Annotated in this window: 57 protein-coding genes and 2 pseudogenes (2 of these 59 cut by a window edge); 12 read left to right on the top strand and 47 right to left on the bottom strand. The window is 30.1% G+C overall.

Annotated features, from left to right (window positions below):
- The 25 genes from dxs to L8W40_RS02495 all read right to left on the bottom strand — a co-directional run.
- Nucleotides 1–1,807: the 5' portion of a 1-deoxy-D-xylulose-5-phosphate synthase gene (dxs, locus tag L8W40_RS02615; RefSeq protein WP_263664593.1), read on the bottom strand. 23 nt of this gene lie to the left of the window's left edge; only the first 1,807 of its 1,830 coding nucleotides appear in the window; its start codon is at nt 1,805–1,807; the stop codon falls past the left edge of the window.
- The gene (gene fliH / locus L8W40_RS02610; RefSeq protein ID WP_263664592.1) at nt 1,804–2,616 is read right to left on the bottom strand and encodes a flagellar assembly protein FliH; all 813 of its coding nucleotides are present in this window, start codon (nt 2,614–2,616) and stop codon (nt 1,804–1,806) included. The genes dxs and fliH overlap by 4 nt, the downstream gene beginning before the upstream one ends.
- A gap of 4 nt (nt 2,617–2,620) precedes the next feature.
- The gene (fliG, locus tag L8W40_RS02605; protein ID WP_039619192.1) at nt 2,621–3,649 is read right to left on the bottom strand and encodes a flagellar motor switch protein FliG; all 1,029 of its coding nucleotides are present in this window, start codon (nt 3,647–3,649) and stop codon (nt 2,621–2,623) included.
- The gene (gene fliF / locus L8W40_RS02600) at nt 3,649–5,334 is read right to left on the bottom strand and encodes a flagellar basal-body MS-ring/collar protein FliF (protein ID WP_263664591.1); all 1,686 of its coding nucleotides are present in this window, start codon (nt 5,332–5,334) and stop codon (nt 3,649–3,651) included. The genes fliG and fliF overlap by 1 nt, the downstream gene beginning before the upstream one ends.
- 14 nt (nt 5,335–5,348) lie before the next feature.
- On the bottom strand, nt 5,349–6,440 hold the full coding sequence (hisC, locus tag L8W40_RS02595; protein ID WP_263664590.1) for a histidinol-phosphate transaminase: 1,092 nt from the start codon (nt 6,438–6,440) through the stop codon (nt 5,349–5,351).
- Nucleotides 6,430–7,503 carry a prephenate dehydratase gene (pheA, locus tag L8W40_RS02590; RefSeq protein ID WP_263659771.1) on the bottom strand — a complete coding sequence of 358 codons (1,074 nt, stop codon included), beginning with the start codon at nt 7,501–7,503 and terminating at the stop codon, nt 6,430–6,432. Before pheA ends, hisC begins: the two co-directional genes overlap by 11 nt.
- Nucleotides 7,500–8,261: an HAD-IIA family hydrolase gene (locus tag L8W40_RS02585; RefSeq protein ID WP_263664589.1), complete on the bottom strand. Its 762-nt coding sequence runs from the start codon at nt 8,259–8,261 to the stop codon at nt 7,500–7,502. The genes pheA and L8W40_RS02585 overlap by 4 nt, the downstream gene beginning before the upstream one ends.
- Before the next feature lies 1 nt (nt 8,262).
- Nucleotides 8,263–9,468, bottom strand: coding sequence for a diaminopimelate decarboxylase (gene lysA / locus L8W40_RS02580; protein WP_263664588.1), 1,206 nt, complete (start codon nt 9,466–9,468; stop codon nt 8,263–8,265).
- 17 nt (nt 9,469–9,485) lie between these two features.
- Nucleotides 9,486–10,547, bottom strand: a complete 1,062-nt coding sequence (locus L8W40_RS02575; RefSeq protein ID WP_263664587.1) for an LptF/LptG family permease — start codon at nt 10,545–10,547, stop codon at nt 9,486–9,488.
- A 3-nt stretch (nt 10,548–10,550) separates the two neighbouring features.
- On the bottom strand, nt 10,551–11,090 hold the full coding sequence (pth, locus tag L8W40_RS02570) for an aminoacyl-tRNA hydrolase (protein ID WP_263664586.1): 540 nt from the start codon (nt 11,088–11,090) through the stop codon (nt 10,551–10,553).
- A 1-nt stretch (nt 11,091) separates the two neighbouring features.
- A complete protein-coding gene (locus L8W40_RS02565) occupies nt 11,092–11,628 on the bottom strand; it encodes a 50S ribosomal protein L25/general stress protein Ctc (RefSeq protein WP_133319540.1) in 537 nt (178 codons plus the stop codon).
- 46 nt (nt 11,629–11,674) lie between these two features.
- The gene (locus L8W40_RS02560; protein WP_263664585.1) at nt 11,675–12,646 is read right to left on the bottom strand and encodes a transaldolase; all 972 of its coding nucleotides are present in this window, start codon (nt 12,644–12,646) and stop codon (nt 11,675–11,677) included.
- Nucleotides 12,643–13,269, bottom strand: a complete 627-nt coding sequence (serB, locus tag L8W40_RS02555; RefSeq protein ID WP_133319538.1) for a phosphoserine phosphatase SerB — start codon at nt 13,267–13,269, stop codon at nt 12,643–12,645. The genes L8W40_RS02560 and serB overlap by 4 nt, the downstream gene beginning before the upstream one ends.
- A complete protein-coding gene (locus tag L8W40_RS02550) occupies nt 13,269–13,787 on the bottom strand; it encodes a chemotaxis protein CheW (protein ID WP_133319537.1) in 519 nt (172 codons plus the stop codon). Before L8W40_RS02550 ends, serB begins: the two co-directional genes overlap by 1 nt.
- Before the next feature lie 4 nt (nt 13,788–13,791).
- Nucleotides 13,792–16,098, bottom strand: coding sequence for a chemotaxis protein CheW (locus L8W40_RS02545; RefSeq protein ID WP_263664584.1), 2,307 nt, complete (start codon nt 16,096–16,098; stop codon nt 13,792–13,794).
- 2 nt (nt 16,099–16,100) lie between these two features.
- Nucleotides 16,101–17,054, bottom strand: a complete 954-nt coding sequence (locus tag L8W40_RS02540; RefSeq protein WP_133319535.1) for a chemotaxis protein — start codon at nt 17,052–17,054, stop codon at nt 16,101–16,103.
- Complete coding sequence (locus L8W40_RS02535) at nt 17,054–17,782, bottom strand: UDP-2,3-diacylglucosamine diphosphatase (RefSeq protein ID WP_412175452.1); 729 nt, start codon at nt 17,780–17,782, stop codon at nt 17,054–17,056. The genes L8W40_RS02540 and L8W40_RS02535 overlap by 1 nt, the downstream gene beginning before the upstream one ends.
- 3 nt (nt 17,783–17,785) lie before the next feature.
- A complete protein-coding gene (gene greA / locus L8W40_RS02530; RefSeq protein ID WP_039619215.1) occupies nt 17,786–18,271 on the bottom strand; it encodes a transcription elongation factor GreA in 486 nt (161 codons plus the stop codon).
- 9 nt (nt 18,272–18,280) lie between these two features.
- Nucleotides 18,281–19,378 carry a lipid-A-disaccharide synthase gene (gene lpxB, locus L8W40_RS02525; RefSeq protein ID WP_263664583.1) on the bottom strand — a complete coding sequence of 366 codons (1,098 nt, stop codon included), beginning with the start codon at nt 19,376–19,378 and terminating at the stop codon, nt 18,281–18,283.
- 149 nt (nt 19,379–19,527) lie between these two features.
- Entirely contained in the window at nt 19,528–20,682 is a 1,155-nt protein-coding gene (locus L8W40_RS02520) for a serine/threonine-protein kinase (RefSeq protein WP_263664582.1), read from the bottom strand.
- A 1-nt stretch (nt 20,683) separates the two neighbouring features.
- The gene (locus L8W40_RS02515) at nt 20,684–22,522 is read right to left on the bottom strand and encodes a site-specific DNA-methyltransferase (protein WP_263664581.1); all 1,839 of its coding nucleotides are present in this window, start codon (nt 22,520–22,522) and stop codon (nt 20,684–20,686) included.
- Entirely contained in the window at nt 22,509–25,358 is a 2,850-nt protein-coding gene (locus L8W40_RS02510; protein ID WP_263664580.1) for a DEAD/DEAH box helicase family protein, read from the bottom strand. Before L8W40_RS02510 ends, L8W40_RS02515 begins: the two co-directional genes overlap by 14 nt.
- A gap of 78 nt (nt 25,359–25,436) precedes the next feature.
- On the bottom strand, nt 25,437–26,009 hold the full coding sequence (locus tag L8W40_RS02505; RefSeq protein ID WP_133319530.1) for a cytolethal distending toxin subunit A: 573 nt from the start codon (nt 26,007–26,009) through the stop codon (nt 25,437–25,439).
- Between the two features lie 9 nt (nt 26,010–26,018).
- Nucleotides 26,019–26,822 (bottom strand): cytolethal distending toxin subunit B family protein, encoded by an 804-nt coding sequence (locus L8W40_RS02500; protein WP_133319572.1) that lies wholly within the window; start codon nt 26,820–26,822, stop codon nt 26,019–26,021.
- A gap of 2 nt (nt 26,823–26,824) precedes the next feature.
- Nucleotides 26,825–27,631, bottom strand: coding sequence for a cytolethal distending toxin subunit A/C (locus tag L8W40_RS02495; RefSeq protein WP_133319529.1), 807 nt, complete (start codon nt 27,629–27,631; stop codon nt 26,825–26,827).
- 156 nt (nt 27,632–27,787) lie between these two features.
- On the opposite strand from L8W40_RS02495, the gene pepT reads away from it, so the two are divergent.
- On the top strand, nt 27,788–29,014 hold the full coding sequence (gene pepT, locus L8W40_RS02490; protein ID WP_133319528.1) for a peptidase T: 1,227 nt from the start codon (nt 27,788–27,790) through the stop codon (nt 29,012–29,014).
- Between the two features lie 24 nt (nt 29,015–29,038).
- On the opposite strand, the gene dcuC is transcribed toward pepT, so the two are convergent.
- Together dcuC and pepE are read right to left on the bottom strand one after the other, a co-directional pair.
- On the bottom strand, nt 29,039–30,331 hold the full coding sequence (dcuC, locus tag L8W40_RS02485; protein WP_263664579.1) for a C4-dicarboxylate transporter DcuC: 1,293 nt from the start codon (nt 30,329–30,331) through the stop codon (nt 29,039–29,041).
- 9 nt (nt 30,332–30,340) lie between these two features.
- Entirely contained in the window at nt 30,341–31,045 is a 705-nt protein-coding gene (gene pepE, locus L8W40_RS02480) for a dipeptidase PepE (RefSeq protein WP_263664578.1), read from the bottom strand.
- 120 nt (nt 31,046–31,165) lie between these two features.
- Between pepE and surE the strand changes: the two genes are divergently transcribed.
- The 5 genes and pseudogenes from surE to L8W40_RS02455 all read left to right on the top strand — a co-directional run bounded on the left by surE (nt 31,166) and on the right by L8W40_RS02455 (nt 34,155).
- The gene (gene surE / locus L8W40_RS02475) at nt 31,166–31,939 is read left to right on the top strand and encodes a 5'/3'-nucleotidase SurE (protein WP_133319525.1); all 774 of its coding nucleotides are present in this window, start codon (nt 31,166–31,168) and stop codon (nt 31,937–31,939) included.
- The gene (locus L8W40_RS02470; protein WP_220566570.1) at nt 31,932–32,585 is read left to right on the top strand and encodes a ThiF family adenylyltransferase; all 654 of its coding nucleotides are present in this window, start codon (nt 31,932–31,934) and stop codon (nt 32,583–32,585) included. Before surE ends, L8W40_RS02470 begins: the two co-directional genes overlap by 8 nt.
- Nucleotides 32,569–33,024, top strand: a complete 456-nt coding sequence (locus tag L8W40_RS02465; RefSeq protein WP_263661491.1) for a GNAT family N-acetyltransferase — start codon at nt 32,569–32,571, stop codon at nt 33,022–33,024. Before L8W40_RS02470 ends, L8W40_RS02465 begins: the two co-directional genes overlap by 17 nt.
- Nucleotides 33,014–33,320, top strand: a pseudogene (locus tag L8W40_RS02460) (hypothetical protein); the annotation flags it as partial. The gene L8W40_RS02465 and the pseudogene L8W40_RS02460, both read left to right, overlap by 11 nt.
- A gap of 13 nt (nt 33,321–33,333) precedes the next feature.
- Nucleotides 33,334–34,155: a CPBP family intramembrane glutamic endopeptidase gene (locus tag L8W40_RS02455; RefSeq protein ID WP_263664577.1), complete on the top strand. Its 822-nt coding sequence runs from the start codon at nt 33,334–33,336 to the stop codon at nt 34,153–34,155.
- Nucleotides 34,156–34,158: 3 nt separating this feature from the next.
- On the opposite strand, the gene bioC is transcribed toward L8W40_RS02455, so the two are convergent.
- Genes bioC through L8W40_RS02435 form a run of 4 tightly spaced genes read right to left on the bottom strand, consistent with a single transcriptional unit; the run spans nt 34,159 to nt 37,101 of the window.
- Nucleotides 34,159–34,857, bottom strand: coding sequence for a malonyl-ACP O-methyltransferase BioC (gene bioC, locus L8W40_RS02450; protein WP_263664576.1), 699 nt, complete (start codon nt 34,855–34,857; stop codon nt 34,159–34,161).
- Entirely contained in the window at nt 34,842–35,468 is a 627-nt protein-coding gene (locus L8W40_RS02445; RefSeq protein WP_263660467.1) for a pimeloyl-ACP methyl esterase BioG family protein, read from the bottom strand. Before L8W40_RS02445 ends, bioC begins: the two co-directional genes overlap by 16 nt.
- A complete protein-coding gene (locus L8W40_RS02440; RefSeq protein WP_263664575.1) occupies nt 35,465–36,589 on the bottom strand; it encodes an aminotransferase class I/II-fold pyridoxal phosphate-dependent enzyme in 1,125 nt (374 codons plus the stop codon). The genes L8W40_RS02445 and L8W40_RS02440 overlap by 4 nt, the downstream gene beginning before the upstream one ends.
- A complete protein-coding gene (locus tag L8W40_RS02435) occupies nt 36,589–37,101 on the bottom strand; it encodes a tetratricopeptide repeat protein (protein ID WP_263664574.1) in 513 nt (170 codons plus the stop codon). Before L8W40_RS02435 ends, L8W40_RS02440 begins: the two co-directional genes overlap by 1 nt.
- Nucleotides 37,102–37,229: 128 nt before the next feature.
- On the opposite strand from L8W40_RS02435, the gene L8W40_RS02430 reads away from it, so the two are divergent.
- Genes L8W40_RS02430 through L8W40_RS02420 form a run of 3 tightly spaced genes read left to right on the top strand, consistent with a single transcriptional unit; the run spans nt 37,230 to nt 40,310 of the window.
- Entirely contained in the window at nt 37,230–38,498 is a 1,269-nt protein-coding gene (locus L8W40_RS02430; protein ID WP_263664573.1) for an adenosylmethionine--8-amino-7-oxononanoate transaminase, read from the top strand.
- A gap of 38 nt (nt 38,499–38,536) precedes the next feature.
- A complete protein-coding gene (locus tag L8W40_RS02425; protein ID WP_263664572.1) occupies nt 38,537–39,151 on the top strand; it encodes a restriction endonuclease in 615 nt (204 codons plus the stop codon).
- Nucleotides 39,138–40,310 (top strand): class I SAM-dependent methyltransferase, encoded by a 1,173-nt coding sequence (locus tag L8W40_RS02420; RefSeq protein WP_263664571.1) that lies wholly within the window; start codon nt 39,138–39,140, stop codon nt 40,308–40,310. The genes L8W40_RS02425 and L8W40_RS02420 overlap by 14 nt, the downstream gene beginning before the upstream one ends.
- Here L8W40_RS02420 and bioD read toward each other — a convergent pair.
- The 5 genes and pseudogenes from bioD to L8W40_RS08105 form a co-directional block, all read right to left on the bottom strand.
- Nucleotides 40,285–40,854, bottom strand: a complete 570-nt coding sequence (gene bioD / locus L8W40_RS02415) for a dethiobiotin synthase (protein WP_263664570.1) — start codon at nt 40,852–40,854, stop codon at nt 40,285–40,287. The two genes, L8W40_RS02420 and bioD, sit on opposite strands and share 26 nt — an antisense overlap.
- A 7-nt stretch (nt 40,855–40,861) precedes the next feature.
- Nucleotides 40,862–41,176, bottom strand: a complete 315-nt coding sequence (locus L8W40_RS02410) for a DMT family transporter (RefSeq protein ID WP_087699706.1) — start codon at nt 41,174–41,176, stop codon at nt 40,862–40,864.
- Nucleotides 41,176–41,523, bottom strand: a complete 348-nt coding sequence (locus L8W40_RS02405) for a DMT family transporter (protein WP_087699708.1) — start codon at nt 41,521–41,523, stop codon at nt 41,176–41,178. The genes L8W40_RS02410 and L8W40_RS02405 overlap by 1 nt, the downstream gene beginning before the upstream one ends.
- Nucleotides 41,524–41,585: 62 nt before the next feature.
- Entirely contained in the window at nt 41,586–42,110 is a 525-nt protein-coding gene (locus tag L8W40_RS08110; protein WP_375154850.1) for a methyl-accepting chemotaxis protein, read from the bottom strand.
- 690 nt (nt 42,111–42,800) lie between these two features.
- Nucleotides 42,801–43,304: pseudogene (locus L8W40_RS08105) on the bottom strand (cache domain-containing protein); the annotation flags it as partial.
- 462 nt (nt 43,305–43,766) lie between these two features.
- Here L8W40_RS08105 and L8W40_RS02390 point away from each other — a divergent pair.
- Nucleotides 43,767–44,801 (top strand): isoaspartyl peptidase/L-asparaginase family protein, encoded by a 1,035-nt coding sequence (locus L8W40_RS02390; RefSeq protein WP_263659513.1) that lies wholly within the window; start codon nt 43,767–43,769, stop codon nt 44,799–44,801.
- On the opposite strand, the gene L8W40_RS02385 is transcribed toward L8W40_RS02390, so the two are convergent.
- The 11 genes from L8W40_RS02385 to L8W40_RS02335 all read right to left on the bottom strand — a co-directional run bounded on the left by L8W40_RS02385 (nt 44,798) and on the right by L8W40_RS02335 (nt 55,665).
- Complete coding sequence (locus tag L8W40_RS02385) at nt 44,798–45,220, bottom strand: Sua5 YciO YrdC YwlC family protein (protein ID WP_133319514.1); 423 nt, start codon at nt 45,218–45,220, stop codon at nt 44,798–44,800. The genes L8W40_RS02390 and L8W40_RS02385 overlap by 4 nt on opposite strands.
- The gene (carB, locus tag L8W40_RS02380) at nt 45,217–48,480 is read right to left on the bottom strand and encodes a carbamoyl-phosphate synthase large subunit (protein WP_263661499.1); all 3,264 of its coding nucleotides are present in this window, start codon (nt 48,478–48,480) and stop codon (nt 45,217–45,219) included. Before carB ends, L8W40_RS02385 begins: the two co-directional genes overlap by 4 nt.
- 97 nt (nt 48,481–48,577) lie before the next feature.
- Nucleotides 48,578–49,549, bottom strand: coding sequence for a catalase (locus tag L8W40_RS02375; protein WP_263664569.1), 972 nt, complete (start codon nt 49,547–49,549; stop codon nt 48,578–48,580).
- A gap of 89 nt (nt 49,550–49,638) precedes the next feature.
- Nucleotides 49,639–50,382, bottom strand: a complete 744-nt coding sequence (gene mreC, locus L8W40_RS02370) for a rod shape-determining protein MreC (RefSeq protein ID WP_133319511.1) — start codon at nt 50,380–50,382, stop codon at nt 49,639–49,641.
- Nucleotides 50,372–51,409 carry a rod shape-determining protein gene (locus L8W40_RS02365; protein ID WP_012662095.1) on the bottom strand — a complete coding sequence of 346 codons (1,038 nt, stop codon included), beginning with the start codon at nt 51,407–51,409 and terminating at the stop codon, nt 50,372–50,374. Before L8W40_RS02365 ends, mreC begins: the two co-directional genes overlap by 11 nt.
- A gap of 2 nt (nt 51,410–51,411) precedes the next feature.
- Complete coding sequence (gene clpX / locus L8W40_RS02360; RefSeq protein ID WP_039619273.1) at nt 51,412–52,641, bottom strand: ATP-dependent Clp protease ATP-binding subunit ClpX; 1,230 nt, start codon at nt 52,639–52,641, stop codon at nt 51,412–51,414.
- Nucleotides 52,634–53,425 carry an acyl-ACP--UDP-N-acetylglucosamine O-acyltransferase gene (gene lpxA, locus L8W40_RS02355; RefSeq protein ID WP_263664602.1) on the bottom strand — a complete coding sequence of 264 codons (792 nt, stop codon included), beginning with the start codon at nt 53,423–53,425 and terminating at the stop codon, nt 52,634–52,636. Before lpxA ends, clpX begins: the two co-directional genes overlap by 8 nt.
- Entirely contained in the window at nt 53,425–53,865 is a 441-nt protein-coding gene (fabZ, locus tag L8W40_RS02350) for a 3-hydroxyacyl-ACP dehydratase FabZ (protein ID WP_039619275.1), read from the bottom strand. The genes lpxA and fabZ overlap by 1 nt, the downstream gene beginning before the upstream one ends.
- A gap of 68 nt (nt 53,866–53,933) precedes the next feature.
- Nucleotides 53,934–55,007: an epoxyqueuosine reductase QueH gene (locus tag L8W40_RS02345; protein ID WP_263664568.1), complete on the bottom strand. Its 1,074-nt coding sequence runs from the start codon at nt 55,005–55,007 to the stop codon at nt 53,934–53,936.
- Nucleotides 55,001–55,462 (bottom strand): thioredoxin-dependent thiol peroxidase, encoded by a 462-nt coding sequence (gene bcp, locus L8W40_RS02340; RefSeq protein ID WP_263659520.1) that lies wholly within the window; start codon nt 55,460–55,462, stop codon nt 55,001–55,003. Before bcp ends, L8W40_RS02345 begins: the two co-directional genes overlap by 7 nt.
- Nucleotides 55,459–55,665 carry a tautomerase family protein gene (locus tag L8W40_RS02335; RefSeq protein WP_133319508.1) on the bottom strand — a complete coding sequence of 69 codons (207 nt, stop codon included), beginning with the start codon at nt 55,663–55,665 and terminating at the stop codon, nt 55,459–55,461. Before L8W40_RS02335 ends, bcp begins: the two co-directional genes overlap by 4 nt.
- A gap of 100 nt (nt 55,666–55,765) precedes the next feature.
- Between L8W40_RS02335 and ilvE the strand changes: the two genes are divergently transcribed.
- Nucleotides 55,766–56,680, top strand: a complete 915-nt coding sequence (gene ilvE, locus L8W40_RS02330) for a branched-chain-amino-acid transaminase (protein WP_263664567.1) — start codon at nt 55,766–55,768, stop codon at nt 56,678–56,680.
- Between the two features lie 12 nt (nt 56,681–56,692).
- On the top strand, nt 56,693–57,671 hold the 5' portion of the coding sequence (locus L8W40_RS02325; protein WP_133319506.1) for a prohibitin family protein. Its footprint extends 92 nt past the window's final position; 979 of the gene's 1,071 nt are visible here — the first part of the coding sequence; the start codon lies at nt 56,693–56,695; the stop codon falls past the right edge of the window.

The following is a 57,671-nucleotide window of genomic DNA, read 5'->3' as shown; positions in this document are numbered from 1 at the left end:
ACAAAGATTCAACATCAATTTCTAGAAATTTTTCTACTTCATTTGTTTTACCATGAGTTATAAATTGATCTTCAAATTCAAAACTTACTAGTTTTATATGATAAAGGTTTTCTTTTTGCAAGAAAGTTGTAATCAAACTTCCCACTCCACCTATCTTAGCACTATCTGAAAAAACAAACCAAGTTTTTGTATCTTTTGCCAATTCTTTTAAAAGCTCTTCATCTAAAGGTTTTGCAAAAATCAAATCTATTAAGCTTGCATAATCTAAACCAAGTTTATCTAAAGCTAGTTTTGCCTTAGCCACACCCTGACCAAAACCTAAAAATACTTTATCGCTTTGCACTTTAGATAAAATTTGAGCTTTTGCAAGTTTTATCTCACATGGATTAAAATTTTCATCTAATAAAAAATTACCTCTAGGATAACGAAAAGCAAAAACACCTTGATGAAAATAAGCATACTCCATAATTCTTTCCATCATAGCCTCATCTCTTGGAGCCGCTAAAGTAATATTTGGTATAGCACTTAAAAAACTAACATCAAAAGCACCTTGATGAGTTTCCCCATCTTCTCCTACTATGCCAGCTCTATCCATAGCAATAACTACATTTAAATTCATAATAGCACAATCATGGATAACTTGATCATAAGCTCTTTGCATGAAAGTGCTATAAATTGCTATAAAAGGCTTAAAACCTTCTTTAGCCATAGCTGCCATAGAAGTAACTGCATGTTGTTCTGCAATTGCTACATCCCAAAAACGCTCAGGATATTTTTCCATTAGCTTATCTATTCCAGTTCCACTTGGCATAGCAGCAGTTACACCTACTATATTTTCATATTTTTGAGCTAAATTTAAAAGTGTATTTGAAAAAATTTCTGTCGCACTTTTTTTGTTCATATTAGCCTTTAAACTCTCTCCGCTACTTCTATCAAAAGCACCTACTCCATGCCATTTAGCATTTTTACCTTCAGCTAATGTATAACCTTTGCCTTTGATAGTTTGCGCATGCACTACACAAGGTTTATTCATAGCTTTAGCTTGATTTAGCGCATTTATAACTTCATTTAAATTATGTCCATCAATAGGCCCTATATATTCAAGTCCTAATTCTTCAAATAAGAGTCCAGGTGTAATAAGTCTTAAACCCTCTTCGAAACGCTTTGCCATATAAGATGCGCCTTGAGGAAAATACTCTAAAAGATTTTCTATGCGTTTTTTAAACTTTTGATAAAACTGCGTTGCCATTGCTTGAGAAAGGTATTTTGAAATAGCTCCAATTGGCCTTGAAATACTCATTTCATTATCATTTAAAATAATCACACAAGGATATTCTCTATCACCAAGCTCGTTTAAAGCTTCATAAGCCATACCTGCACTTAACGCTCCATCACCTATTAATACAACAGGTAAGCGATCTTCTTTTTTTAATCTTATAGCCTTACAAGCTCCAACTGCCAAAGATATAGAAGTGCTTGAATGTCCTGCTACAAAATAATCCCCCTCATCAGGCTTTGTATATCCACTCAAGCCATTAAATTGTCTTAAAGTATGAAAATTATCTATCTTACCACTTAAAAGCTTATGTGGATAAGATTGGTGTGAAACATCAAAAATAAAAGGATCTTTTCGCACATCAAAAACATAATGCATTCCTATACTAAGCTCAACTACACCTAAATTTGAGCTTAAATGTCCACCATTTTTACTCACTGTATCTATGATAACTTCACGCAAATTACTAGCTAAATTTTCCAGTTCTTTAATTTGCATATTTTTAATATTTAAGTTATTTAAATCTATCATTCATTAACCATGTTTTTGATTTTTTGCAAACGATTGTTAAGGTTTGACTCTATATTACCCGCATCACTTAATATTAAAATACTTCCCTTATTAATCGCATCATCAAGACTAAATTTAATATTGCTTTGTTCTTGCAAGTGTGTTTTTACATATTCAAAATCATCAGGACTTAACTTTAATTCTATCTTGGTAGCATTTTTAAGTTCACTCATAAGTTCTTTTGCTAAATTTAATGCTATAAGTGATGAATTTTCTTCGAGCTCTTTTGCAATCACTTCTTTTGCAATAATTACAGCTGTATCGGCTAATTCTTTTTCATTTTTAGATAAAAACTCATTTAAATTTCGCACTGTATTTTCAAGCTTTTCTACGCTTTTTAAGTATTTTTCCTTCAAGGCTTCTAATTCGCTTTCAAAATTCTTTTGTGCTTGTTCATAACCTTCTTTAGTAAATTTTTCCTTTGCATGTTCTAATTCTGTATTTAAACGATTGTTAAATTCAGCCTCTTGGCTTTCTATCTGCATTTGCAACTTAATGATATTTCCTGACATTTCATCAGTTTTTTTAAGTAAATCTTCTACAAAATCAGGTTGAATTTGTGGTTGTGGGGTTTGTGGAGTAGCTTCTATTGTTTGATTTTCTACTGCTTGTTGTGTGTTTTGGACAGGAGAGACTTGATTTATAGTTTGAATTTCTTCTTGTTTTTGTTCTTCACTAGAGGGCATTTCACTCATAACTTTAAAATGATAACCCTCAACTACATGAGCAGAAATATTTTCAGGTGAAATTACATTGGTTAATTTTGCCATAATCTTACTCTATCATCTCATCAGCCTCACCCACTTGGATAAGACCTTGTTCTGCAAGTTTTTGCACCACTTCTACAACTTTTCTTTGTGCTTCTTCTACATCTTTAACACGCACAGCACCCAAAAAGCCCATTTCTTCTACAAAAGCTTCAGCAGCGCGCGTAGACATATTGGACATAAATTTTTGTTTTAAATCCTCGCTTGCACCCTTTAAACCTATCATCAAATCACGCTTGTCAGCAGCTTTTAAAACTTCTCTAATCGCATTAGTACTAAGTTGAGAAATATCATCAAAGGTAAACATTAAATCTTTAATAGTTGTAGCAAGTTTTTCATCACTTTGCTCAATATAAGAAAGTGTTGTTTTAGAGGCTTTTTGACCCAAGCGATTAAGCACTTCAGCAACTGCTCTTGGACCACCCACTTCAACTTTATAAGAAGTAAGACTTTCAAGCTTACTTTCAAGCACAGCAGATACTCTTTTGATAATTGAAGGAGATATATCTCCAAGATTTGCCATTCTTATTACAACTTCAGCTCTTAATTCATCGCTAAAATATTCCAAAGTTTCAGCAGCTTGAGTAGTATCCATATGAGCTAAAATCAAAGCTATAGTTTGCGGGTGTTCTTTAATAATAAAGTCTGCAAGTTGTTGTGGTTTAATTTGTGAAAGATAAGCAAAATTTTGATTATTTTCCATACTTTTGGTAAGTTTTTCCAAAATTTTATTGGCAATTTCAGGACCAAAAGTTCTAAATAAAATTTCTTTTGCATATTCCAAACCACCACTTTTTAAGTATTGATTTGATTGTAATAAAGTATAAAATTCCTCAAGTACAGCAGTAGCAACTGGCTTATCAACATTTTTTGCTAAAGCAATATAGCGAGAAATTTCAGTGATGACATTAATATCCATATGAGAAAATAAAACTGTCGTTACATCTTCTCCAAGTTGGATTAAAAATATAGCAACCTTTTCTGGCATAGAAAGGTCATCATAGACCATTTTTTGTTCTTCGCTAAGCTTTATCATTAGATATCCTTCTCACCAAATTCAGCTTCATTTTCAACAAGTTTTTGCAACAATAATGCCACTTCTTCGCCTTTTTCATTAGCTACTGCTCTTAATTTTTCAAGTAAAACATCATATTGTAATGCATCCTCATCAAAACTATCTCCAAAACCAAGCTGTTCTTCAACTTTTCTACGAGCAGCATTGAATTTTTCAATAGCATCTTCAGCCTCATCAATAATCTGCCCATCCTTACCTTCCATCTCTTCTTCAAGTCTAATATCTGCAAGCATTTTTTGAGAAAATGGCACAATAACTTTTTTGTAAAAGATAAAAAGCAAAATCGCCGCAAATACATACTTAACAGGTGGAATAAAAGGCTCAACAAATCTTGAATAAAAAGTTTGAACCTTATTTTCAACTTTAGCTGTTCTATGAAATTCCAAATTATTTACTTCAACCGCATCACCTCTAGCAAGATTAAATCCTATGGCACCTTTAGTAAGATTTTCAATCGCTTTAATTTCTTTATCACTCAAAGGAATATATTCATTAGTAATATTTCCCTGATCATCAGTAATTACTTTATACTTTCCATCTACCACAACAGCTGCAGAAATTCTTTTAATGGTTGCAAATTGCTTAGTGGTGTTGGTAATTTTTTTAGAAATTTCATTATTAGTTGTAGTTTGATTTTTAGTATAAACCTCGCGCGCACCTTTATCATCCAAACCTTCCACAGGACCGATGTTTGAAACAGCACCTGGTACACCTTGAATTTCTTTATCTTTATAGCCTTCTCTATGCTCTTCCAAGGTTTGCTCACTACGCACAACGGTATTTGGATCATATACTTCACTTTGTGATTCTTCTTTAGAAAAATCATAATCAATACTAACCTTTGCTACTACCCTATCATAGCCACCTGCAAATGGAGCAATAGAAGCAACAATTTTTTGCTCTAATTCATATTCTTGATCTCTTTTATATTTAATTTGAGCAGCAATTAAATCACTTTCAAAAGCACCCTCATCATCTAAAGGAATACCTTTTTGATCCATGATTTTTACATTTTCTGGAGTAAGTTTTGTTACTGAAGAAGCGATTAGGTTTTTAATCCCCATAATTTGCTTTTTGTTAAGCTTTAAACCTTCTTTTATAATCAAAGCTACTGAAGCAGTTGGTGGAACTTGTTGTTGGGTAAAAAGTGTATCTTTAGCAAAAGCAATATGAACCGTAGCACTATGAATAGGCTCTAAACTTTCAATCGTTCTAGCAAGCTCACCTTCTAATGCTCTTTGGTATTTTACCTTTTGCTCAGCTTCTGTGGCTCCAAATTCTTGTTTATCAAAAAGCTCAAAGCCTACTTTATTATCTTTTGGCAATAATCCTGCAGAAGCAATAGCTAAACGCTGTTTATATACTTGTTCATTAGGAACTAAAATCGTTCCTTCATTACGCAAAATATAAGGAACTCCACTTTTTTCAAGTTGAGTTACTATCATCGCCGAATCACTAGTATTAGCATTTTCAAATAATACTGAATATCCAGCTTCGCTAGCTACTGTAGAGCCACTTCTAAAAAGGGTTAAAAATACTAAAAATCCAACTACAACAACAATAGAAGCAGCAATAATAATACGCTGTCTTAAACTTAAATTTTGATAAAGCTGACCTACTTGGTGCAGTATAGTTTTATAATCCATTTATTTCCTACAAACTAAAAATTTTTAGAAAACTCTTCAAAAAACCTTGAATTTTCATACTCTGTACCTATACTTATACGCACAGCATTTAAACCATAACTTTGTAAATTTCTTATTATTATACCGTTTTTAAGCAGTTTTTCAGATAAATCTGTGCTATTTTTTTCATCAAAAAAATAGGTAATAAAATTTGTATAGCTTGGAATGTATCGAATTTTATAATTTTTAGCAAAATCTTCATAAAGTTTCATTTGTGAAAAATTATTTTCTAAGGTTTTTTGCACAAACTCATCATCATCTAATGCAGCAACAGCAGCTTTTAAACTCAAATTAGTCACATTAAAAGGTGCTCGTAATTTATAAAATGCATTGATAATTTCCTTGCAAGCTATACCATAACCCACTCTCATACCGCCCAAACCATAAAGCTTAGAAAAGGTTCCTAGATATACTGCATTTTGAAATTTATGGATTAATTCTTTAGGATTAATATGTTTTTTGCTATCTTTAAATGAAGCAAATTCATTATAAGCTCCATCAATGGCTACCAAACAATCCTCATCAATTTTCTCTAAAAACTCAAAAACCTCACTTGCGTCTAAACACTCGCCCAAAGGATTATTTGGCAAGCATAAAAAGATTACTTTAATTTCATTTTTATGCTTTTGATATAACTCATATAACTCATTTAAATCATGGGTTAAGCTTGGAGTTTTATAAATCTTAACTCCTAGTTGTTTTGCATAAATTTCATACATAGCAAAACTAACCCCGCATTGCAAATAAGCCTTAGAATGATCAAGTTTTGCATGTACTATATATTCTATGATTTGATCACTCCCACTACCTATGATGAGATTTTCTTTTAAAATATCATATTTTTGTGCTAGAGCTTGTTTTAATTCACTCATAGTATCATCAGGATATAAATGAGCTAAATGTGCATTATTTATGATGGCTTCTTTAGCTTTTTTACTTGTGCCATAAGGATTTTCATTACTTGCTAGTTTAATAACTTCTTTTAAACCATATTCTTTAGCAATTAAATCCATATCCTTGCCACTTTCATAAGTTTTAATAGCCTCTAAAAAAGGATTAAATTTCATTGCTTTCTCCTGATAAATATGATCCAAGCCATTTTATATGCTCAGCTTTTTTTAATACTCTTTGGACATTTTCATCATCAATATGTCCTTCAAAATCTATATAAAAACTATGCACAAATTCTCTTGTTTTTATAGGGCGCGATTCAAGTTTTGTTAAATTTATCCCCTCTTTTTTAAACTCATATAACAAATCGCTAAGCCCACCTGGTTTGTGTGCAGCAAGTGCTAAGATAGAAGTTTTACAATGAGGCATTTGAGGTATTTTTATATCACTTAAAATCAAAAACCTAGTGCGATTTGCCAAATTATCCTCAATCGTTTCAAATAATATAGGTACATTATAAAGTTTTGCTGCAATTTTAGAGCAAATCGCAGCTGAAGTAACATCTTGCGAAGCTAAATAAGCCGCATGAGCTGTGGATTTGCTTGCTACAAATTCTACTTCACTTAAATCATGACTTTCTAAAAAATTTCTACATTGATTATAACCTTGTGGATGAGAATATATGCGTTTAATATCTTTTAAATTTTCACTCATACTTACAAAAGAATGATGAATGTCCATATAAATTTCAGCAAAAATCTTTACATCCTCATATTTTCCAAGACAATCAAGCGTCACACCCACTGCACCTGCTGTATTATTTTCTATAGGTACTACTCCATATTTTGCTTCTTTGTGAGCTAATTCTTTAAAAACATCTTCTATATTTGCAAGTGGAGTATAACGACTCATAGCACCGAAACGCGTTCTTGCTACTTGATGCGTATAACTTCCTTCAGGCCCTAAATAAGCTATGCTTTGAGGCATTTCTAAATTTCTTGATACAGCAAAAATTTCTTGATAAATTGCTTCGATTGCATTTTGATCTAATAAACCATGATTATAATTTTTAAGTCTATTTATAATAGCTCTTTCACGCTCAGGTCTATAAATACTCCCACCTAAATTTTGTTTAATAACTCCTATATCTTTAACATGAAGCATTCTTTCATTAAGCAAAGCCAAAATTTTATCATCGATAGTATCGATTTTATTGCGTAATTTTTCTATATCTTTCATTTAAACCTCGATATGTAGTAATCCTTAATACTATCATATACAAAATTAAGTTTAGTTGTATCAAGACCTTGAGTGTTAGAAATTTTACCACTTAAAACTAAGCCTGTTTGCATACCAAGCTCATAAGCACCAAGCAAATCGCCTTTAAAATCATCACTAATAATCAAAATCTTTTTAAAACTCACATTACAATCTTGCTGTTTTAATAATTTTAAAGCACTTTCATAAAAAGCCTTACTAGGTTTTCCTATCACTTTATAATCAAACTCGCATGCATTTTTAAGCATAGACATGATGCTTCCAACGCCTGGATAAAGCCTTGAGTTTTTCTTATAAATACTACCCTCATGCATTGCTATAGCTTGCACGCCATCTTTAATATACTCTATCATATTAGCAAAATCTTGAAATTTAAAATTATCATAACTTGCTAGCAAAAATGCTTTTGGATTTTTATAATCAAGCTCATAACCTAACTCTTGAAGTGAATCTAAAAATTCTTTTGCCCCAAAAGCTGCTATTTTACAAGGTTTTAAATAATCTTTTAAAACACAAAAAGGATCAATATAAACCTTTTCATTAATTTCAAAACCCAAATTTTGCAAATAATTTAAAAAATCTAATCTTTTGGTGTTATTAGTAATAATCACATAAGGAATTTTTTCTTTATTTAAAGATTTAATGAGTTCTAAAGCACCATTTATAGGACTTTTATCATGATCTGAAATCAAAGTTCCTTGCACATCTAAAAACAACATTTTAATCCTTTAAAAAATCAAGCTCTAAAGCAATTTGATCCTCATAACTTTCTCTTTTTCTAATCATTCTTACTATGCCATTTTCACAAGCTAGCTCACATACTCTATTGCGAGTATTGTAATTACTACTCATACTAAAACCATATGCACCTGCGCTTTTAACTATGATCAAATCTCCTGCTTTTGTTTTAGCTAGTTTTCTATCTTTAGCTAAAAAATCTCCACTCTCACAAACCCCACCAACAATATCACAAAGGCTTTCTTCTTTATTTTCACTCAAAAGCTTGATTTCATGATAAGCACTATATAAACTTGGACGCAATAAATCATTCATCGCCCCATCAATAATCACAAAACGCTTTTTATCATTAAATTTTTCATATAAAACTTTAGTAACAAACTCGCCTGCATTTGCTACCAAAAACCTGCCAGGTTCCATACCTATACACACATCAAGACCTTGCAAACTTGCTAAAATTCCTTGAGCATAATCATATAAATTTGGCTCTTGTTCATCTTTATAACAAACTCCTAAACCCCCGCCTATATCAAAGAATTTAATATTAATTTTCAAAGCTAAAAGTTCTTTTACTAATTTTGCAACAATCGCTGAGGCCTCATGGATACTGCTTATATCAAGAATTTGTGAACCTATGTGAAAATGCACTCCAACTGGCTCTAAAAATTGTGAGTTTTTAGCATAAAGATACATTTTTTTAGCACTTTCTATATCTACACCAAATTTATTTTCATGCAAACCTGTAGAAATATAAGGATGTGTTTTAGCATCTACATTTGGATTTACCCTTATGCTTATACGAGCTATCTTTTGACCTTCTTTAGCAATTTGCTCCAAAAGAAGCATTTCTTCATAACTTTCTAAATTTACATAAAGTATGTTTTGCTCTAAAGCATATTTTAATTCATCAGCACTTTTTCCAACCCCGCTAAAAATAATTTTATAATTTTTAGCCCCTGCTTTTAAAGCTCTATAAATCTCACCTGCACTAACACAATCAAACCCACTATCCAAAGAAGCTAAAAGCTTTAAAACGCTTAAATTAGAATTTGCTTTGACTGCATAAAAAATTTGTGATTTTCTTGCCTTAAAAGCATCTTTTAACATTGTAAAACGCTCTTTAATTTTATCAAAATCATAAATATAAAATGGTGTGTTGTATTCTTTTGCTAGTTTTAAATAATCCATAAAAACCTCACTTGTAGTTATTTGTGTTTAAAATAATAAAAACTTCCTATACTTATTAAAATAAATACTGGTAGCATTATACCAAGCTCTGGAAGTAAAATTTCATTTTCACTCAGTCTTGTTAATAAAAACAACAAACCCCAAACTAAAAGTATGCACACAAAAAACACAAAAGCTAAAAGTGCGAGATTAAAAAATCTTGCTGTTAAAGGAAAATAATAATACACAATAAGCATTAAAAATGGCGCAAAAAATGGTGTAAGAACTAAAGAATATAAACTTGTTCTAAGTGTATTAGTAGAAATATTTTGTTTTGCAAAAATTGCCATACTTTCTAGCGCGTCTAAAATAGAATAAGAAGGATTGCTCTCTACTAAAGAAATTCTTTCTAAGATTTTTGGAGAAAAGTCTTCTAAGCCTTTGATATTTTTAAATTCTTCTACGCTTAAACCCTCTTTTGAAACAATCAAATTTTGTGGTACATTAGTAGCTTTAGCGTCATTTAAGTTCCAAGAATCTCCATCAAATTTAGCAGTTTTTGCATGGATTGTGCTTTGAATATCTAAATTTTTTACACCAAAGATTTTTACATTATATAAGGTTTGAGAACTTGTTTTTTGTATATAAATAAATTTATCATTATATTTAATCAAAACTTCCCCACCCTCTCTATCTACAACGCCACGCTTGAGAATATTACTTTTATATTCATCTGCATAAGCAAAGGCACTAAAATTAAGTCCTACATAAACACAACAAAAAAACATAGCCCATAAAAAAGGATAAAAAATCACTTGATTTTTACTTAAACCCAAAGCATATAAGCTAACAAATTCATTTGAGCGTATCATATTAAAAATACATAAAACCAAAGCAAGGACTATAGCTAAAGGTAGTATATAAGAAGCTGCTGAACATGTTAAGAAAAATATATACAAAAGCTCTAAATTTGCACTTTTTGGCAGTCTATTGAAATTGAGTAAAAAATCAATCGCTACGAAGAAAAAAGTCAAAGAAAAAAATAAAATAAAAAATGATTTTAAATACAAAGATGAAATATAGCGAAAAAATATACTCATCGTTTAACTTTTTAAAGAATATTTTGAAGCGATTTTTTCTATATCAGAATTTAAAAGCTCAAGTAAGGCTTTTTTACTATGTTCTAAAACCTTAGTTAAGCTTTTTTGTTCTTCTTGTTTAAATTTTCCCAAAACATGAGAAATTACATCTTGTCCTTTTCCTACTCCTATGCGTACCCTCTCATAAGCATTGCCACAAAGATTATCTATACTTTTAAGCCCATTATGTCCACCGCTTGATCCACCCATTTTAAATTTCAATGCACCCAAATTTAAATCTATATCATCATGGATTACAATGATTCTATCACATTTATAATATTCACTAACAGCTTTTACACTTTCTCCTGATAAATTCATATAAGTGGAAGGTTTTAAAAAAAAAGTAGAAGAGCCTTTAAAAAGCTCTCCTTTAAATTTGGCATTTGAAAGCTTTGTTGTTTGCAAATCTTTCAAAATTAAGTCAATTAGCATAAACCCTACATTGTGACGGGTTTGGGCGTATTGTTCTCCTATATTACCAAGTCCTACGACTAAGGTCATTTTATCTTGCTTTTTCTACGCCAACTACAGCTACTCTATCAGCATCAACCATAGTTACACCCTCGGGCACAACTACATCGCGGATTAAAAGTGCATCACCAACATCAAGTTTAGTTACATCTAATTCAAAATAATTTGGTAAGTTTTCAGCTGCACATTTTACTTTCAATCTTCTTTTTGATTGGATTAAAACACCTTTATTTTTAAGACCCATAGCTGTTCCTACAATCTTTACAGGAACCATATATTTAGAAATAACACCTTTTTGTGCTACTTTTAAATCTACGTGTTTTAATTCTGCAGTTACAGGATCTTTTTGATAATCAACTACCACAACATTTAATACTTTATCTGCTACTTTTACATCAAAAGCTAAAGTAGTTTTTTTGCGTACTTCTTTAATAAATTCATTTACTTTAAAAGCAGCATTGATGTTTTCTAATCCTTTTCCGTAGATGTTTGCGATTAGATAACCATCTCTTTTTAAAGCTTTAGCAGCTTTTCTACCGATACTCTCTCTAACGATACCTTCTAACATCTGTTTCCTTTCTAAAAAAATAAACGCTAATTATAGCCAAATAAGTTTATAAAGATTTTAAAATATCTTCATAAGCTATGCAAAATTGCTCCAAACCATCATCAAGCAAATCTTTACAAGCTTTACTTAAAGCATCTTTTGAAATATTTGCATTTAATTTTTTCTCTATACATTCATCTTTCAAAGGCTCTTTAAATATAATTTGCTTACCTTTAAAAGCCTTAATAGCATCTAGTGGTGCAGTATTAATAGCTTTATCATAGAGTAATTCTTTAATATAATAATCTTTTTCTAAATCATCACCCTTAACACCTGTACTTGCAAATAAAGCTCTAATATTTGTTTCATTTTGTTTAATGATATAATTATAAGCCTTTGTTGCAGTAAGAATTCCTATATAATTTTTATCTAAAACTTGATTATTTAATAATCTATCAAAACGGCTTACAAAAATACTAATAACTGCTCGAGGCTCTTTTTTAGCTGTGGTATTATTTTTTCTAAATTCTTTTAAACCTAAATTTAAAGCTTCAAAGCATTTTTTAGTTTGCTCAAAATCAAAAATCAAAGTAGCGTTAACATTAATACCATTTTTCATTAATTCTTGCATTACTTCATAAGAAGCTTCTGTAGCAGGAATTTTCATCATCACATTTTCTTTTGCAATTTGCATGTATAATCTTTTTGCTTCGGCCAAAGATAGGCCAGTATTATCTTTTAATCTTGGATCAATTTCAATACTAATAAAACCATCATTATTTTCATAATAATTAATAGCTAATTTATCCGCAGCCTTAGCTATATCTTCTATCGCAAGATACTCATATAAAGCTTTTTTATCTTTAAGATTTGATTTTTTGATTTTTTCTTTATAAATAGCTGAGTTTAAAATCGCATTTTTAAAAATAGCAGGATTTGAGGTAGCACCATTGATTGTTTTTGAGTAAATTAAATCTAAAAATTCATGATCTAAAAATTCATTTTCTATAAAATCACACCATAGTGAAAATTTTTTCATTGTATTACCTTTATTATTTCTTTTAAATCTTTCTTATCTATACAAATATCTGCATGAGATTTTAAAATTTCTTTGGCACAAAAAGCTATTTTTAATCCACATTCTTTAAACATAGAAATATCATTAGCTCCATCGCCTACACACATAATTTCTTCTGTTTTTAAATTTAAAAATTTCTTAAGTCTTTGTAGTATAATACCTTTTGAGTTATTAAACATAATTTCTCCGCCAACTTTTCCTGTTAAAAAACCATTTTTACTATGTAAAAAGTTAGCAAAACCAAAATCAAAATGAAGTTTATTTTGTATTAAATCAATTCCTTCATGAAATCCACCACTAAAAACGATTATTTTTATATTCTTACTTTTTAAATATTCACATAATTCTTTAGCGCCATTCATCAAAGGTAAATTTTCACAGCATTTCTTTACCTGCTCTATAGGCATACCTTCAAGCAAAGCTACTCTAGCACTTAAGCTTTCAAAAAAATCAAGCTCACCATTCATTGCTTTGTTGGTGATTGCTTTTACAGCATCACCAACATTATATTCTTGCGCTAAAATATCGATAGTTTCCCCATCCATTAGCGTAGAATCAAAGTCAAAGGCACAAAGCTTTATCATTAAAACTCACGCTTTAATAAAGCTTCAGCTTTCAATATAGTCAAGATATTTTCTTCTCTTTTGCCTATACCAAAAATCATACCTTTTTCTTTTAGTAAAGTTTCAGGTGGTGGATCAATCCTACTTCTGTGAATTTTAATAGCTTCTGTTAATCTATCTATCACAAAACCTGCATTACCTGCAGGAGTTTGATTGCCATTTGCTATACCTTTTAAAACAATATATCTTGTTTGAGGAGTCATTTTAGAACTACCTTGATTAAATCTTTTAGCAAGATCAATCAAAGGCATAACATTACCCCTCATATTAAATACACCTAAAACATAATCAGGTACACTTGGAACCCTAGTATATTCTATAGGTTTAATAATTTCTTGGATATTAAGAATTGGAATAGCGTATTCCTCATCTCCTACCACGAAACCAACAAGCTGAATAATATCCTCTTCTTTATCTACATCAGGTTCTGCAATTTGCGCTTGTTGTTTTTGCAAAACCTGGTTTAATTTATCATTCATCTTCTTATCCTAGTTTTAAATTTTTTCTAACTACATTTTCTAAGTACTCTGGAGAGTAAGGCTTAGTAATATACTCAGTCATTCCTACTTCCACACCTCTTAAGCGGTCTGATTTACTAGTTCTTGAAGTTACTGCAACAAGTGGGAGGTTTTTATATTTAGAATATTTTCTAATTTCACCTGCTAAGGTATAACCATCCATTCTTGGCATTTCAATATCAATCAACACAGCATCAATATCATGCTCGCCTGATTTAATTGTATTTAATGCTTCAACACCATTAGTTGCTTCTATAATACTTACACCTAGTGGCTCTAATGATTTTTGCATGATATTTCTATCCATTTTAGAATCATCCACTATAAGCACTGTATAATCACTTGGTTTTTCTTTAGTTGTTTTTTTAGATTGCGATTCAATTTGTGCTTTAATATCAACTTTAATTTCTTTAGCTATATCCATCATAGCAGCAACATCGATAATCAAAGTTACTCTACCATCACCACGGATAGTTGCTCCTGCTATACCTTGGATATTTTGCAAATACTCACCCATAGACTTGATAACAATTTCTTCTTGACCTACTAAAGTATCTACTATAATACCAAGCTTACTTTCTGCCACACCTATAACAACTACATAAGTTTGATCAGTATTTTCAAGCACTTGTTTTACGCCAAATACATCTGAAAGTCTTACTAAAGATAAAACCTCATCTCTTAAGCGAAGTACATTTTTACCTTCAATGGTATAAATATCATCAATTGGCACTCTAACTGTTTCAAGAACACTTGCAAGTGGAATAGCATAAAATTCTTCTTGAGTTCCCACAAGTAAAGATTGAATAATCGCCAAAGTAAGTGGAATTTTAAGCTTCATCACAGTGCCTTTTCCAAGCTCACTATCGATTTCAATCACACCATTTAATTTTTCAATATTAGTTTTAACAACATCCATTCCAACACCACGCCCTGAAACATTGGTGATTTTTGCAGCGGTTGAAAAACCTGGTTTGAAAATCAATGCAAATGCTTCTTTATCACTCATTTGATCAGCTTCACGCTCTGTGATTAAGTTTTTCTCTATTGCTTTTGATTTTAACACATCAGCATCTAAACCTTTACCATCATCGGCAATTTCAACAACGATATGATTTCCTTCGTTATATGCTTTAAGATTAACCGTTCCTTTTTCTGGTTTACCATTAGCTATACGCGTTGCTGGATCTTCTATACCATGATCACAAGAATTTCTAATCATATGCATAATAGGATCGCCAATTTCTTCTACAATAGACTTATCAAGTTCAGTTTCTTCCCCTGAAATTTCAAGCTCCATTTGTTTACCAAGTTCACGGCCTAAATCACGCACAACTCTTGGGAATTTATTAAATACTTTCGCAATAGGTTGCATTCTTGTTTTCATAACCGCAAGTTGAATATCTGTAGTGACAATACTAAGTTGAGAAACAACTTGATTTAATTCTTCTAAGAATTTTTCTCCATCATATCTTTCTTCAACATCATCATAAATTTTTAACAAGCGGTTTTTACCTAATACAAGCTCACCAATTAAGTTCATTAAATGATCAAGTCTTTTAACTTCAACCCTAATTGTTTGATCCATATTTGCACCACTGCTTCCACCACCTGCTGCAGGGACCTTTTTCTCAGCTGCTGCATTTTGTGCTTGTGGAGCTGGTTTACTTGGAGTTGGAGTTGATTCTTGAGTTTTTTTCTTTTCAGCGCGTCTTGCTTGATCTTCAGCTTTTCTTACTTTTAAAAGTCTTTCAATTTCAGCTTCAACTTCATCATCACTAAGTTTATTTACATCAACTTCAGGTTCTTCAGCTTTTGGCTCTTCTTTAACTTCTTCTTTTGGCTCTTCAGTCTTAGCCGGAGTAATTGATTCTAAACTTTCTCCTTCTGAAATTGCGGTTAATCTTGCACAAATTGGAGCTATATCAAGTCCGATTGCTGTATCATTTCCATTATCTCTAATAGAATTTAATAAAGTCTTCATCATATCAATAGATTCTAAAACTACATCCATTACTTCAGGAGTAATTTTAAGCTCATTATGTCTTGCTTTATTTAAAACATCTTCCATATGATGAGTAAGTTTTGTTAAAACATCAAAATTTAAAAAGCTTGATGATCCTTTAACAGTATGCGCAACGCGGAAAATTCTATTTAATAATTCTAAATCTTCAGGATTTGCTTCTAATTCAACCAAATCATGATCAATTTGCTCGACTAATTCAAAGGCTTCAACTAAAAAATCCTCAAGTATTTCTTGAATATCTTCCATTTTTACTCCTCACCTTTTTCATGTTTTGCTATGATACGAGAAATTTCAGCAAAGAAATCACTTGCATTAAATTTAACTAAATACCCATCTCCACCTGCTTCTTTAACACCTTTATCACTCATAAATTCATTTGATAAAGAAGAGTTAAATACGATAGGAATATTTTTAAATCTCTCATCATCTCTAACTTTTGCTGCAAAATGGAATCCATCCATTTGTGGCATTTCAACATCACTTACAATAATTTTTAAATGTTTATTTAAATCACTGCCATAAGTACTATAAAGCTCTTCTAGTTTATGTAAACCTTCAACACCATCTTTAGCTTCAATTACTTTAAGACCGATTTTATTTAGTAAATCTTTAACAAGTTTTCTTGCAGTTGAACTATCATCAAGTGCTAAAGCCATACCTTCGATTTTTTGAATTTTATCATCGTCAATATCAGTTTGCGGGGTATAAATTCCAAGTTCTTGCACTATACTTTCTAAATCTAGGATAAGTAAAACCTCATCTCCTTCGATCTTAGTTACACCAGTAATTTTACCCTTATCTAAACTACCCGCACTTGTTGCAAAAGTAGCTGGTTCAATATTTTTCCAATTAATTCTACGAATTCTTTTCGCCTCATGGACAATAAAACCGATTAAAACATTACTAAATTCAGTAATGATAACTCTAGGTTTTATATTTGTCATTTCTGGTTCTTGAATTTGCATCCATTTTGCTAGGTTGATTACAGGAATCACCACGCCACGAAGATCAAAAATACCTTCTACATATTCAGGTACTCCTGGAATTTCAGTCAAAAAAGGAATTTTAATGATTTCTCTAACCTTAGAAACATTTACACCATAAATTCCCTCATAGACTTTATCGTGGCCTTGCTTAAAGATGCGAAAATCAACAAGTTCCATTTCATTTGAACCTGTTTTAACGACATTCTCATCAAACATTATGCCTCCTTAAGTTCTATTTTGTGAAATCTGATTTCTGGCTCATATTTTACTATAAAAAAACTTTCCTTGTATGCAAAAGTAGCTAAATTTAGATATTTTATATCTTCATTTTTTAAAAATACATCTTGATGATAATGACCTTCTATTACAAAGCCTATATTATAGTGCTTTAAACGCTCTTTTACTAAAGCAGAAAAATGGGGAATTTTTCTAATAAGTTGTTTTTTGTTTTGATTTTTTAGAATTTTTTGAGTAATTCTTTCTTTACTAATAATATTTAAAAAATTTAAAAAAAGTAGCAAATAATGATTTCTTAAACTTTTTAAGCAAAACTGCAAAAAAGGTTTTAAAAAAATATCCCCATGGGCTAATTTTACTAAGGTTTTATCTTGAAATTCGCAAAGCAAGGGTTGTTGTTTTATACTAAAAACTTTCACTTTTTTAAAAAATTTAGCTAAATTAAAATCATGATTGCCTTCTAAATAAATGATTTCAATTTCATACGCAAGTTCTTCAAGTAAGTCTATATAAGCTTTTGCAAAATCATGCGTGGCCTTTACTTCATAAATTAAAAGATCAAATATATCACCCATTAAAAAAAGCTGTGGAGTTTGAATTTTTTTATTTTTTAAGGCTTGCAAAAACTCCCAAAAACCACGCCTATTTTTATTTTCATGCGCATCGGCAATAAAAATAGCATTTTCTTTTATAATTATTTTTTGCAAAAATTAAAATTCCAAAGCTTTGTATTCTATAGAAATGATTTCAAATTCACTCTCGCCTTTTGGCAAACGCACTTTAAAATCATCCCCTTCTTTTTTACCAAGCATTGCTTTAGCAATAGGCGAACTAATGGAAATATAGCCTTTTTCTAAATTTCCTTCATTTACCCCTACCAAAGTATAAGTGCTTTGTTTTTCACTTTCTAAATCCTCTACAACAACAGTTGAGCCAAATTTCACACTATCATGCTCATAAGAAGATGGATCGATGATTTGCGCTCTTGAGATCAAATCCCCAAGTTCAGCAATCTTTCCTTCTATAAAAGCTTGTTTTTCTCTAGCTGCGTGATATTCTGCATTTTCTTTTAAATCTCCATGGCTTCTTGCTATGTCTATTTCTTCTACTACTTTTGGACGTTCAACTTTTTTTAAATGCTCTAATTCTTTTTCTAATTTCTCATAGCCGTATTTACTCATAGGTTCTTTTTGCATGATTTATCCTTATTTGATTTCATAAAGTATTTTAGCCAAATTTTTTGCACTTGCAAATTGCAAATATTCTTTTAAAAAATCTACTTTATCAAAAAATGCCTTATAATCGTATTTAAGATAAGCTTGATATAAATTTTCCACATTCACTTGCTCTTGTAAAAATTCAGGATTAAGCTCGCTTTTTCCTGCAAAATCTAAAAAGATATTTGCAAGGCCTATATGTTTGAGTTTTACAAAACATCTTGCGATAAATACATCAATAGCTTTAGCTTTATAAGCAAGCACAAAAGGCGTGCCGACCAAAGCTGCTTCAAGTGTAGCTGTGCCACTACAAATAAAAGCAAAATCAGCATTTTTTAGCACCTTTGGGGTGTTAGTTTGAATTTCAAAATTACTCATTTCTCCGTAAATTTCTAATCTTTTTAAATTAAACTCGGGTACGCAAAGGATTTTTTTACCTTTAAATTTAATGCTTAATTCTCTAAAAATAGGCATCAAACGCTTTATTTCACTTTTTCTTGAGCCCGGTAAGAAAGCGATGATTTTTTCATCATCTTTTTTTGAAAGTATAGAATTTATATCTTCTTGATTTTTAAATTCTTTTATCTCATCTAAAAGCGGATGTCCCACATAAGTGCTTTTACTAAAAAACTCACCATCAAAAGGTAAAATAGAAGCTAACACATCAAAATGACTTTCTATGATAGGAATGCGTCCTTTTTTCCATGCCCAAACTTGAGGTAAAATATAATAAATTCTTTTTACTTTGGAATTTGCTTTTTTTAAAGCCTTTGCAAAAGGTAAGTTAAAGGCAGGAGAATCTATACATAAAATCGCATCAATTTTTTGAGCAAAACTTAAACTCACTAGCTCTTTTATGGCTCTTTTAGCTTTTAAAATGAGCGGCAAAACCTCTATAAAACCCATAGCACTAAACTCATGTGAGCTATAAAGTGGCTTGGAATTTAGACTAAATTCTTCACATAAATTCTCATCATAAATTCCCACTAAATCAAATTCTTTATACTCATTTTTATAAGCTTTTAAAACTTCTTTTAAATGCAAATTTGCTGAAGGCTCTAAGGCACAAACTAAAAAGGTTTTCATTTTTTACTCTTTCTTACATCTTAAAGAAATATCATAACCGATTTTTTAATTCTCTAATAGTTTTATTTTAGTTTCACATTGTCTTAATTTCATTATTTGATAAGTTTATAAAATTTGATTACAATTTTATACCTGCTTAGTTTATATAATTAAAAAGGCAAGACAAAATCATCGTCTTTTGATGTAAAAGGAATTTGAGATATTTTCTCTTCAAGATTATCTAAAACAAGTTTTTGCATTTTGCCATTTAACGCTTTAAACCACTTATAAAATTTGTCCAATTCCTCACATTTAATACAACTAGGATTTTGCTGTATATAAAAATTATTTTTAATGATTATGTTTATAAGTTTAGAATTATTTTCAATATACTCATTAAAAGAATTTCTTTGAATAACCTTATCAATTTCTCCTAGAATTTCATTTATATCAGTATTTAATACAGGCTCTCCTATAAAAGAATCAACATAGCCAATAATATAATTTGAAAAAATATTATAAATCGCTTTATCTTCTTGGCTAATTTTTAAATTGACGAAATTTTCTTTGTTTAACTCTCTCTTTATGTCTGCAAAACTTTGATAACGAATTTTTTTTTCTTTTTTTATCATTTTATTTAAAATATCAAAATATTTAAAATTATGTTTATTTTCTGCCAAGTTATTGATAAGCCTATAAACCAAATCACCCAAATAATAAATATCAGTTTGAATCGTATATTCCTTTTGAAAATACTCTTCTGGTAAAGTATCAACATCGTTTCTATTTATAATTGAATTTAAAGTATCCTCGTTTTTTTCTACATCAAAAATCTTCCCCAAGCCAAAATCAATAACTTTAACCACTCCATCATCGCCTATAAGAATATTTTTTTCTCTTATATCCCTATGTATAATGCCTTTTTCTTCTATATAAGCAAAGACTTCAATTAGTTGCATAAAAATAGAATTTAAATTTTCCAAGTTATTTTCATCATCAAAATACTCTTTGATATTTTTCCCTTGTATATACTCCATAATAATATAAGCCGTATGAGTATTTTCATAAGGATAATAATTAAAAATTCTGACTATATTTTTATGATTTAACTTATATAAAATCTTTATCTCATCTAAAAAATTTTTATAAAATCTCTTCTTATCATTTTCATCTAACATATCATCTGGATCATATTTTTTTACAACAAAAAGCTCATCGATAAAAACATCTCTAATCAATAAAACCTTACCAAACGAACCCTCGCCCAAAAAAATGATTTTTTCATAATCTTTTTGTTTGATAAATTTAATAATTTCTTGTTCCATATCAATACACCACTTTCAAGCGTTCTTTTAAAAAGCTTTCTAAATTTAAATAAATTTCTAAATCTATACCTCCAAAGCCATTAATATATACATTTTCATTTTGAGTATTTTTCAAAAAATTTAAAACTTCATCATCAAAATTTATCACATAAAAACTTTGTTCGCATTGATAAATTTTATCTTTTAAAATCATTTTTAGATCATTATCTAAGGTTTTACAATCTTGCAAAGCCAAATTTAACGCCTTTTCATACGGACTTAATTTTGCATGATTTATCAAATTTAAACTATCATTACCATCGCATACAAGCTCTGGTTTTTCCACCATAGAAAACACTTTAAATCCTAAGTCTAAATTTTTATCTGCATTTTCTTTTGCTATTTTTTCGCCTGCTCTTTTAACTCTTTCTATGGTTATATCGCTAATGACTGGGTTTTGACTACTTAGTTCGTTTTTACAAAAATCATAAGCAACTTTGCTTTTTTTCTCATCTATCTTTTCATCAAGTTGGACTAGGATAAATTTACGATTTCCATTATCTTGTGCATTTAGTTCCATAACTGCTTGTGCTGTTGTGCCACTTCCTGCAAAAAAGTCTAGAATAATATCATCTTTTTTTGCATTTGCAAAAAATATTTCTTTGATTAATTTAGTTGGTTTTGGATTTTCAAAAATCAATTTTCCATTAAATATATTTTCTATTTCTTCATTTCCATCTGAAGTCCAATATCCACTAAATATAGAATACATTTTAGATAAATTATCATCTTGATAAGAACAAATAAGATGAAAATTTGTATCTTTATATTGTTGTAGAAAATATTCACCACTATCAATTTTTGACTTTATATCATTATATTTTTTTTCACTAATCATTTTTTCTTTTAAAAAAATATCCAATTCTTCAAACATTAAATTTCTATGATCTATGACTTTTTTCTTATATTTTTTTAAAATTTCAACAATTCTCGGATGTCCATTATATTTACCATGAACTTTTCTTATTAAATCGTTATTAATATCTGCTTTTTCCTTATATTTAAAAAGTCCATTTAAATTTATTTTATCTTTTGTGTATATAAGTATATACTCATGTCCTTCATAAAAATATTTTGCTTGCCCTCCACCTGACTTTTTTTGCCAAATAAAACAAGAAACAAAATTCTCTTCTCCAAAAATCTCATCACAAAGTATTTTTAAATTTGCTTGTTCATTATCATCTATACTTATAAATATCACTCCATCTTCACGAAGTAAATCTCTAGCAAGTTTAAGTCGTGGAAGCATAAAGGAAAGCCATCTACTATGAGTTTTGCTTGATTTTATACTATTAAAAAACCTTAAAGTTTCACTTTCTATCTCAACTCCATTTTCATCGATTTCTAAAAGTCCTGTTTGTTTTAAAAGTTCTTTATAGTCTTTTCTAAAATCATCATTATAGATAAAATCATCATTTTTTGTATTGTAAGGTGGGTCTATATAAATCATTTTGATTTTTTCATAATAACTTTGCTTTAAAAGCTTTAAAGCATCAAGATTATCCCCTTTTATGATGATATTTTTGGTATTTTCAAAATTTAAACTCTGTTCTTTTTCAAATTTTAATTCATTGGTATTTTGAGTATTACATAAAGCATTTGCTAAAGCTTTACCAGCAAAAGTTAGCTCATAACCTTGGACTTTAGTATTTAAACCTAAAAGTTGCATAATTGCATTTAAATTTGGCACATTATCACTTATGGTTTGCGGGTAATTATGTTTTAAATGCTCTAAAAAATCATTTTTATTTTCTTTTGTATTGATTAAATTTTCTTTTTTTATATTATTAATATCTACCATTTAAAACTTCCTTTATACACTCTATGAATTTTTGTTTATTTAATCTTGTATTAAAAACAATATCTATATTTTCATTTTTTAAACTATCATTTAGATTTTTAAAAAATACTTTTGCATAGTCTATCTTTTTCTTTTCATTTGATGAAATATCATTTTCATCATCATAACCTTTACTTTCACATATAAAAAATATTTTTTTACCTTTATCATCTTCTAAAAAATAAGCAAAATCAGGTTCATAATTTTTATATGGAGTTGGAATGCTTAATTTTGGTAATTTCGCAAAAACTTTTATGGTTTTTTTTCTTATATTTTCGTTATTTTCTTTGATAATTTGTTTTTCTATATCAGAATCATAAACCACACTTTCGTAAAGATAGTTTTTAGCTGGTTTTTCATCATCTATGTAGCGTCCTAATTTTTGCATATCTATATTGTCTATAATTTTGCCGTTTTCTACTAAATTCTCATAAGAATTTGAAAAAATATTTAAAGAAAATTCATAACTTAGACATTGCAATAAACTATGATGAAGATTATTTTTAATTATGTTTTTTAAACTATCAAAAGCTTTTTTAGGGGAATTTTCAAATTGAGTTTTATTTAATTTTTCATAAATCTTTAGCAAAAATTGCAAAGGAAATTTTTCGTTTTTACAAAAATTTAAAAATAAATTATGAATATCTTTATACAAACTAGCTTTATAATCAATCTCTTTTAAAATATCAATTTCTTGTGTGATTATGGTATTTTCTTGTGCGTTAAAAACTTTCTTTTCATAATACAAAATTTCTTTTTCTATTTTTAAAGCGTTAAATTCTTTTGCTATTGTTTCTATAAGTTCATTTTCTTTTATATTTTTATAAACTATATTTGCTTTTTTATTTATAATATCCCAAAGCTCTTTAAAATCTTTAGCTAGATTTGAATTTATTTTTATTTTTTTATTTTCTTTGTTTGCATTTATGATTTGCTTGTATTTATTTTGGGAGTTTTCATTAAGAATTTTTAATAAAACTTCAAATTTATCACCTAGAAGTTCTTTAATCTCATCATTATCTTTTATGTTTTCATATATAGGAGATATTATTTCATAATTACTTTGTTCTTCATTGTAAGTGATTAATTTTAATTTTTTTAAAATATAGACCAAATCATTAGCTAAATCTATATTCAAAAGATTTTCTAAAAAACTTTTTTCTAATATTTTATTATCAAAAGCAAAACTAGAATTTGTAATTTCCTTTTGCAAATTTTCTATATAGTTAAATTCTCTTGCACTAACTAAAATATCAAGATAATTAATATCATAAAATTTGCTATCATTAAAATCTAAATAACTATGGGTAATTCTTTTGCCTTTATCATTTACACAAAGTCTAAGTCCACGACCAACTTGTTGGTGTATGCTAATTTGCGAAGAAGAATTTGAAAGCTTGGTAAGGGTAAAAATATTTGGATTATCCCAGCCTTCTTGCAAAGCCCAAACACTAAAAATAAAACGCAAAGAAGTGTCAAATGAAAGTAATTTTTCTTTATCTTCTAAAATAAGTTTAACCCCGTAAGCTTCTTTTTCATCAGCACTCCCTTTATCGCCACTAAAATAACCTTGATGGACTTTTAAATTTCCATCTTCATCAAAATCTTTTTCCAAATATTCTCTATAAGATTTGTCTATTTTAGTTTCAAGTATTTGTTTTCTTTTTTCTTTATAAAGCTCTTCAAATTTATTTTTTATAAAAGGATTATCGCCTCTAAAATCTAAAATATTTGGTATAAAAAATAAGCTTAATGCTTTAATATTTTGTTTAAATAATTTTTCTTCTTTTTCAAAGTGTAAATTAATAGCATTTTGCAAAAGCCCTGTGATTTCTTCTTCACTTAAAATATAACTTTCTTTTTTTTCTATGATAATATCATTATCAAAATACGCTTTATTTTCTTTTACACTTTTTAAAATAGCATTATTTAAAATTTGACAACTATCGCCTTTTTTGATTTTTATTTCTTGTTCTATGCCATTTGAAAAATAAGTAAAAGTAACTAAATCTCTTTTATATTCTTTTAAAAAAATATTTTTATTTTGAGTTCCTAAAGAACTTACTCTAACTTGCTTTACAAGATATTCTTTAAATGCCGATATAGAATCAAGACAATATACTAAATTGCTAAGCTCATAATCTTTTTCTTTTGGAAAAGTAGCTCCAAAACGAAAATAAATAGAATTTAATCTAGAAAAATACTCATTAAAGGCTTTACCTTTAAGCAAATGTGGTTCATCTATAATACTAATAGGCTTTAGATCTATGATATTTTCAAAAATACTTTTTGAATTAAATAAATTTTCATTGTTTTTGTTTAATATATTATCTTTTTTATCTATAGCACTATTTGTTAAAATCAACACTGAAAGCTCATCTTGATTTTTTATATAATGACTGATGATAGAATTTTGGCTTTTTGCATCTGTATAAAAATAAGCTTTTATGTGTTTTTTATACTGCACATAAAAATATTCTCTAGTAAGATCTATGTTTTGCTTTACGCTTTCTAAAATTGCTTTTCTTGGAACAAAAATAATGAATTTATTTTGTTTGTAAATTTTGTTAAGCTCAAAAATCAAATTTAGATAAGTAAAGGTTTTTCCTGTACCTGTTTCCATTAAAACATCTAAATTTAACTTATCGGTGATATTTTGTACCGGCAAGATTGTGGTTTTATAAAATTCTTGCAAACATTCTTTTAAATTATCTTGTTTTTTAAAATCAAAATCTTTTAAAAGCTCTATGATGTTGTTTATGCACTTTTCTTGATATTCTTGTTTTTCAAAAATCATTTTTTTCCCTAACAAAAACTAAAAAGACATTCTAACAAATTTTAACTTAGAGTTTAAACCCACAAAAGCGGGTTAAATTTAATAAATCGGAGTTGCTTCAACAATAGCAGGAGCAAAGAAAAATAACTCTTTTAACTCTATCGGCACAGAAGGATTTACAGTGCAATCATCTAAGCCAAAACGATTTTCTATAGGCACGCGCGCTTCATAAAAGGTACTCATGCATTTTACCCCGCCATGAGTTAAAGATCTAATTTGCACAGCTGAACTTGTAGTAGGCATGATAGAAAAAACCGTTTGCATTTGCCCATCTTGCAAATCTTGCTTGCAAGATTTCACTCCAAAAGATTTTTCACTTAAGACAGCTAAACATACATCAGCACCTCTAGGGTTTATAAACTGCACATAGCCAAAAGGGCGTTGCACGGCATATCTATCTTTTTGTTTTAACGCATCGCTAAGAATTATCTCTTTTAAAAACCAATTTTGCTCTTCTAGTTTTTCAGAGCTATATCTAAAAGGACTAAGTGAAATTCCCGTTTCTAAAGATCTTATCGCGAACATAGGTGTAAAATCTTCTAAATCATCAAATAAAACTTCAGCTTTTAAAAAACTTAAAATAAAGCAAAATAAAATACAAATTTTTCTCATCATCTTCTCCTAAGGTCTTCTAAAATTTACAGGAAAATGATCCGAAGCTAAAAAAGTCCTAAGTCCTGCTACAGCTAAGATTGCAAGAATTCTAGGCGGACTATATAAAGATGTAGTGCTTGAATTTCCCGTAATTGCATAATCAATTGTATTGCCACCTGTTTGTGTAAAAGAAGGAGGTGCGACTATATTAATGCGAGATCTTAAATCCGGATCAATTAAATTTACAATAGTCCCAGGAGGTCTGTTAAAATCCCCTAAAATCATCCAATTAACCTGTGGCATATTCCTAAAGTGCATATCCACAGCACTTATAATAGCCCCTGCATCATTACCGCCTCTTGATAAAGCGTGTATGCTAAAAAACGCATCATTTCCTATACGAATTCCTATAATAGGCCTTGAAGCAACGGTTGGAGGTGGTAAAACTATCACCTCATCAGCTCGCGTTCTACTCACAATAGCCATATTTACGCGATTTGCCCCAACATCAACTCTTGAGTAGTATATATAAACTGAATTTGGACGACTTGATGAACCCAAATTCCACTCATACTCATGAATAGGAATGCCAACTCCCACGGGTTGAACTTGTCTTGGCGTCATTATAGCAGTACTTGGTAAAACTCCTGCTTCTTGAACAGCCAAAATATCCATAGGATTGGCACCGGTTACAAGCTGTCTTATGCTAATATTCCACTTACTTTCAGTAGAAGCTGATGCACCTTGTAAATTCCAAGTACCGCTATTATAATTTTCCAAAGCAGCAAATAATAAATTAAAACTAAAAATCAAAAATACTATCTTTTTCATCATCACTCTCCCGTATAAGCATAAGGCGATCTTGTTTGAAAAGCAGGCGCACTAATGCTCCATTGTCTATCTAAATTTTTTTCTTTTGATTTCAAACAAGGTGTCAAATAAATACTATAATAGTCAAAATAAAATTCCTCCATTACATTTCCAACTGTCGTTTGTATACATTGTTGTGTTGCAAAATTTTGAATTTGATAAGCACCATTGCTCATAGGATATAATCTCCAAAATTGTGCAAAATTTGTCTGATCGCAAGGATAATGTACTATACCATTACCATAAGCATTTAAGCAAGTTAAAGTTTTTGCATTTTTAATCATCACAGTATTATTTGGAAATTCAATGAGTTGCCACACTCTTGCATCACCAAAAGATTTACTATCAAATAAATTATACCCCCATATCCAATTGCCTGGATTTAAAGCCCAAACCGTTAATGCAGCTCCATTTGGGTTCATAATAGTTACAAAATCGCTTACAAATCCTATATTTTCATACAAAGCATTTGAAGTAAATCCATTGCTTGATGTAAGCCTTGGTAATGGTCCTTTTACAGCATTATCTCCTTTAAAAGTATTGACTTTCATAAGAGGTGGCTCAAGTGGTATAGCTGGGATTTTCTTACCTTCCACTAAAGTTGGTGTTTTTTGTTTAGCCGGTGGAGTTGGATTTTTACCTATTTTCAAAGGATCTCCATCGCTAAATTCTCCAAAAGAACGCCCTAAAGGATTGATTTCTTTAGAAGAACATCCAACAAAAAAAGTTATAAATACGCTCAATATCATCATAAATCTAAGTTTTTGCATATTCTCTCCTTAAAAAATATAAATTTAAATATATTATCATAATTTTAAATAAATTTTGATAGAAAATATCATTTAATAAAATCTTCTTAGATTGATCAAATATTTTAAAAATGAATTGTTATAATTTTATTAATTTTAATCTAAAAAGGAAAAATTATGGATATTGTACAAAGATTTATAAATTACACTAAGATTAATACTACTACAAGTAGAGAAAATGGCGCCAAAGGCATTATGCCATCAAGTCCTAATCAAATGGAGCTTGCAAAATTACTTGAAAAAGAATTACAAGAACTAGGTTTAAAAGACATCAAAAGAAGAGAAAACACCATTACCACAGCTCTTTTACCAGCAAACACTCCAAATGCTCCTAAAATAGCCTTTTTTGCGCATTTAGATACAAGTATGGAACAAACTAATGATACCAAAGCACAAATCACTAAGTATCAAGGTGGGGATATATGCTTAAATAAAAACTTAGATCTTTATTTGAAAGAAAGTGAATTTAAAGAGCTTAAAAACTACATAGGAGATGATATTATCCACACTGATGGCACAAGCTTGCTTGGAGCTGATGATAAAGCAGCCATTGCAGCTATTATGGATATGCTTGAATTTTTTGTTAAAAATCCTGATATTAAACATGGTGATATTTATGCTTGCTTTTTACCTGATGAAGAACAAGGTTTAAGAGGGGCAAAAGCTTTTGATATAAAAGAAATTAATGCTGATTTTGGATATTGTTTAGATTGTTGCGAGATAGGAGAGTTTATTTATGAAAATTGGAATGCAGGAGATTGTGAAGTAGAATTTATAGGAAAATCTGCTCATCCTATGAGTGCTAAAGGAAAATTAGTTAATTCTTTACTTTTAGCACATAAATTTATCTCTATGCTTCCAAATGGCGAAGCACCTGAATACACAGAAAATAAAGAAGGATATTTTTGGGTTAAAGAACTCAAGGGAAATAGCGCTAAAACTATTTTAAAAATAGATATTAGAGAATTTGATGATGAAAAATACAAACAAAGAATGCAATTTTTACAAGATTTAAACGATAGTTTTAAAAAGCTATATGGAGAAGAAAGAATTAACATTAAACTTAACGATCGTTATAAAAATGTCTTTAATAGTCTAAAAACAACCAAATCTTTGCCTATTAAACTTGCTTTACAAGCTTATGAAAATTTAAATATCAAAACTAAAATCATTCCTATGCGTGGAGGATACGATGGAGCGGTGCTTTCAGAAAAAGGCCTACCTTGTCCAAATATCTTTACCGGAGCACATAATTTTCACTCTATTTATGAGTATTTACCTGTTAAATCTTTAAAAGCAGCAAGCAAAGTTATACAAGAAATCATCATCCTAGCCGCAAAATAAATTTAAGCCTTTTAAGGCTTAAATTTATAATAACACAAAAGCAATTACAACCACCGAAACAACACAACCTAAAGCAGTTCTTTTAACAATTTCTAAAGGACTAACCCCAGCTATAGCTGAAACGATAATGCAAGCTCCTAAAATAGGCGAAAGGTATCTTCCAAGCACTGCTGACATTGCCACTGCAGTACCAAGTTTAACTTGATCAAAACCAAGATCTTGAGCATGAATAGTTACAGCCTTGTTAAATGCCATAGCAGCAGCATCACCGCTACCTGTAATCATAGCCATTAAAAATGGTATAAAAGTTCCACCAAAACGCACATAATGCTGTTCATTTTTAAGCCATTCTATGATAATATCAATTACACCGCATGCTTTTAAACCCGCAACAAAAACACTAGCAGCTATGATAATCCCTATAATCTCTGCATAAGATTTTCCCATACCATTGAAAAACTCTTTAAAAATATTATCAGGCTTACTCATAGTTACTACCAAAGCTATAATCGCCCCTAAAAGCATGGCTTCAGCAACTCCAACTTGTTTTGTCCATGTTAAAAACTCATAATCATTTAAAGGACTTGCGCCTATGATTAGTACAATCAAAGGCACTAAAGGCATAAGCGCATAAAATACATTTACTTTTTCAATATTATCTTCAGTCTTGTTTTGATTAGCCACTTCAAAAACTTGCCCTTTTTGATAATCTTTAAAAATCACTGCCATAATCATCAAAGAAATCATCACTATCACTCCTGCTGTTAATGCATTTGGAGTTTGAGTTAAAACAATTTCTTGTATATTTTTCCCTGAAATTTCAGAAATCAAAGCCGTATGAGAAACACCTGGACTTAAAATTCCTCCTATAGTTCCACAAAGCACTGTTGCTGCTGCCATGGCAGGTTTTATACCCGAAGCCATTAAAAGTGGTATTAAAGTCGCACCAACTGCAGCTGAACATCCTGCCGCTGAAGGTATAGCTATAGCGATGAAAAAAGTTACCATAAAAGCAAGTGGGATTAAGAAAAATCCTACATTTTTCAAAGGTGTTGTAAGTAATTTAACCAAATGTTTATCACATTTAGTCACTTTCATCACAAAAGCAAAGCCCATACTTGCACAAATTGCCTTAATCAAAGCAGGTTGCACCATAGCATGTGTAAAAGCACTCAAAGCTTCAATGGGCTTAAGCGAAATCAAACATAAAATAAAACCAACACTAATTAAAGCTGTTTTTGTTTCTACTTTTTTAATAAGCAAATAAACCACAGCCACAATACCAAAAATCGCAGCTAAAAGATAAAAAGTTTGCATTTTTCTCCTTTAGATTTTAGTTATTTGATTGACTTTTAAATATTCTACATTAAATGGATAGCTTAGTTTTAACACATCATGATGACCTATGATTTTTAAGCTATCATCTTGCACTTTTAATGCAGAACCCTCCGGTATAGCATAAACAATGTCTTTTGGATTAGTTAATAAAAACTCTTCCAAACGCTCCTCTCTACTTTCTCCGTTGTGTCCAGGAATTTTCCCGCCAATAAAATGTGGGTTGATTTGATAAGGAAAAACCCCTAAACTATCAAAACTTTTTGGCATAACAATAGGCATATCATTAGTTGTTTTTATGCTAAGACCTGCTATATTTGAGCCTGCGCTCCAACCTATATAACAAGCCCCTTTTTCAATACGCTCTTTTAACACTTCAAGCAAATCATTTTCATATAATTTATGCAAAAGCATAAAACTATTGCCACCACCTACTAAAAAAACTTTTGCATTTAAAATCGTTTCTTTTAAATTTTCAAAATGGTGTAATGATTTGATATTATCTTTTTTCAAGCCTTCTTTTACCTTAGCTTCATAAGCATCATAAGTCCTTCTAACACCCGCATAAGGTATAAAAAGAATTTCTTCATCTTTCATGGAATTTTCTTTTAAAAAATCATCTATAAATTCTCTAGTATGACTTAAATAAGCGCTATCTTTATAGCCAGAAGCACTAAAAAGTAAAAGTTTTGACATCATTCTTTCCTTTAAAAAATTAATCAAAACTATAATTTTAATATTTAAAAAATGAAAAAACAATTTAGTAATAAAAAAATATTGTATTACTTGTGTTAGAATTTAAAAAAAGGAAAAAACATGAAAGAAATTTTAATAACAAACGATGATGGCTATGAAAGTGAGGGTTTAAAAAAGCTTATAAAAATGCTAAGAAAGCATTTTAAAGCTAAAATTACCATAGTAGCTCCTGCTAGTGAAAAATCAGCATGCTCACACTCTATAACACTAACTAAGCCTTTAAGATTTCATAAGGTTGGAAAAAGATTTTACAAGCTTGATGATGGCACGCCTGCAGATTGTATTTATCTAGCTTTACATGCTTTATATAAAAAGCGTTTGCCTGATCTTGTCATAAGTGGAATTAACAAAGGTGCTAATGTAGGCGAGGATATAACCTACTCAGGAACTTGCGCAGGTGCTATGGAAGCAGTACTTCATGGAATTCCTGCCATAGCTTTATCGCAATTTTACAAAGATAATCAAAAAGAGCTTGATTATAAACTTGCTTTAAAACTTACTAAAAAAATAGTCAAAAATATCTTTGAAAAAGGCTTTCCTTTAGATAAAAAAGAATTTTTAAATATCAACTTTCCTTCTAGTAAAACAGCCTTTCAAGGCTTAAAAATTTGCAAAGCAGGTAAAAGAATTTATAGCTATAAAGCACATTCTAATACAAACCCAAGAGGTGTAGAATACTATTGGCTAGCTGCTGCTAATCTTGATCATGAAAATGAAAAAGATTCAGACATAGCACTTTTAAAACAAGGCTATGCCACAATAACCCCTATAATGCTTGATCTAACAGCTTATAAACAAATGAAAAATCTCAAAAAATGGATGAAAAATGGATAGATACACGCGTATAAAATGGCTTATTAATGAAGAAAATTTTATCAAAATTCAAAACACTAAAGTTTTAGTTTGTGGGCTTGGTGGAGTTGGTGGAATTTGTGTTGATGCGCTTTTTAGAAGTGGCTTTAGTAATCTAACTTTAATTGATGCGGATAAATTTGAAACTACTAATCAAAACCGCCAGCTTCATAGTGAAAATATAGGCGAAGAAAAAGCTAAGGTTTTTGAGCGTATTTACAATGCTAAAGGTATAGTCAGTAAAATCGATGATGAGTTTTTGAAAAGTTTTAATTTGAGTGAATTTGATCTTATCATCGATGCGATCGATGATATACCTGCTAAGGTTGCTTTGGCTAATTTACTTGATTTGAAAAAGCAAATTTTTATCTCATCAACCGGTGGAGCTAGAAAGCTTGATCCAACGCGTATTAAAACGACAAGCATATTTAAAACACATGGCGATGCTTTAGCTAAAAAATTCCGCTATGAGCTTAGAAAATCAGGCTTTAAAGGGGATTTTGATGTGGTATTTTCAGATGAAGAAGCCCATTGTAAAGATCTTGGCTCATTTATGGGTGTAACAGCTTCTTTTGGACTTGCTCTAGCTTCTTTGGCTTTAAGGAAAGTGCTTGATAAGAAAGCTTGATATAAAAGACTTAGCTCCTTGTATCAAGCTTTTTAAGCAAAGCGTATCCATTCTTTGTAAAAATGATTATACAAAAGAACAAATTCGTGCTTGGATTAATATAAACCAAAAAGCTTGGGAAGAAAAATTTCAAAATCAACTAGGTTTTATTTATGAAGAAAAAGGCCAAATTGTATCTTTTATAAGTATAAATTTAGAAGAAAAAACACTCGATCTTTGCTTTACTCATGCAAACTATGCTCATCAAGGTTATGGTAAAGCTTTATTAGAATTTGCTCTTAAAAACTACCCTTATAGTGAAATTTATACTTTTGCTAGCCTTAGTGCTAAAAATTTCTTTTTAAAAGCAGGATTTAAAATCATCAAAGAAAACATTGCTATAAGAGATCAACAAGAATTAAAAAATTTTTTCATGAAAAAGAAAATAAAACGATTTTAAAAAAACAAACAAAATGCATTTTATCTGCTTCTACTTTAAAATTTTTAATGTCTTAATTACACTCAATAAAGGTATTATAAAAGATAATAATAAATTTTTCACTACAAAGATAAAAATTATAAATATCATCAAGCTAAGTAAAAACACAAACTGGAATTTAAAACAATATAGACAAATTGTAGGTTTTATAAAAAGTAACAAAATTTACGCTTTTGTCTTAAATATATAAATGTAAATGATTAAAAAAGCTTTACCTAAGAGAAGAAGTAGTAAAACTATATCTAGATCAATTATAAACAAGGATTTTATATGTTAGCTTTAAGCACTCATCTTTTTTTGGCTATTTCTTTGATATTACTTTCATTTGATAAAGTCAAAATTTCGTATATTTTTTTACTCTTTTCAGTCTTGTTGGGATATGTATTTAAAATTATAGATATAACTTTTATAGTGATTAATGTATTAGTTTTTATAACGGCTATATTGTATCAGTATAAAAAAATTTTCATATTAGAAATAGCTTTATTTATCTATGCTTTAGCTTTATTTCTTCATTTTATCCCTGGTGTAAATAACATCAAAGTTTTAGATCAAGTTTATGCAAGCACAAATAGCGCACCTTTTAATCTTTACTTTAGTATTGACAAGCCACTAGGGGTTTTTATACTTTTTATACTTTTTCCTATTTTATTTAAAAACACAAACTACACCAAAGCTTCAGCGATAAAATGGAGCTTATTGCTTTTATCTCCTATTCTTTTGCTGTGCGTGCCTTGGTATTTGGGTGTTATCAAACTAGAAATAAGCATACCATCATGGATTTTATATTTTTTATTTTCAAATCTTTTGTTAGTTGCTTTAGTAGAAGAAGCTTTTTTTAGAGGTTATCTCCAACAAAGACTTACACAATTTATTCACCCCAATCTTGCTTTATTAATCGCAAGCATAGCTTTTGGATTAGTGCATTATAAAAGCGGTGTTTTGATGATTGTATTTGCTAGTGTTGCAGGCGTGATTTATGGCTTAGCTTATAAACACTCAAAAAGCTTATGGATGAGCGTATTGTTTCACTATGGATTAAATTTAATCCATTTGATATTTTTTACCTATCCATTTTACTTAAAACATTAGCGATTATAGTTTTCTAACTAGAAAAAATAAAGGATGATAAGTCAAGGTATTTTGAAATTCTTTTTCATAGTTTTTTAAAAATGCCTTGCTTATAAAAAATTTATCACTCAAAGCATTTACTCCGCTTAATTTCAAATGCCTAAAAAGTTCCAAAGTATGATCAAATTTTAACTCTTTTAACTCTTCTTTTGTTTTTATGATCTTAAAATTTTTAGAAAGCTTTTGCCTAATTTGCTCTAAAGTTAAATACTCAAGTGATAAATTAGTGCTTTGTTTTATTTGAGTGAAATTTTTTTCTCCAAAAGTAGAAAAAAGCAAAATCCCATTTTTATTTAACATATTTGCAAAATTTTCTAAAAGCTCATCTATCTTTAGCCACTGCATACAAGCATTTGAAGCTATAAGATCAAATTTTTTCGTATAAAAATGATGATTTTTAAGTTCATTCATATCAAAAACACCAAATTCATCAAACTTACAAGGATTTTCAAAAGGATAAATATCATTTAAAAAATAATGCTTAAATTTAATACACTCTTGCAAAGCCTTACTAAAAACCCCTACTCCACAGCCAAACTCAAATACCACTTTAAAATCGCTCAAATCATTCTCACTAAGCATTTTACAAAGCTCTTTAGCCATGTCTTTTTGCACTGGTGTATTTGCACTATAAGTATCTTTTGCTCTTATGAAAGTTTGCAAAGCTCTTCCCAAGTGTGGTATTTAAAAAATGCAAAATGTGGCTCATCGATAAACATTGCCTTTTCTTTAAAAAAATTTAAAACATGTTTTGGTGGAAAGATCTTATCCTCTTTGCTAATTATAGCTTTATCCCAAGTAAAATTTTCATTTAAATCTTTAGTGCAAAACTCATATAAACTTAAAAGTTCTGCTTTTAAATGCTCGTTTTTTTCAAAGTAAAACTCATCACTTAAATTCATTCTTTTTTCAAGCAAATTTGCTTTAAAATCCTCTAAAGCAAACCTTTTCATCGTAAGTTTAAAAATGGCTTTTTTAATCCCAAATTCATCATCTATAGGTAAATTTGTGCCATTTATGGCTATTTTTTTATCAAATTTTATATCTTTTAAAATTTTACTCGCCACGCAAACTCCCATAGAAAAGCCAACAAGAGTGATTTTTTCAAATTTATTAAGATCAAATTCCCAACCAAAACTCGTATAATCATACACCATTAAAACATTTACATCACTTTTTAAATGCGTAAAATGGCTAAAATGCGAGCAAAATCCTGAAAAAAATAAAATCAACTCAGATGAATTTGCATTTTCATGTAAAAAATGAGTTTTCAAAATACCTCCAAAACCTTTTCTAAGTCTTTTTTCACTAAACCAGCATGCAAAGAAAAGCGAATTCTAGCTGTATTTTTAGCCACGGTTGGCTCTTTAATAGCAGGTGCAAAAATACCATTTTCTAAAAGCTTTTGTGAAATTTCACTAGCTAGTGCATTTTGCCCTAAAATAAAAGATATCACATAAGCCTCGCCTAAAACTGCACCTTTACTTGCCAAAGCATTTTTAAACCAAGTGCTTAACTCTAAAAGCTCTTTTCTTTGAGCATTAAATTCATGCAAATGCTTAAAAACATGCAAAGTCCAAGCTACATTGATAGGCGCAATGGCAGTTGAGTATATAAAGGCCCTTGCTTTGTTGATAAAAAAATCTTTTTCATCACTTATCATGCAAGCTCCCATGGAAGCTATGGCCTTACCAAAGGTAAAAACTAAAAAATCCACTTCCTTTTCTAAGCCTAAAAATTTCACATAACCCAAACCATCATCTCCAAAACAACCTATGCTATGAGCTTCATCAATATAAATTTTGATATTTTTAAATTCTTTTTTCAAATTTATGAATTCTTTTATAGGCGCAAAATCTCCATCCATACTAAATAGCGCTTCACTTATGATGATAATATTTTCAAATTCTTTATAATGCTTTTGCACTAAGCTTTGCAAATGCTTTATATCATTGTGTTTAAATCTTATAAATTTAGTCCCGCCAAGCCTTAAACCATCGATGATACTTGCATGAACTTGCTTATCTGCTAAAAATAAAGTATTTTTAATGCTTGCTAAAGCTTGCAAACAGCTAACATTTAAGGCATAGCCATTGTTAAAATGCAAGATTTTTCTGCCTAACTTAGCTTCTAAAAAGCTTTCAAATTCATCAAAAATCGCATAATTTCCACTCAAGCTTCTAGAACTTGAACTAGAAAATTTAAATTCTTTTAAATGTGTTAAAAAATCTTGCTTTAATGCTTTTTCATTGCTTAAATTTAAATAATCATTGCTCGCTAAATTTAGTAATTTTTGCTCATTATAAATAACATATTTTCCCTCATGTTTTAATGAGCGTAGAATTCTAAAATTATTTTGTTGTTTTAGCTCATCTAAAATTTGTGCAATTTGCATTATTGTTTAAGCCTTGCGTAGTTTTGACAACCTTTATCGTATTTCAAATCACAAGCCTTGCCAAAATACTCTAAGGCTTTGGAAAGATCTTTTCTAACACCAGATCCATTTACATACATAACACCAAGATTATCACAACCTAATCCATCGTTTAAATCACATGCTTTTTGAAATAATTCTACTGCCTTGAAATTATCTTTTTTAACACCATATCCATTTACATACATAAAACCAAGATTAGAGCAACCTGAACCATCGTTCAAGTCACAAGCTTTTTTATAAAATTTCACTGCTTTAAAATTATCTCTTTTTATACCTTCTTCATTTGCATACATAGCACCAATACTATAACAACCAAAACCGTTCTTCAAATCACAAGCTTGCTGAAAGTATTTTAAAGCTGTTGGGTAATCGCCTCTATCATAAGCCTCAAATCCTTTTATAACCAAATCCGCTTGCGAGTATGCAAAATTTGAAAATAAAATCGTTAAGATAATCAATACTTTTTTCATACTTTACCTCTAAATTTAAGATAAAAGCTAATTATATAAATATTTTCTAAATAATCCTTTTTCATTTTAAAGCATAAATTTGAGTAAAAATTGTAGTATCATTAGTAATAAAAATCAAAGAAGTAAAAATGAATTTAAAAGAACTAGACTTAAAACACATTTGGCACCCTTGCACGCAAATGAGCGATCATGAGTTTTTACCTTTAATACCTATAAAAAAGGCTAAGGGAGTGTATTTGTATGATTTTGATGAAAAATCATACATAGACTGCATTAGCTCTTGGTGGGTAAATATCTTTGGCCATTGTAATGAATATATCAATGAAAAAACCAAAGATCAACTTCAAAATTTAGAGCATGTCTTGCTTGCAGGCTTTTCACATGAGCCTATCATAAAGCTTTCGCAAAGACTTTGCAAGCTTTTACCTTTTGATAAATGCTTTTTTGCAGACAATGGTAGCTCAGCCATAGAAGTGGCTTTAAAAATGAGCTTTCAATACCACTTAAACAATGGCTCTAAAAAGGATAAATTTTTATCGCTTAGCAATTCTTACCATGGAGAAACCCTAGGTGCATTAAGCATTGGCGATGTAGCACTTTATAAAAAAACCTATGAGCCTTTACTTTTAAAAAGTATCACAACGCCTGTGCCAACAAGCAAAGACTATACAAAAGAACTCGAAATTCTAGAAAGTATTTTAAAAAATCATCATCATGAAATTTGTGCTTTTATACTTGAGCCTTTACTTCAATGTGCGGGTAATATGCACATGTACGAGCTTGGGTATTTAGATGAGGCAGTTAAACTTGCTAAAGATTATGGCGTGCAAGTGATATTTGATGAGATAGCCACAGGTTTTGGACGCACAGGGGAAATGTTTGCGCTTGATTATTGCTCACAAAGCATTGATTATATATGTCTTTCTAAAGCTATTACGGGTGGGTATTTACCACTTTCAGTGGTGCTTACTAAAGATGAAATTTATGAGAAATTTTATGATAGTTATGAGAGCCAAAAGGCCTTTTTACACTCTCACTCTTACACGGGTAATGCCCTAGCTTGTGCAGCGGCTAATGCGACTTTGGATATTTTTGAAAAAGAAAATATCATCACAAAAAATAAAATCAAAAGTGCTTTTATAAAAACTCAATGGGAGAGTTTAAAAGAATTTGACTTTTTAGGAAATTTTAGAAATTTAGGCATGGTAAGTGCATTTGATATACAAAAAAGCAAATATCAAAGAGCAGGACTTGAAGTCTTTCAAAGAGCCTTAAAAAAAGGCTTGCTTTTAAGACCACTTGGAAATACAATTTATTTCATGCCACCATATGTTATAAATGAAGATGAGATTGCTTATATGGTAAAATCTTTAAAAGAAATTTTTAAAGATTTTTAATTTAAAATAAATATCAAATAATCTAAATAAGGAATAAAATGTTTCCAAGTAAGCTTATTGAAATTCAAAATTTTTTATTAGAAAATAGAGCACAACTAAAAGAATACTCAAGAGATGGAAGAATAAATTCTGCTTTAAATGAAGATGATATAATAAATATCATAAATAATGATTTTAAAATTAATTTACCAAATGCTAGGGCTTGGTTTGATTTTAGTTTGGAAGAAAACGGGGAATTTTATCCTGTAAATATAAAAGTCACAACAACGCATACTACGGATAATTTAAATTGTAAACTAGGTATATATTATGCATTGACAGGAAATATTCCGATTTTTAATAATATAAACTGGGAACAATATTTTTATAACTTAAAAAAGAATTTAAAAGAAAATTGCAAAGATTATTATTTTTTAATTATAAATAAAGATAATACTCAAGATATATTTGTAGCTTCACTTAAAAGTCTTAATAAAATTTCACCTAATGGAAATAATTTACCTTTTCAAGCAAAATGGGATGAAAATAGATGTCCTATATCAAGAGATTTTAAAGAAGCCAAAGATTTTATAATGAAATGTTTTGCTAATTCTTTAAAACTTAGAGCTGATGCGTATTTTCATTTTAAGAAATATTTTAATGAATATGCTTAATATAAAAGAACTAGGGCAAGTTTTTACGCCACAATATGTAGTAAGTGACATGATGAGCTTAATTAAAAACAATGGTAGGTTTTTAGAGCCAAGTTGTGGAAATGGAGCATTTTTTAGAAATTTACCTGCTAATAAAATAGGTATAGAAATAGATAAAAATGTTATAAATGATCAACAAATACTAAATATAGATTTTTTTGATTATCCAATAAATGAAAAGTTTGATACTATAATAGGAAATCCTCCCTATGTAAAATATAAAGATATAAAATATAACACCAAATTTTCCCTACAAACTTATAGTCAAATATTTGATGAAAGAAGCAATTTATATCTGTTTTTCATATATAAATGCATTTTACATTTAAAAGATAATGGCGAATTGATATTTATCACACCTAGAGATTTTTTAAAAAGCACTTCTAGTATAAAATTAAATAATTTTTTATTTTCTCAAGGAAGTATAACTGATTTTATAGATTTAGGTGATAAAAAAATTTTTCATAACGCCCAACCAAATTGTGCTATATGGAGATTTGAAAAAGGAAATTTTAAAAGAAGTACAAATTGTTTAAAAGAATTTAATTGCATAAATGGACAAATACTATTTACTAAGAATCATTATTTTATACCATTTTCAAAATTATTTTTTGTAAAAGTTGGAGCTGTAAGTGGTGCAGATAAAATTTTTACAAATGACAAATTTGGAAATATAGATTTCGTTTGTTCTTCAACAAATAAAACAAAAAAGACAAAAAAGATGATTTATGGAAATTATGGTAAAACATGTGAATATTTAATACAACATAAAAATATATTATTAACAAGAAAAATCAAAAAATTTAATGAAGATAATTGGTGGCAATGGGGTAGAAACTATTATAAAAGTGATTTAGAAAGAATTTATGTCAATACAAAAACAAGAAATAAAAATCCATTTTTTATAAATGATTGCAAAGCTTATGATGGTTCTATACTAGCTATTTTCCCAAAATTTAAATGTGATAAAAATCTTTTACAAAAAATATGTGATAAATTAAATAAAATTGATTGGAATGAGCTTGGCTTTGTTTGTGATGGAAGATTTTTATTTTCCCAAAGAAGTTTAGAAAATTGCTTGCTAAATGAAAGTTTTAGAGATTTTTTAAAATTGGTTTAATATTTTCGCACACTTTATCATCAAATTCTATGATAGGAATTTTAGCGTAATTGCTTATAAAATCCTTACTAAAAGTATCTTGGGTTTTTAAGATTAAAGCAAGGATTTTAATATCTCTTTGTTTTAATGCTTCTATGCTTAAAAGAGTGTGATTGATACTTCCTAGATAGTCTTTTGCGACTAAAATCGTAGGGTGCTTAAACGCACTCATATAATCAATCATTGTTTTTTCATCATCAAGGGGCGAAAAAAGCCCACCAGCTAGTTCGATAATGAGTTTTTCACTTTGTGGAATTTGTATATCAAAAGCTTTATAGTTTAAATTCTCTAAAATCCTACCTTTGTGCGGTGAAGCAGGGGTTTTTAAAAACACACCTTCTTTGAAAATCTTAGTTTTTGGGCTAAACTCAGCTACTACCTCACTATCTTTTGGCGTGCCTGCTTGGATAAGCTTAAAATAATCAAAACCCAATTCTTTACAAATTCTAGCACTTAGATAAGTTTTGCCAACATCTGTGTCTATACCGCTAATGTATATTTTCATTTTAAACCTATGAAAGTATTTTTAAACCCACGGTGCAAGCAATGATAAGAGCGATCAAAAAAAGCTTTAAAAAGCTTTTGCTTTCTTTATAAAAAAGCACCCCTATGATAACCCCGCCTGCAGTTCCAGCTCCTGTCCATATAGAATAAGCCACACTCATAGCAATACTTTGCATGCTAAGGCTTAAAAATCCAAATGAAAAAGCAAAACACACTATCAAAGCTAAAAGATAAAGCTTATTTTTAGTGCTTACAAGTTGTTTCATAATAATCACGCCAAAAATTTCAAAAGCGGTCGCTAAAAATAAAAAAAACCATTCCATTATTTAGCTTCCTTGCTAATGATTTTAAGGCCTATGATACTTAAAAGCAAAATGGCTATTAAAGTAAGCTTGGTAATAGAGCTTGGCTCATTGAAAATAAACATCTCATTAAGCACCACTCCAACCGTGCCAATACCTACAAAAACACTATAAGCAATACTTACTTCAAGTCTTTCACAAGCTTTCAAAAAACATGTAAAAGATATACAAACTCCAATGGCTGTTAAAGCATAATGCCAAATTTCAGTAGAGTATTTTAAACCACTTACCCAAAAACACTCAACCAAACCACCTAAAATTACCATAAACCAACCAAAATTAGAGCTTATTTTTGTTCTTTCAATCATAATCTACCTTTTTTAAAAGTGCAAATTATAACCAAAATTACAAAATAATAAGCTCCTTGGTATTAAATTTTCTTACTTTCCACCTCTTTTAATATATCTTGAGAAATATCCCCTACTTCTTTAGTAGTTTCATTAGTAAAATTAGCTATTTTTACATTTTCTTTTGTGACATCTTCTAGTTGAATTATCGCATCATTGATTTGTGAAATACTTTGAGTTTGTTCATGCATTGATATAGAAACATCATTAACACTTTGAACTAAAATATTTACATTAGCTTCTATCTCACCTAAACTTCTTTCTGTCTTTTCAGCCAAATGACGCACTTCATCAGCAACCACAGCAAAACCTCTGCCATGTTCACCCGCACGAGCAGCTTCTATGGCAGCATTTAATGCTAATAAATTTGTTTGTTCTGCTATGTCCTTGATCACATTTACTACTTCTTTAATATTTTCAGCTTGAGAAACAACCTCTGTAGTTTTACCTCCAACATTTTGCATAGAAATGTTTATTTGCTCTACTGCTTTTATGGATTTTTCCAAAGAATTTGATTGAGAATAAGTTCCATCAACAAGTTTTTGCATAAATTCTTCTAGTTTTTCACATTGTATAGTTAGTTTATGTGCAAATTTAGAAGAAGAAATCAACATCTTTTTGATTTCTGAACCTAAAACATTTGTTGTTATTTCTACACTTCCTTTTGCATTTTCAACCTGTGTTGAAAAATCTAAAGCCTTATAACTTTCAAGCACTCTATCAAGCTCGTTGATGTTTGATCCTATTTTCTCTTCTAAAATATCAAGCAATTCATTTAATACATTTTTTAACTCTATTAGTTGAGGATTTATAGGATCATTATCAATTCTAACAGATAAATCTCCAAGCTCTATCTCTTTCAACTTTTGAACACTTTCAAACACAGCCTTCTTGTCTTGCTTTAAATTCTTTTGGATATTTTTTATACCATTATTGATTTCTTTACCAATAATAGCAAATTCATCATTTCCTTTGATATTTAAATCTATATCTTTCATATCGGCTTTGTAGTTTAAACTTTCAAAAAAATCTTCTAAAGCTTCTTTAATAAATATAATTTTCTTAAGAAAATGCTCTATCATACCACCCAAAATAACGATAATAACAAGGACAAAAATCACACCAAATATAACTTGGGTAATTAAAAGTCCGTTTAAAACCTCATCATAATCACTCAAAGCATTAGAAGAACACAAAGTTAAAGAATTTTCTCCCATAATACACACAGCTAAGCGTTCTTGACCTTTAAGTTTATACAAAATCAAATCAGTAGTTTCATTTGGAGTTACACTTGCAACATTAACAAAATTTTTTAACACTTCTTTAACTTCATTGTCTTCATAAAAATCTATATTAGCAGAAGAATGAGCTATCATTTCCTTTCTTTCATTGATTAAAAACACATTATTACTTGCAGTAGTTTTTAATCTTCCAAAAGCATTGCGTATATCATCTAGAAAAAACTCGCCTGCTAAAACTCCATAAAATTTCCCATCAATAACAATCGGAATTGACACTGACAAAGCTATTTTTTTAGTTACGACATCTAAAAAAGGTTCTGAAATGCTTACCTTATTTTTATTTTTTGCATTTTGATACCACACGCGTTCTCTAGCATCAAAACCATCTTTTTCTTGATTTAAAATAAAATGTTTTCCTTTAGAATTAATATCTACATCAATTAAGCTACCATCTTTTTCATACCCAACATAAATAGCATTAAAAGAATAAAAACCAAACATCTTTTCTAAAAAAGAACCAATATATTCCTCACTTACATTTTTATGTTCAATAATATTTGCAGCGATTTTTTTAATATTCTCTATCTTGGTATTGAAGTATAAATCTGAAAAATTTTTTCCATTTTTAACACTTTCTTGCTTTCCACTTACAATACTTTGAAGAATATCCGTTTTAGACGAATAATAATTTAGTCCAACAAAAATACCAAATCCAACAACCAAAATCAAAGCTGTGAAAAATGATATTTTCTTAGCTACAATAGTTTTAAACATTAAAATACCTCCTAATTTTGCAATAAATATAAAAACATTTTAATTAATTTCTAAAAAATTTTTCAAAAATAACACCTATAAAAATAAAAAGTAGAATTTTTGTCCTAAAAATACTCATTTATTAATTAAATTTTAGTTATATTTAATTTTTATTAAATATAATAAATAATTTTAAAAAAGGAGTAAATAATGAAATTTTTAACCTGTAGTAAAAGAATTTTATTGACATTAACTAGTTTAATATTTTTACTAAGCAATAATGTCTTTGCAAAAGATTTTGAACCTATCATCGTTATACATGGTGGAACAAGTGGCTTAGGACTTACCAAAGAAGAATTTGCCAAAAGAGAAAAGGTAATGAAAGAATCTTTAAAAGCAGGTCAAAGCATACTTGAAAAAGGAGGAAGCTCGGTTGATGCTGTTATAGCCGCTATTAAAGTAATGGAAGATAGTCCTGAATTTAATGCTGGGAAAGGTGCTGTTTTTACCTCTGATGGATTTAATGAGCTTGATGCATCTATAATGGATGGAAAAAATTTAAAAGCAGGTGCAGTTGCTATGGCTAGGACGATTAAAAATCCTATAGAAGCAGCAAGACTTGTTATGGAAAAAACACCCCATACTTTAATAGCGGGCGAGGGTGCTGATAAATTAGCCAAAAAACATGGCTTAGAAATAGTAGGACAAAAATACTTCTTTACAGAGCACAGATACAAACAACTTCAAGAAGCTAAAAAAAGCAAGGAAGTTTTATTAGATAGTGATAAGGCAAAAGCTCATCTTGGTGTAAGCACCGAGCCATATTTAGGCACAGTAGGTGCAATAGCTTTAGATAAAAACGGCAACCTAGCAGCAGGTACAAGCACAGGTGGCACTACAAATAAAATGACAGGACGCATTGGGGATTCTCCTATCATAGGAGCAGGAAATTATGCAAATAATGACTCAGTAGCAATTTCTTGCACAGGAACAGGTGACATTTACATAAGAGTAGCTGCAGCTCATGAAGTTGCGTCTTTATACAAATACAAAAAACTTTCAGTGCAAAAAGCAGCCCAAGAAACCATCAAACAAGTTGCAAAACTTGGTGGTACAGGCGGAATTATTTCAATAGATAAAAATGGAAAAGTTGGTTATGCTTGGACTAAAGATAAACTTGGAATGTATCATGGACAAGCAAAAATCGGCGAAGAGCCAAAAGTATTTTGGCCGCTTGGAAATTAACGCAGTTTAACTTTTTTAATGCCTCGAAGTTTAAAAATCTTTGAGGCCCCACTTTCAAAAAACTTTTCATCTACTATTTTATCTGCATTTTGCATAGCCCAATTTAGATCAAATTTTTTTCCATGAATGTTTGCAGAAGTAGAATAAAGCCAATCAAACTTTTTTAAAAATTCCTCATGAGTGCAATCTTTCACAACGCGTATTGCTTTAGAATTAGGATATAAAAAAGTAGTTTTTTTGGATTTTCTAATAGTATTTTTAAAATAATTTGGCACTCTTGTAAGTTTTTTAAGCTCACTAAATTTAGCCGTAGTAATTAAACAATCTTGCTTTAAGGGCCTTTTTTTTAAAGTATTAAGGGCTTTTAAGTCCTTACTTAAAAACCCTGCTGTTGTATCAGTTTGAGCAAGATAAATCATGTTTTTAAGTATTCTTGTAAGCTCTTTACTTCAAGACATGATTTATTTTGTATAGCTTTGATAGCTTTAATCCCCGCATAAGCTGCTCTTAGATTTGTAAAATATGGGATTTTAAAGCGTAAAATATTTGCTCTAATTTTTTTAGTGTCGCCTTTAAAACTATGCTCATCGCTAGTATTTATAGCAAGTTGAATTTGAGAATTTTTTAATTTATCCTCTACATTCGGGCGTCCTTCAGAAATTTTATGCACAAACTCACACTCCAAGCCCGCTTCTTGTAAAACTTTATAAGTTCCACTCGTAGCAATGATTTTAAATCCTAGCTTAATATACTCATTAGCTAAATCTACTGCATATTTTTTATCTTGCTCTCTTAGTGATAAAAACACATTACCACTTTCTGGTAAGAAATTTGAAGAAGCAAGTTGGCTTTTTGCATAAGAGTTATCAAAATCTTTACTTACTCCCATAACTTCACCGGTTGAGCGCATTTCAGGTCCAAGCTCAAGATCGCTTCCGCTAAGTTTAGCAAAAGGAAATACCACTGATTTTACACTAATATGTTTTGGTTTTTTAGCTCTTAAAATTCCGTTTTTTTCCTCTACCACTTTAAAGGTGTCATAAAATTTCAAGCTTTCTCTTAAATTTCCTTGCCACATCACGCGCGTTGCAACCTTAGCTAAAGGAATTCCTGTGGCTTTGCTCACAAAAGGCACGGTTCTACTAGCTCTTGGATTTACTTCTATCATATAAAGTTTATTATCATAAATAGCAAATTGTATATTTAAAAGCCCTACTACACCTAAATTTAAAGCAATATCTTTTGTTTTTTGTTCAATCATTTCAAGCATAGCTTCATCAATATTTACAGCAGGTAAAGAGCAAGCGCTATCGCCTGAGTGAATTCCTGCTTCTTCAATATGCTCCATAATACCTGCTACATAAACTTCTTTTCCATCACTTATCGCATCTACATCAAGCTCAGTTGCATTATCTAAAAATTGATCGATTAATACCGGAGATTTATCACTCACATCTACTGCTTCTTGCATATAAAGTCTAAGCTCACTCTCATCATGCACTACACGCATTGCACGACCACCCAAAACATAACTTGGTCTAACAAGCACAGGATAACCTATCTCATTTGCTTTTATAATCGCTTCTTCTACACTTATGGCTGTGCCATTTTTAGGTTGATTTATACCTAGATCTTCAATAAATTTAGCAAATTTCTTTCTATCTTCAGCTAAATCTATTACCCTTGCACTTGTTCCTATAATCTTTGCTCCAAAAGCACTAAGGCGTTTTGCAAATTTAAGCGGGGTTTGACCACCAAAATGCACTATCACTCCATCGGGTCTTTCTCTATCAATAACCGCTCTTAAATGCTCAAAATCAATTGGCTCAAAATACAAAATATCACTCGTATCATAATCTGTTGAAACCGTTTCTGGGTTACAGTTATACATTATAGTTTTTACACCCATATCTTTTAGAGCAAAAGAAGCATGCACGCAAGCATAATCAAACTCAATGCCTTGTCCTATGCGGTTTGGTCCACCACCTATAATCATCACTTTTTTATCTTTTTTATCTTTACTTTCTTTTACTTGCGTAGCTTCATTTGTATTAATACTTGAGTATAAATACGGGGTCAGTGCTTCAAATTCTCCTGCACAAGTATCTACTTCACTATATTGAGCGATGATTTTGTGTTTAATTCTTGCATAATAAATATCATTTTGGCTTAACTCAAGATTATCTTTTTGATTAATTAAGCTAGCAATTTTTTTATCTGAAAAACCTAAGGTTTTAGCTTTTCTTAATAGTTGCTTATTACTTAAAATATCCATATCTATTTGATTTTCAAATTCCACTATTTCTTTGATTTGGTTTAAAAACCAAGGATCTATTTTGCAAAGCTCAAAAAGCTCTTGTGTGCTAAAACCTTCTCTAAAAGCTTGTGCTATATAAAGTAAGCGTTTTTCATTAGCTTGGCGAATTTTTGCTAAAAGCTCATTTTTATCACATTCTATAGTATCAAACCCACTTAAATTTCTCTCAAGTGAGCAAAGTGCTTTTTGAATGCTTTCTTTAAAAGTTCTCCCTATAGCCATAACCTCACCCACGCTTTTCATAGCAGTGCCAAGCTCTGTGCTTGCATTTGGGAATTTTTCAAAAGTAAAACGAGGAATTTTAGTTACGATATAATCAATTACCGGTTCAAATGAAGCAGGAGTTCCTGTGATATCATTTTTAATCTCATCTAAACTAAATCCAACTGCTAAAAGCGTAGCTACCTTAGCTATAGGATAGCCCGTAGCTTTACTAGCTAGGGCTGAAGATCTTGAAACCCTAGGATTCATTTCAATAACTATCATTCTACCATTAGTTGGATTGATAGCAAATTGCACATTTGATCCACCTGTATCTACTCCAATTTCTCTTAAAATAGCAAAAGAAGCATTACGCATCGCTTGGTATTCTTTATCAGTCAAAGTTAAAGCAGGAGCTATAGTAATAGAATCGCCTGTATGAACTCCCATAGGATCGACATTTTCAATAGAGCAAACGATAATACAATTGTCATTTTTATCTCTAATGACCTCCATTTCGTATTCTTTCCAACCAAGTAAGCTTTCTTCGATTAAAATTTCATGGATAGGGCTTAGCGCTAAAGCAGTATTTGCAAGTTCTGCAAACTCATCCATATTATATACCACGCCACTTCCTGCACCACCTAAGGTAAAAGAAGCTCTAATCATCAAAGGAAAGCCAATCTCATCAACAGCTTTTAAAGCCTCTTCATAATTATACGCATACATAGATTTTGGTAAATCCATGCCGATTTTTTTCATACATTCTTTAAAAACTTGTCTGTCTTCGCCTTTTTTAATCGCTTCAGGATTTGCACCTAAAAATTTTACATCTGCAAGCTCGCCACTTTCATAAACTTCCATAGCAACATTTAAAGCAACTTGGCCACCCATAGTAGGTAAAATCGCATCGATTTTTTCTTTTTTGATAATACTTAGAATACTTTCTTTGGTAATTGGTTCTATATAAGTTGCATCAGCAAATTCAGGATCTGTCATAATCGTAGCCGGATTAGAATTGATCAAAACTACTCTATAACCTAGCTCTTTTAAAGTTTTTGCCGCTTGAGTTCCTGAGTAATCAAACTCACAAGCTTGACCTATAATGATAGGCCCACTGCCTATTAATAATATATTTTTTATATCTGTTCTTTTTGGCATGTATTTTCCTAAGCTAAATTTTTAGCCAAATTATAACAAATATAAGTTTTTTAGAAGTTGAATTTAACAAAGAATTTAGCTCTTAAAGAGCTAAATTTTATTGACGCTTACCAAAAGTTATAGCATAAGCTTCATTTCTTACATCAAATAAAGGATCTTGTGGTGGATTAACCCCTTGAGGTACATCCGAAGGAAAATATACATCAAAATTACAATCTTCATCGCTCAAGGCATTAACCTTAAAAGTCCCAACTAGACTTTCTTTGTGCTTACCACTCCATAAAGCCGTTGTTTCATTGGTAATATCATTTTTATTTGCATATACTAAATACATTTTATACTCAACCGGCTTATTAGCTTTTACACGATTTTGGAAATCTTCTTTTAAAAAATCACTACTCGCACTTTTCATTTGTGCTTCATTTAAATATGCCACACCTTCACTTGGAACTAATTTCCATCTTGCTGGTAAATAGTTTTCTCCGTTTGCTTGTTTAAAATAAAAAGTATGAATACTAAAAAATGGAGTATTTGCTACACTTTTACTAATGCCAATTTTATCAGTATATGCAGCAAAATTTCTATAAGAATCAACCTCTTGCATCATCTTGCTTATTTTTTCTTGATCGATTTTACCATTTACAGGAAGTCTCATTTCAAAAAACTGACCGAATTCTTTAGGATTTTTTGCGAAATTTATTTCTGTATTTAGCATAACCATAGTCCAAGAAGCAGAATCTTTAGGATCAGTAATTCTAATAGCCATACCTCTTGTTTTGCTTTTATCATCTTTAAAAGCTCCACCCAAAGAATATCTTACTTGGATTGGCAAACTTTTTTGTGTTAACAAAGGCACATCAACTTCTTTATTAATAGACAAAGCTGGCTCAAAAGTTCCCATAGCACAAAAGCCTTTTGCATGATTAACTTTTGCTTTTGGATTTTTAGGATCAGCATTAAGTTGATAAAAAATATCTGCTATTTTTTGTGCATCATATTCCACTTCATTTGCATAAATAGCACCACTTAAACAGCAAAAAGCTAAACAACTACTGATATATTTTTTCATTTAATCTCCTAAATTTTTAAAATTCGGAGATAATTCTAATATTTAATAGTAAATAATAATTTATATCAACTAAAATAAATAACTTTTTATTAAAAATTTTCTACCATATAAAAATAACTTGGTACTTTCATTTTTACATAAGGTTTAACATATGCATTTTGATAGGCGCCTTCTTCTTCTATTTTAAAAATTTCGCCCACTGGAATTCCTGAAAAGAAAATCTCATCTAAGCCACTTGTATAAACCTTATCACCCATTTTAAGTTCAAGCCATTTAGGAATATATTTAACTAAAACATAATCATTTCTACCATGAGCTATACCTGGCGCTTGTTCCTTACCTATATATACGGAAAAAATACACTCTTCATCACCTTGTAAAAGTCCCAAAGCTCTACCATTTTTTTCTATAACTATGCCTGCTGTATAGCCATTATAAATTAAGCCTTTAATTTTTCCTTTATAATCCACATCAAGCCAAACCTTATGATAATCGCTAATTTGAGCATAAGAAGTTGCCTTAACTAAACTAACATTAGGATAATAAAAACTTGAATTTTTATCACTTAAAATATTGTTTAATTCATTGGCAAAGTTTTTCATATAGATATTGTTTTTTTCAAGTTCAGCATTTCTTTCTCTTAATTTTTTAATTTCTTGAGCTTGATTAAAATGCTCATTAAATTTATCTTTTAAAAGATTAATGCTTTGAGAAAACTGATTAACAATAGCAATATTTAAATCTAAAACATTTCGTTTTATTATATCTCCATAATAAAACGAAACAAACACTAAAAAAGATAAAATTAAAACACTAAGAATTTTACTCTTCATTCGTTAGTTGGTGCAATAAAGAAATTTCTTCCAAAGCTTTACCTGTGCCTTTTGCCACTGCTAAAAGTGGCTCATCAGCTACATATACTGGAAGTTTTACAATTTCAGATAAATATTTATCAAGACCGCGTATTAAAGCTCCGCCTCCTGTTAAAACAACACCATTTTCAACAATATCAGCTGCAAGATCAGGCGGCATCATTTCAAGAACGATTTTTAATGCATCAGCAATTTCTTTTAAATGCTCACGCATAGCCTCTCTTACATCTTCACTTGTTAACTCTATTCTATTTAACAATCCTGTTACTTGATCGCGTCCTTTAACTACCATAGAAAGCTCTTTTGGAAGCTGAACTGCTGAGCCTATTGCGATTTTGATTTCCTCGCCCGTTCTTTCACCTATGACAAGATTGTATTTTTCTTTTACATAATTTACTATACTAGTATCAAGCTTATCACCAGCTGTTCGGATAGATTTTGAAATCACAAGACCGCCCAAAGAAGTAACACCAATTTCAGTAGTACCACCGCCAATATCTACCACCAAGCTCCCTTGAGGCTCTCTAATTGGTAAATTTGCACCAATAGCTGCTGCCATAGGTTCTTCTATCAAAAATACTTCTCTAGCACCCGCACTTAACGCACTTTCTCTAACTGCTTTTCTTTCTACTTGGGTTAATCCATAAGGAACTGAAATGATAATTCTAGGTCTTAAAAAAGATTTTCTTCTATGAGTTTTTTCTATAAAATAACGGATCATTTTTTCAGTCATATCAAAATCAGCAATCACACCATCTTTCATAGGACGGATTGCTTCGATATTACCTGGGGTTTTTCCTACCATTTCCTTAGCTTCTTTTCCAACAGCTAAAATTTTAACCCTACCATATCTTTCACGCTCTACCGCAACAACCGAAGGTTCATCAATCACTATACCTTTATCTTTTACCAAAACTAAAGTATTTGCAGTACCTAAGTCAATCCCCATATCACTTGAAAAAAATCCAATTATTTGATCTAAAATCATTCTCAGCCTTTAACTTTTTTATTTTTTATAAATAAAGGTTTTGCACCTTCTTTGATCACTTCTTTAGTAATTACTATGCTATATCCATTATACTCTGGCAAATCAAACATCAAATCTACCATCATTTCTTCAATAATACTTCTTAAACCTCTAGCACCTGTTTTACGCTCTAGTGAAAGCTTAGCAATCTCTCTTAGTGCTTCATCTTCAAATTTTAATTCCACATTGTCAATAGCAAAAAGTTTTTGATATTGCTTAATAATGGCATTTTTTGGCTCAGTTAAAATACGCACCATGCTTTCTTCATCAAGCTCTTCTAAAGAAGCAAGCACATGTAATCTTCCTATAAGTTCAGGAATAAGCCCAAAATGCACCAAATCATCAGGCTCTAGTCTTTGAAGTAAAGCTTCTTTTTCATCTTTTTTATCATCAGTAAAAAAGCCCATGACATTATCGCCTAATTTTCTTTTAATAATATCACTAATACCATCAAAAGCCCCGCCACACACAAATAAAATATTAGTTGTATCTATTTGTATGAAGTCTTGATTTGGGTGTTTTCTACCGCCTTTTGGTGGGATATTTACCAAAGATCCTTCGATAATTTTGAGTAAGGCTTGTTGCACGCCCTCACCACTTACATCTCTTGTAATGGAGCGATTTTCGCCCATTCTTGCGATTTTGTCTATCTCATCGATAAATATAATCCCTTTTTGTGCTCTTTGCACATCTCCATCAGCAGCTTGCAAAAGACGAGTAAGGATATTTTCAACATCTTCTCCCACATAACCTGCTTCAGTTAAAGAAGTCGCATCGCAAATTGCAATAGGCACATCTAAAAATCTAGCTAAAGTCTGTGCCAGTAAAGTTTTTCCACTTCCCGTTGGGCCTACTAATAAAATATTTGATTTTGCTAATTCTGTATCATCATCTTCTAAGTCAGATCTAAAAAGCCTTTTGTAGTGATTATACACCCCTACACTAAAGATTTTTTTAGCTCTATCTTGCCCGATAACATATTTATCTAAATATGCTTTTAATTCCTTAGGAGTAATATCTTTAAAATTTTCTTTATCAACTTCTTTATTTTTTAATTCTTTTTCCTCTCCAAAGAAAATATTACAAGCACTTTCGGCACAATACTCACATATAAAGGCATTATTATAATCATTTACTAAAATTCTTCTTTCACTTGTTTCTATTTCATTGCAAAAACTACATCTTTTAACCATGACTTTTTTCCTTATATATAGGAATTCCTCTTTTTGTTTCTAAGATAAAATTACACATTTTTTTCACATTTTCACTAGAAGTATTTTCTAGCAAACTTAAAGCATTATCTTTTAAACTTCCTTGTCTGAATAAAAATTTAAAAGCCTTGCTTAAAACATCCACTTCTTCTTTATCAAAGCGTCTTCTAATGCCTACTAAATTTAAACTTCTAATGCTTGCTCGATTTCCTTCAGCTAAGCAAAATGGCACCACATCTTGAGAAAGCGCACTAGCACCTGCTATCATACACCCCTCACCTACCTTAACAAACTGATGTATTGGAGTAAGTCCACCTACCACAGTATAATCTCCAAGTTCCACATGACCTGCTAAAGTAGCATTATTTGCTAAAATAATATTATCTCCAAGCAAACAATCATGTGCAATATGAGAATAAGCCATTATAAAAGCATTATCGCCTATTCTTGTAAAACCATCACCCTTAGCTGTACCTGAATTTATAGTAACAAATTCTCTAATAACTGCATTTTTTCCTATAATAACACCTGAATTTATCTCATCTTTATAAGATATATCTTGTGGAATATCTCCAACTATGGCATAAGAAAAAACTTTAGAATTTTCACCTATGCTTACATTAGGTAAAATTCTTGCACCTTGTTTGATGATAGTATTTGCACCTATATTGGCATTTTTTCCAACATAAGCATAGGCTTCTACTACAACACTATCTGCTATGATAGCTCCATCTTCTATAACAGCACTTGGATGAATTTTGCTCATCATTTATCTACTATCATAGCTTTAAGTTCAGCTTCTGCAACCAATTGTCCATCAACAAAAGCTTTTCCTTGAAAAATCCACATATTTCCACGATTTTTTACCACACTCATCTCATAATCAAGCCTATCACCTGGACGCACTGGATTTCTAAATTTAGCATTATCAATGCCTGTAAAATATACTACTTTAGTGCTTGGATCTACCTTATCATCCATGCTTTCAAATGCTAAAACCCCTCCAGTTTGTGCCATACCTTCTAAAATTAACACACCCGGGTAAATTGGATGATCTGGAAAATGTCCCATAAAAACATGGTCGCTTATACTAATATTTTTATAACCTCTAACAACTTCTTTATTTTTTAATTCTACGATTTTATCTACAAGTAAAAATGGATACCTATGTGGTAAAATTTTTTGAATTTGCATTACATCTATCATAAATTTAGCCTTAAAATATATTCAAAATTCGGATTTTACAAAAAAAATATTAACAAACTAGTTAAGTTTTATAACTTCACAATCTTTTCTTTACTATCAAAATAAATTTCACTTTTTGCTATAAATTCATAAGCACCTTTGGTGATGTTTTCAACAATAATCACCGGCGAAAGATCATAAGCGCCAAAATGCTTTTGCCTTATTTTGATTTCTTGCTCTATTTTTAAAGGATTTTGTAAAAAATCTTCAAAATTTTTAAATCGCATTTTGCACAAACTATTTAAATAATCAAAACTCCATAAATTAATCTCATCCTTTACGCTTTTATAGCACTTTAAATCCTCTTCTAAAATACTAAATTTAGTGTAAGAATTTTTAAAATGAGAATAAAATAAAACATGAGTTTTTATGGCTTTTTTGTTTTCTTTTATCAAAGCTCTTAGTAAGCGATAATTTAAAAATTTCTCTCTTTGAATTTCAAATTTAACACCCTTTTTTTCTAATTTTTTTACTTGATTGTAAAATTTTATCTTTTCTTCTATGCTTGAAGGTAATATTTGTTTATTTATAGGACTCATAAGCTCATCTATAAAAGCTTTTTGGCCTTTTTGTTTAGAAAGTGCATAAATACACCCACAATAATTTTGATGATAAAGCATATCTTGCTTAGCTAAGGCAAATTGTCTTTGCGTGCCTCCATTTTTTCTAAAATCAGGCGCCAAAAACTCTATACCAAATTTATCGCATTCTTTTTGTAAAGCTAATTTTAACTGCTCTAAGTCTTTTTTAGGGGATGTTAAAAGTGTTGTTGTAAGTTTTTTTTCACCAATTTTTTGAGCAAATTCAACACTTTTATGCATTCTAAAATCAAAACAAATTTGACATCTTGCACCTTTTTCAGGCTCGTCTTCATAACCCTTTACACTCTCAAGCCATTTTTCATACTCATATTCACCTTTATAAAGCTTAACACCCAATTTATCACAACTACGCTTAACATCTAAAAATCTAAGTTCATGTTCACTATAAGGATGAATATTTGGATCATAAAAAAAACCTATAATTTTCTCATCAGGATAAGTTTTGCTTAATTCTTGTATAAAATAATGACTATCCACACTACAGCAAATATGCACTAGCATAATTCTTTTAATACCTTAAAAGCATGATCTTTAGCTTTTACATTTTTATAAATTTTTGAGATTTTTCCATTTTCATCAATCACAAAAGTAGATCTTATAAGCCCCTCATACTCTTTACCATAATTTTTCTTTAAACCCCAAGCACCATAAAGTTTGCAAATTTCTTTTTCACTATCGCTTAATAAAGTGTGTTTTAAATCATATTTTTTTATGAAATTTTCATGTGATTTAACACTATCTGGACTAATACCTATAATCACAGCATTTTGCTCTAAAAAATCCTCATAACTTTGACTAAATTCACAAGCTTGTGTGGTACAACCTGGGGTGTTATCTTTTGGATAAAAATACAAAATAATTTTTTTACCCAAGAAATCACTTAAAGAAATTTTAACTCCATCTTGATTTAAAAGTTCAAACACAGGAGCTTTATCACCAATTTGTAATTCTTTCATTTTTTATCTTTCAATCTTAATTTTTCTACACTTTCACCACCAAAAGCAATATTATATGGCTCAATATCTTCTAACATAATCACTATATTTTGCTTTGGCTTGTTGTATTTTGTATGTAAAAGTTCTGTAATATCTGCTATTAACTCTTCTTTTTGTGTTTTGCTAAATTCTGGTTTAGCTAATTTGATATTTATAATTGGCATGATTTTTCCTTGTTTCAAATATAATAATTTTACTATATTCTAGTAATTATTAGTATATTTTTGATAAAATTAGTTTTATTTTCAACAAAAAGGCTTAGTTATGATTAGGGCAAAAAAAATTTGGATGGATGGAAAAATCATTGATTTTGATGATGCAAAAATTCATGTTTTAACACATTCATTACATTATGCAAATGCAGTTTTTGAAGGAACAAGAGCTTATAAAACACAAAATGGTTTAGCAATTTTTAGATTAAAAGAACACACCAAAAGACTTTTAGAGTCTGCAAAAATTACTTTAATTAATTCTCCTTTTTCTCAAGAAGAACTTGAAAATGCACAAGTTGAACTTTTAAGAGTAAATAATTTTCAAAATAACACCTATTTGCGACCATTAATCTTTTTAGGTGATGGCACTATGGGAGTTTATCATGCTAAAGCTCCTGTTAGGGTAGCTATTGCTGCTTGGGAATGGGGTGCTTATTTAGGTGAAGAAGGCTTAGAAAAAGGTATTAAGGTTAAAATTTCTTCTTTTGCTAGAAATAGTGTAAAATCTAGCTTAGGTAAAGCAAAAGCAAGTGCAAATTATTTAAATTCTCAAATGGCTAAATATGAAGCTATAGAAGCAGGATATGAGGAAGCCTTAATGCTCGATGAAGAAGGTTTTGTAGCAGAAGGAACAGGTGAGTGTTTTTTTATGATTAAAGATAATAAGCTAATCACACCACCAAATGATTTTTCATTAAAAAGTATCACTCAAGATACTGTTTTAAAAATTGCACATGATTTGGGCATAAGTGTAGTGCGTCAAAGAATTTCAAGAGATGAAGTTTATGTAGCTGATGAAGCATTTTTCACAGGAACTGCAGCAGAAATAACTCCGATAAATAATATTGATGCAAGAATTATAGGAGATGGAAAAAGAGGTGAGCTAACGACAAAGCTTCAAAATGCGTATTTTGATATAGTTTATGGACGCAATGAAAAATACGCTTCTATGCTAACTTATATTTAACAAAGGAACTAAATGCCAGCTGATTTGAATGATTATTTTAATAAAAAAAACAATCAAAACAACAATAAGCAAAATTTAAACTTCAAAACACCAGAATTTAATTTCAAAGGTTTTGGGAAATTTTCCCCATTAATTTATAGTGCAATTGCGATTATTTTAGTTTTTGCACTTTTTAAACCTTTTGCAATAGTAAATTCAGGGGAAATGGGGATCAAATCCACTACAGGTAAATACAGCCCTACCCCACTTGAACCAGGACTTCATTTTTTTATGCCTATACTGCAAAAAATCACTATCGTAGATACTAGAGTAAGACAAATCAACTATGCTTCAATCGAAGGAATAAATGAAAATTTACAAATAGGATCAGGCGTTGTTAATAAAAATAGTATTTCAGTGCTTGATTCAAGAGGCTTGCCTGTATCTATTGATGTAACCGTTCAATACAGATTAAATCCTTTACAAGTTCCTCAAACTATCGCAACATGGGGGCTTAATTGGGAAAATAAAATCATAGATCCAGTAGTAAGAGATGTTGTAAGAAATGTTGTAGGTCAATACACTGCAGAAGAGCTTCCAACAAATCGTAATACTATAGCGGTGCAAATTGATCAGGGCATTAGAAAAACTATTGAAAGCCAACCAAATGAGCCAGCAGAGCTTCAAGCAGTTCAGCTTAGAGAAATTATCTTACCTATAAAAGTAAAAGAACAAATCGAAAGAGTACAAATTGCTAAACAAGAAGCTGAAAGAACTAAATATGAAGTTGAAAGAGCTAACCAAGAAGCACTTAAAAAAGCGGCTTTAGCTGAAGGGGAGGCAAATGCAACTATTATTAGTGCTAAAGGTAGAGCAAGTGCCGTAAAAATTGAAGCTGATGCACAAGCATATTCAAATAGAGAAATAGCAAAAAGTTTAAATAATCCTTTACTTGATTTAAAACAAATTGAAACCCAAAAGCAATTTAATGAAGCACTTAAAGTCAATAAAG

The sequence above is a fragment of the Campylobacter sp. IFREMER_LSEM_CL1846 genome, assembly GCF_025772105.1.
Lineage (GTDB): Bacteria > Campylobacterota > Campylobacteria > Campylobacterales > Campylobacteraceae > Campylobacter_D > Campylobacter_D lari_D.
Note: the sequence above shows the minus strand (reverse complement) of the source record. Positions and strands in the feature narration are given on the sequence as shown.

Coding starts and splice junctions, on each gene's coding strand:
- fliH (WP_263664592.1), bottom strand. CDS start 2,616: ATGGCAAAATTAACCAATGTAATTTCACCTGAAAATATTTCTGCTCAT.
- fliG (WP_039619192.1), bottom strand. CDS start 3,649: ATGATAAAGCTTAGCGAAGAACAAAAAATGGTCTATGATGACCTTTCT.
- fliF (WP_263664591.1), bottom strand. CDS start 5,334: ATGGATTATAAAACTATACTGCACCAAGTAGGTCAGCTTTATCAAAAT.
- hisC (WP_263664590.1), bottom strand. CDS start 6,440: ATGAAATTTAATCCTTTTTTAGAGGCTATTAAAACTTATGAAAGTGGC.
- pheA (WP_263659771.1), bottom strand. CDS start 7,503: ATGAAAGATATAGAAAAATTACGCAATAAAATCGATACTATCGATGAT.
- L8W40_RS02585 (WP_263664589.1), bottom strand. CDS start 8,261: ATGTTGTTTTTAGATGTGCAAGGAACTTTGATTTCAGATCATGATAAA.
- lysA (WP_263664588.1), bottom strand. CDS start 9,468: ATGGATTATTTAAAACTAGCAAAAGAATACAACACACCATTTTATATT.
- L8W40_RS02575 (WP_263664587.1), bottom strand. CDS start 10,547: ATGAGTATATTTTTTCGCTATATTTCATCTTTGTATTTAAAATCATTT.
- pth (WP_263664586.1), bottom strand. CDS start 11,090: ATGACCTTAGTCGTAGGACTTGGTAATATAGGAGAACAATACGCCCAA.
- L8W40_RS02565 (WP_133319540.1), bottom strand. CDS start 11,628: ATGTTAGAAGGTATCGTTAGAGAGAGTATCGGTAGAAAAGCTGCTAAA.
- L8W40_RS02560 (WP_263664585.1), bottom strand. CDS start 12,646: ATGAAAAAATTTTCACTATGGTGTGATTTTATAGAAAATGAATTTTTA.
- serB (WP_133319538.1), bottom strand. CDS start 13,269: ATGATAAAGCTTTGTGCCTTTGACTTTGATTCTACGCTAATGGATGGG.
- L8W40_RS02550 (WP_133319537.1), bottom strand. CDS start 13,787: ATGAATGATAAATTAAACCAGGTTTTGCAAAAACAACAAGCGCAAATT.
- L8W40_RS02545 (WP_263664584.1), bottom strand. CDS start 16,098: ATGGAAGATATTCAAGAAATACTTGAGGATTTTTTAGTTGAAGCCTTT.
- L8W40_RS02540 (WP_133319535.1), bottom strand. CDS start 17,054: ATGTTTGATGAGAATGTCGTTAAAACAGGTTCAAATGAAATGGAACTT.
- greA (WP_039619215.1), bottom strand. CDS start 18,271: ATGCAAAAAGAACCTATGAGTAAATACGGCTATGAGAAATTAGAAAAA.
- lpxB (WP_263664583.1), bottom strand. CDS start 19,378: ATGAAAACCTTTTTAGTTTGTGCCTTAGAGCCTTCAGCAAATTTGCAT.
- L8W40_RS02520 (WP_263664582.1), bottom strand. CDS start 20,682: ATGGAACAAGAAATTATTAAATTTATCAAACAAAAAGATTATGAAAAA.
- L8W40_RS02515 (WP_263664581.1), bottom strand. CDS start 22,522: ATGGTAGATATTAATAATATAAAAAAAGAAAATTTAATCAATACAAAA.
- L8W40_RS02510 (WP_263664580.1), bottom strand. CDS start 25,358: ATGATTTTTGAAAAACAAGAATATCAAGAAAAGTGCATAAACAACATC.
- L8W40_RS02505 (WP_133319530.1), bottom strand. CDS start 26,009: ATGAGAAAAATTTGTATTTTATTTTGCTTTATTTTAAGTTTTTTAAAA.
- L8W40_RS02500 (WP_133319572.1), bottom strand. CDS start 26,822: ATGAAAAAGATAGTATTTTTGATTTTTAGTTTTAATTTATTATTTGCT.
- L8W40_RS02495 (WP_133319529.1), bottom strand. CDS start 27,631: ATGCAAAAACTTAGATTTATGATGATATTGAGCGTATTTATAACTTTT.
- pepT (WP_133319528.1), top strand. CDS start 27,788: ATGGATATTGTACAAAGATTTATAAATTACACTAAGATTAATACTACT.
- dcuC (WP_263664579.1), bottom strand. CDS start 30,331: ATGCAAACTTTTTATCTTTTAGCTGCGATTTTTGGTATTGTGGCTGTG.
- pepE (WP_263664578.1), bottom strand. CDS start 31,045: ATGTCAAAACTTTTACTTTTTAGTGCTTCTGGCTATAAAGATAGCGCT.
- surE (WP_133319525.1), top strand. CDS start 31,166: ATGAAAGAAATTTTAATAACAAACGATGATGGCTATGAAAGTGAGGGT.
- L8W40_RS02470 (WP_220566570.1), top strand. CDS start 31,932: ATGGATAGATACACGCGTATAAAATGGCTTATTAATGAAGAAAATTTT.
- L8W40_RS02455 (WP_263664577.1), top strand. CDS start 33,334: ATGTTAGCTTTAAGCACTCATCTTTTTTTGGCTATTTCTTTGATATTA.
- L8W40_RS02440 (WP_263664575.1), bottom strand. CDS start 36,589: ATGCAAATTGCACAAATTTTAGATGAGCTAAAACAACAAAATAATTTT.
- L8W40_RS02435 (WP_263664574.1), bottom strand. CDS start 37,101: ATGAAAAAAGTATTGATTATCTTAACGATTTTATTTTCAAATTTTGCA.
- L8W40_RS02430 (WP_263664573.1), top strand. CDS start 37,230: ATGAATTTAAAAGAACTAGACTTAAAACACATTTGGCACCCTTGCACG.
- L8W40_RS02425 (WP_263664572.1), top strand. CDS start 38,537: ATGTTTCCAAGTAAGCTTATTGAAATTCAAAATTTTTTATTAGAAAAT.
- L8W40_RS02420 (WP_263664571.1), top strand. CDS start 39,138: ATGAATATGCTTAATATAAAAGAACTAGGGCAAGTTTTTACGCCACAA.
- bioD (WP_263664570.1), bottom strand. CDS start 40,854: ATGAAAATATACATTAGCGGTATAGACACAGATGTTGGCAAAACTTAT.
- L8W40_RS02410 (WP_087699706.1), bottom strand. CDS start 41,176: ATGGAATGGTTTTTTTTATTTTTAGCGACCGCTTTTGAAATTTTTGGC.
- L8W40_RS02405 (WP_087699708.1), bottom strand. CDS start 41,523: ATGATTGAAAGAACAAAAATAAGCTCTAATTTTGGTTGGTTTATGGTA.
- L8W40_RS08110 (WP_375154850.1), bottom strand. CDS start 42,110: ATGCAAAAACTTGTTGATGGAACTTATTCTCAATCAAATTCTTTGGAA.
- L8W40_RS02390 (WP_263659513.1), top strand. CDS start 43,767: ATGAAATTTTTAACCTGTAGTAAAAGAATTTTATTGACATTAACTAGT.
- L8W40_RS02385 (WP_133319514.1), bottom strand. CDS start 45,220: ATGATTTATCTTGCTCAAACTGATACAACAGCAGGGTTTTTAAGTAAG.
- carB (WP_263661499.1), bottom strand. CDS start 48,480: ATGCCAAAAAGAACAGATATAAAAAATATATTATTAATAGGCAGTGGG.
- L8W40_RS02375 (WP_263664569.1), bottom strand. CDS start 49,549: ATGAAAAAATATATCAGTAGTTGTTTAGCTTTTTGCTGTTTAAGTGGT.
- mreC (WP_133319511.1), bottom strand. CDS start 50,382: ATGAAGAGTAAAATTCTTAGTGTTTTAATTTTATCTTTTTTAGTGTTT.
- L8W40_RS02365 (WP_012662095.1), bottom strand. CDS start 51,409: ATGATTTTAGATCAAATAATTGGATTTTTTTCAAGTGATATGGGGATT.
- clpX (WP_039619273.1), bottom strand. CDS start 52,641: ATGGTTAAAAGATGTAGTTTTTGCAATGAAATAGAAACAAGTGAAAGA.
- lpxA (WP_263664602.1), bottom strand. CDS start 53,425: ATGAGCAAAATTCATCCAAGTGCTGTTATAGAAGATGGAGCTATCATA.
- fabZ (WP_039619275.1), bottom strand. CDS start 53,865: ATGATAGATGTAATGCAAATTCAAAAAATTTTACCACATAGGTATCCA.
- L8W40_RS02345 (WP_263664568.1), bottom strand. CDS start 55,007: ATGCTAGTGCATATTTGCTGTAGTGTGGATAGTCATTATTTTATACAA.
- bcp (WP_263659520.1), bottom strand. CDS start 55,462: ATGAAAGAATTACAAATTGGTGATAAAGCTCCTGTGTTTGAACTTTTA.
- L8W40_RS02335 (WP_133319508.1), bottom strand. CDS start 55,665: ATGCCAATTATAAATATCAAATTAGCTAAACCAGAATTTAGCAAAACA.
- ilvE (WP_263664567.1), top strand. CDS start 55,766: ATGATTAGGGCAAAAAAAATTTGGATGGATGGAAAAATCATTGATTTT.